The sequence below is a fragment of the Pseudomonas umsongensis genome, from assembly GCF_002236105.1.
Taxonomy (GTDB): Bacteria; Pseudomonadota; Gammaproteobacteria; order Pseudomonadales; family Pseudomonadaceae; genus Aquipseudomonas; species Aquipseudomonas umsongensis.
In genome coordinates this window covers 285,914-341,750 of record NZ_NIWU01000003.1, presented here as the reverse complement: position 1 = coordinate 341,750, position 55,837 = coordinate 285,914, and the positions used below count along the sequence as shown (strand labels likewise).

Sequence of the window (55,837 nt, the reverse complement as noted above, 5' to 3'; positions counted from 1 at the left end):
CAGGGCAACGTTGCTGCGGGCGTCTTTTGACACGCCGATGATGCGGCCGGGAATCGCCCGCTTGTACTCGTCACGGCTGGCGAAAAACGCCGCGTGAGGGCCGCCGTAACCCATGGGCACGCCAAAACGCTGGGATGAACCGAACACCACGTCGGCACCCAGCTCCCCCGGCGGGGTGAGCAGCAGCAGGCTCAGCAAATCAGTGGCGACACACGCCAGCGCCTGCTGGGCATGCAGATGATCAATCAGCGGACGTAGATTACGGATCTCGCCGTGGGTGTCGGGATATTGCAGCAGTGCACCAAATACCTGGTGCTGTTTCAAGTTATCCACAGCGTCGACGATCAGCTCGAACCCGAAGCCTTCGGCACGGGTCTGCACCACGGAAATGGTCTGCGGATGGCAGTTTTCGTCGACAAAGAACAGATTGCTTTTCGACTTGGCAACCCGCTTGGCCAGGGCCATGGCTTCCGCGGCCGCAGTGGCTTCATCCAGCAGCGAGGCGTTGGCCAGTTCAAGTCCCGTGAGGTCGATGGTCAACTGCTGGAAATTCAACAGCGCTTCAAGCCGGCCTTGGGCGATTTCCGGTTGATAGGGCGTGTACGCGGTGTACCAGCCGGGATTTTCCAGGACGTTGCGCAGGATGACGGCGGGGGTCAACGTGCCGTGATAGCCCATGCCGATCAGGCTGGTCCAGACCTGGTTTTGCTCAGCGTAACCGCGCAGCTTGGCCAGTGCGGCTTCTTCGTCGAGGGCTGGCGGCAGGTCGAGTGGTCGGTTCAGGCGGATTCCCGGCGGGACCGTCTGCTCGATCAATTCGACCCGGCTGCCGAGGCCAAGGCTGTCGAGCATCGCCTGCTGCTCGGCGGCATCAGGGCCAAGGTGGCGGCGAAGAAAGGCATTGGGGTCGCGTAACTGGCTCAGGGACGGCAACTGGGACATGACGGGCTCTCTCTTGGCTGGCGCTCAGCGTCGATGCAACTCGGTCAATCCAGCATAGCAGTCGATGCCAGACCCGAACCCTTGTAGGAGCGAGCATGCTCCGGGCGGCGTTCCGACGATGAACCTGAGAACACCGCGGGGTGTCAGGCTTCCAGCGTCATCGTTGACGACCATCGCGAGCGTGCTCGCTCCTACAGGGGAAAAATCGCCAGAAGCAAAAAAGCCCCGACAGGTCGGGGCTTTGAGATAACGCTGAAGGCTTACTCGCCGATGGCGGCCTTGTAACCCGCTGCATCAAGCAGCTTGTCCAGGTCAGCCGTGTTGCTTGGCTTGAGCTTGAAGATCCACGCGCCGTACGGGTCGGAGTTGAGCAACTCAGGCTCACCGCTCAGAGCTTCGTTGACCGCGATCACTTCACCGGCAACCGGGGAATAGATGTCGGAAGCGGCCTTGACCGACTCCACCACACCAGACTGATCACCGGCGGCGAAGACGTTGCCGACTTCAGTCAGCTCAACGAACACCACATCACCCAGCGCTTCCTGCGCGTGATCGCTGATGCCCACGGTGACGGTGCCATCGGCTTCCAGGCGAGCCCATTCGTGACTCTCGGCAAAACGCAGGTCGGCAGGGATATTGCTCATGTTCTGTGTCCTCAGGAAATTTATCGGCGGTCAACATCCGCCGGGAAAGGTTAGATCAAGGTTTTGCCATGGCGCACGAAGGTCGGCTTGACCACTCGGACCGGGTACCACTTGCCACGGATTTCCACTTCCGCGCGGTCGGCGGTGGCCATCGGCACCCGCGCCAGTGCAATGGACTTGCTTAGCGTAGGAGAGAAACTACCACTGGTGATCTCCCCTTCGCCAACATTGGCGATGCGAACCACCTGATGAGCGCGCAAAACCCCGCGTTCCTCAAGGACCAGACCGACCAGTTTATGTTGTACGCCACCGCTGCGCTCGGCTTCCAGCGCCGGGCGGCCGATGAACTGGCGAGTGGAAGGCTCCCACGCGATGCTCCAGGCCATATTGGAGGCCAGCGGGGAAACGTCCTGGTGAATGTCCTGACCGTACAGGTTCATGCCCGCCTCGACCCGCAGGGTGTCGCGCGCGCCCAGGCCTATGGGGGAAATGCCCGCCCCCACCAGATCGTTGAAGAACCCCGGCGCCTGGTCGGCAGGCAGAATGATTTCCAGGCCGTCTTCACCGGTGTAGCCGGTGCGTGCGATGAACCAGTCACCGTCGGGCCGACCTTCGAACGGCTTGAGTTTCTGGATCAGTGCGCCGCGTGCCTGGCTCACCAGCTCGGCAATCTTGTGCCGGGCATGGGGGCCTTGAATGGCCAGCATTGCCAATTCGGATCGCTCGTTGAGCTGTACGTCGAAACCATCGAGATGCGCCTGCATCCACGCCAGGTCCTGGTCGCGGGTGGAGGCGTTGACCACCAAGCGGTAACCGCTTTCGAGACGATAGACGATCATGTCGTCGACGATACCGCCGCGCTCATTGAGCATGGTGCTGTACAACGCGGTACCGGGTTTATGCAGGCGTTCGACGTCGTTGGCCAGCAAATGCTGGAGCCAAGCCTTGGCCTGGGGGCCGTCGACATCGATCACGGTCATGTGGGATACATCAAAAACACCGCAATCGCGGCGCACTTGATGGTGCTCCTCGACCTGGGATCCATAATGCAGAGGCATATCCCAACCGCCAAAATCGACCATCTTCGCGCCGAGGGCAAGATGAAGGTCATACAGAGGCGTACGCTGTCCCATGGGTTTCTCCTTCCGGGCGTGGCGAAGGTGCGGTCGAGTGATAATTTGTGCGGGAACCTTGAAATAAAAGGCTTCCAGCCGCTTTCACTACCTTATCTGTCAGACGGACCGCACCGAATGCCGCGCATTGTAGCCGCAAGGTGTAGGACTGGCACCTAGCTGTTTCGATGCGCCGAACGTCGTATCAATCCGATGACTGGTAGCAGCCCGACCAAAACCAGGGTCAAGGCCGGTAAAGACGCCCTCGCCCACTCACCTTCACTGGTCATTTCGAAAATCCGCACCGCCAGCGTGTCCCAGCCGAACGGGCGCATCAGAAGGGTCGCGGGCATTTCCTTGAGCACATCGACGAACACCAGCAAGGCCGCGCTCATCGAACCGGGGAGCAGCAAAGGTAGATACACTTTGAAAAACAGTCGCGGCCCACTGACGCCCAGGCTACGTGCCGCTTCGGGCAAAGATGGCCGTATACGCGCCAGACTGCTTTCCAGCGGACCGTAGGCCACAGCGATGAAGCGCACCAGGTAAGCTAGCAGCAGCGCCAACAGACTGCCCAGCAACAACGGCTTGCCAGCCCCGCCGAGCCAGCCGGAGAGCGGGATCACCAACACGCGATCGAGGTAACTGAACGCCAGCATGATCGAAACCGCCAGCACCGATCCGGGCAAGGCGTAGCCAAGATTGGCCAGGCTCACCCCGGCGCGAATCCCCCGGGTCGGCGCCAGCCGCCGGGCAAACGCCAATACCAGGGCGACACTGACGGTGATCAACGCCGCCATCGCCCCCAGGTACAACGTGTGAATGATCAGGCCGGTGTAACGCTCATCCAGATCCAGGCGACCGCGCTGCCAGAACCACACCACCAGCTGCAGCATAGGAATGACAAAGGCGCAGGCGAACACCAGAGCGCACCACCCCGTCGCCAACAGTGCCTTGAGACCGCGCAGGTGATACAACGCCTTGACCCGTGGCCGTTCATTGCTCGCACGGTTGGCGCCGCGGGCACGCCGCTCGCCGTACAGTACGAGCATCACCACCAGCAACAATAGACTGGCCAGTTGGGCGGCGCTGGAGAGGCTGAAGAACCCGTACCAGGTCTTGTAGATGGCGGTGGTGAAGGTGTCGAAGTTGAACACTGACACGGCGCCGAAATCCGCCAGGGTTTCCATCAGCGCCAAGGCTACGCCAGCACCGATGGCCGGGCGCGCCATGGGCATCGCCACGCGCCAGAACGCCTGCCATGGGGATTGACCGAGCACCCGTGCCGCTTCCATCAGCCCCTTGCCCTGAGCCAGGAAAGCGGTGCGCGCCAGCAGATAAACGTAAGGATAGAAGACCAGCACCAGGACCAGGATCACCCCTCCCGTGGAGCGCACACGCGGCAAACGCAGGCCGCTGCCGAACCACTCTCGCAACAGGGTTTGCACGGGACCGGCAAAATCCAGCAGCCCGACAAAGACGAATGCCAGCACGTAGGCCGGAATCGCAAAGGGCAGCATCAGCGCCCAGTCCAGCCAACGCCGACCGGGGAATTCGCAAAGGCTGGTGAGCCAGGCCAGGCTCACCCCCAGGACCGTGACGCCAACGCCGACACCGAATACCAGGGTCAGGGTGTTGCCCAGCAGGCGCGGCATCTGGGTTTCCCAGAGGTGGGACCAGATCTGCGGGTCGATGGCTTGCCAGGACAGCAGCAGGACACTCAGGGGAAGCAGGACCAGCGCAGCGATGGCGAAGACCAGGGGATACCAGCGGCGTTGGGCGGGGTGGGCCAAGGTATAGCTCTCGCAAAATCTTGAAGTGTAGGGAAAACGCAAAAAGATCGCAGCCTTCGGCAGCTCCTACATTGGGTCGGTGATCACCCTGTAGGAGCTGCCGAAGGCTGCGATCTTTTGCTCTTTATTGCGGGCGACTCAGTTCCAGCCAGCGCGATCCATCATGCGAATCGCTTCGGCCTGGCGCTTGCCGGCAACTTCCACCGGCAGGGTATCGGCGACGAACTTGCCCCACGCAGCGACTTCGGCGGAGGGTTGCACGGTCGGGTTGGCCGGGTATTCCTGATTCACATCAGCGAAGATCTTCTGTGCCTCTGGCGTGGTCATCCACTCCACCAGGGCCTTGGCCGCTTCCGCATGCGGCGCGTGCTTGATCAGGCCAATGCCCGACAGGTTGACGTGCACGCCGCGATCCGCCTGGTTCGGCCAGAACAGTTTAACCGGCAGATCCGGTTTTTGCTTGTGCAGGCGACCGTAGTAGTAGGTATTGACGATGCCCACGTCGCACTGGCCAGCATTGATGGCCTCGAGCACTGCCACGTCGTCGGAGAACACGTCAGTGGACAGGTTGTTGACCCAGCCCTTGAGGATCTGCTCGGTTTTCTCGGCGCCGTGCACTTCGATCAGGGTGGCGGTCAAGGACTGGTTGTAGACCTTTTTCGCCGTGCGCAGGCACAGGCGGCCTTCCCAGTTCTTGTCGGCCAGTGCTTCGTAGGTGGTCAGTTCGCCCGGTTTCACTCGGTCGGTGGAATAGGCGATGGTCCGCGCCCGCAGGCTCAGGCCGGTCCAGGCGTGGGAGGCCGCACGGTATTGCAGCGGAATGTTGGCGTCTATGGTTTTCGAGGTGAAGGGCTGGAGGATGCCCATCTGCTCGGCTTGCCAGAGGTTGCCGGCATCGACGGTCAGCAGCAGGTCGGCGGGAGTGTTCTCACCCTCGGCCTTGATTCGCTGCATCAGCGGCGCTTCCTTGTCGGTGATGAACTTCACCTGGGTGCCGGTTTTCGCGGTGTAGGCATCGAACACTGGCTTGATCAGTTCATCGATGCGCGAGGAATAGACCACCACCTCGTCAGCGGCCTGGGCGGCGGTGCTGCCGATCAGGGTCAGGGCCAGTGCGGTCAGTAGACGCTTCGGTGCCAACATGGGAGCGGTCTCTCGATTGAAAAAGTGAGGTCAAATGATAAGGACTCACATTTCGCTTCTCAATCGAACAGTTTCCGGAGGAGTTACCAGATGTTGCACAGCGGGAATTGATAGTGAATGTGCTGACGCCTTCGCGAGCAAGCCCGCTCCCACATTTGAAATGCATTCCCATGTGGGAGCGGGCTTGCTCGCGAAGAGGCCATCAGCCACACCAAGGACATCAGGCCTTGGCCAGCGCCGGCAAATCCCCGATCAACCCCAACGCCTCACGCACAAACAGCGCCTTGGCCTCGGGCATCCGATCGACCCAATTCAACCCGACATTACGCAACAAGCGCACCGGCAACGGGTCAGCCTGGAACAGCCGTTCAAAACCTTCCATTGCCGCCATCAACGCCAGGTTATGCGGCATCCGCCGACGTTCGTAACGGCTCAGCACCTTCACGTCCGCCAGTCGCTCGCCACGGGTTGCCGCTTGCAATAGCACTTCGGCCAGCACGGCAGCATCCAGGAAACCGAGGTTCACGCCCTGCCCGGCCAGCGGGTGAATGGTGTGCGCGGCATCGCCGATCAAGGCCAGGCCCTCTGCCACGTACCGCTTGGCATGGCGCTGACGCAGCGGCACGCACAGGCGTGGGTCCGCACTCAGTACCGTGCCAAGTCGACCTTCGAAGGCCCGCTCCAGCGCACGACAGAAATCCTCGTCATCGAGTTCCATCAAGTGCCCGGCTTCGCTCGGCGTGGTCGACCAGACGATCGAGCACCAATCCTGCTGACCGTCGCGTTCAAGCGGCAGGAACGCCAGCGGGCCATTGTCGGTAAACCGCTGCCAGGCGGTCGCTTGATGAGGTTTAGAGCTGCGCACGCTGGTGACGATGGCGTGATGCAGGTAATCCCATTCCCGCGTGGCGACACCAGTCAGGCGTCGCACCGCCGAGTTGGCCCCATCCGCCGCGATCACCAGCGGCGCGCGCAAGGTGCGGCCATCGGCCAGGGTTAGCAGCCAGTCGTCGCCGGAGCGGCGCATTTGTTCCAGGCGCGCATTGGCCAGCATGCCCAGGTCACAGTCGTGCAAGCGGTCGAGCAAGGCGTCCTGAACCACACGATTCTCGACGATATGGCCCAGGGCATCGGCATGCACGCTGGCCGCCGAAAAGTGGATTTGCCCGGTGCCGCTGCCGTCCCAGACGTGCATGTCGCTGTAGGGACTGCTGCGCCGGCTGGCAATACCGTCCCAAACACCCAGGCGTTCGAGAATTCGCTGACTGGCAATGGACAATGCACTCACGCGCGGCTCGAACGGCGCCTGCGGGTCATAGGGTTTGACGCTCAACGGGCTGCCATCGAGCAGCAGGACTTCCAGCCCGCTGTCCTGCAACGCCAGCGCCAGGGCGCTGCCGACCATTCCGGCCCCGACAATCAGCAGATCTGCGCGCATTTCCATGCTTTAAGCCTGTCTCGCTTGCGGCTTGAGCCGCACGTAAAGGGTTTTTCCGACACGCGCCACCAGGTGGCCGGCGCCGTCATGGATATCGACCTGCAATTGCGGCAGGTACTTCTTGCCCTCCGCCGTCTGCCGGCGGATCTCGTCGAGCAAGGTGTCATCGATGTTGAAACGGGCGAATACCGGGCCTTTGCCCGGCGCAATGAAATCGATGTCGGCGGACTTGTCCCAGATGATGTACTCGCGACCAAGGTTTTCCATCAGCATCAGCATGAAGAACGGATCGACCATTGAATACAGGCTGCCGCCAAACTGCGTGCCGACGTAGTTGCGGTTGTACCAACTCAAGCCCATGGACACCTGGACATCACGAAAGTCATCGCTGATGTACCGCACCCGAACCCCGGCACCAAGGTACGGCGGATAGAGGTTCATGAACCGGCACATCAAGCGGGCCTTGCCAAACCTGCGCGTCAGCCACTTAAACATCAGGGCGAGTACCCAGGCCCATGGCTTGCCGGGCGAACCAGCGCTTGGCCGGCGGCAGCAGATCAAGACCGAGCAGGCCCAGATTGCGGCCCAATGAGACCAGCGGCTGAGTACTGCCGAACAGGCGCGTGACCTGGTCGGAGAAGCCCACGGTGAGGCTCTGGTCCAATCGCTGGCGCTCGCGGTAATCCTGCAAGGTGGCGAAGTCGCCCGGCAGGCGTTCGCTGGCGAGCAGCGCATCGGCCAGCGCCTGGGCATCGCGCAGGGACAGGTTGAACCCCTGGCCGGCAATCGGATGCAGGCTGTGGGCAGCATTGCCGAGAACCACCAGGTGCGAGCGCACCTGCTCTTCGGCCTCCACCAGCGCCAGCGGATACAAGTGCCGCACACCGACTTGCTTCAACGTGCCAAGGCGATAACCGAACACCCCCTGCAGCTCGCTCAGGAAACTGCGCTCATCAAGGGCGGCCAGGCGCTGTGCATCCATGCCCTGGCGGGTCCAGACCAGCGCGCAACGATTGTCCGGCAACGGCAGGAACGCCATTGGGCCGTCGTCGGTGAAACGTTCGAACGCCATGCCGTCATGGGCTTCGCTCGGGGTGATGTTGGCGATCAGCGCGCTCTGGTTGTATGGGCGTTTCTTGATGCCGATGCCCAGTTGCTCGCGCAAGCCTGAACGGCCGCCATCGGCGAGCACCGCAAGGTCGCAATCGAGCGTGGTTTCGTCATTCAGGGTCAGGCGGTAGCCATCAGTGAGCGGCTCCATGCGCGTGACTTCCGCCGGACAACGCCAACTGATCACGTCCTGGTCCAGGCCTTGCCACAGGCAATGGCCAAGCCAGGCGTTTTCCACCACATACCCCAGCGCCGGAACGCCCTCTTCCATCGCCGACAGTCGCGCCGTGGAAAAACGCCCACGGTCAGAGACGTGAATCTGCTTGATCGGCTCTGCGCGGCGGGAGATTTCCTGCCAGGCGCCCAGGCGCTGATAAATCTGCCGCGCACCGAAGGACAACGCCGTGGAACGCGCATCGTAACTGGGTTGATAGCTGTCCCCGGGGGCAAACGGTTCGATCAGCACGATCTTCCAGCCACGGGCCTTTGCCCCGGCCTGCAAGGCTAACGCCAGACTGGCGCCGACCAGGCCGCCACCGATAATCGCCAGGTTGACTCGATTCATGCCGCTTGTGTCCGTGCTTGCGCCATCAGGGCCTCGATCTCGGCGACGGTTTTCGGTACGCCTTTCGTCAGGATTTCACAGCCGGCCTTGGTGACCACGACATCGTCCTCGATGCGCACGCCAATGCCGCGCCATTTCTTCGCCACGCTCTGGTTGTCCGGAGCAATGTAGATCCCCGGCTCCACGGTCAGCGCCATGCCCACTTCCAGCACGCGCCATTCGCCACCGACCTTGTACTCGCCGACGTCATGCACATCCATGCCCAGCCAATGACCGGCGCGGTGCATGTAGAACGCCTTGTAGGCTTCGCTGGCGATCAGTTCGTCGACGTTACCCTGCATCAGTCCCAGCTCGACCAGGCCCGAGGTAATCACCCGCACCGTGGCTTCGTGGGCCTGGTTCCAGTGCTTGTTCGGGGCAATCTCGGCAAACGCGGCTTCCTGGGCGGCCAGCACCAATTCGTAGATTGCCTTCTGTTCTGCGCTGAATTTGCCGTTGACCGGCCAGGTACGCGTGATGTCGCTGGCGTAGCAGTCGATCTCGCAACCGGCGTCGATCAGCACCAGATCGCCGTCCTTGAGCAGCGCGTCATTCTGCTGGTAATGCAGGATGCAGCTATTGCGCCCCGCCGCGACGATCGAGCCGTAGGCCGGCATCTTCGCCCCGCCTTTGCGAAACTCGTAATCGAGTTCGGCTTCCAGGCTGAACTCATGCAACCCGACGCGGCTGGCCTGCATCGCACGCACGTGTGCCTGGGCGGAAATCCGTGCGGCTTCGCGCATCACCTTCACCTCTGCCGCCGATTTATACAGGCGCATGTCGTGCAGCAGGTGATCCAGGGCAACGTATTCGTTCGGCGGCTGGGCGCCGAGGTTGGCCTTGGAGCGGATCACGTTGATCCATTCCATCAGGTGCCGGTCGAATTCCGGGTTGCTGCCCATGGCCGAGTAGACGCGGTCACGGCCTTCGATCAGGCCGGGCAGGATGTCGTCGATGTCGGTGATCGGGAAGGCGTCGTCGGCACCGAAGTCGCGAATCGCACCCTCTTGCCCGGCGCGCAGGCCGTCCCACAACTCGCGTTCGGCGTTGCGTTCACGGCAGAACAGGATGTATTCACCATGCAGGCGCCCTGGCATCAGGACCAACACGGCCTGAGGCTCGGGAAAACCGCTGAGGTACTGGAAGTCGCTGTCCTGGCGATAGACGTGCTCGACGTCGCGGTTGCGGATGGCTACCGCGGCGGCGGGCAGGATGGCGATGCTGTTGGGTTCCATCTGCGCCATCAGGGCCTTGCGGCGACGGCTGTATTCCGATTTCGGGATATGAATCATGGGCAGATGGCGTTCCCTGGCATTGATCAGTGCAGCGACGGCTTGGCCGCAGCCGCTGCGTCTTTCTTGGTTTCCGAGAACAGCAGCAGCGGCGCGACGCGCAGGTACTCCATGACTTCCATATAGTCGGTTTCGCCGTCTTCGGACTCTTCCAGCGCGTCTTGCACCTGGGAAATGGCTGCAAGATCCTGCAACACTTCAGTTGCCTCAGTGCTGAGCATGCTACTGTCGCGGCAATTCAAGCCGAAACCACTGAGGAAGCCTTGGCACCACTGGCCCAGAGCCACGGCGCGTTCGGTCAGCGGAGCGTCGTCGGTCGGCAGCAACAGGACCACGGTTACGTCGTCGCCGGTGAGCTCACCCTTGACCATCTCTTGCAGGCCGATCAGGGCGCTGCGAACGTTGTCCTGCGGCTCGCTTTCGAGCAGTTCGGCGGCGTCGATCAGCCAGCCTTCGGCGTCGAAACCGGCGCCGGCGCAACTGCGGCCGAGCAGCAGGCCGTGCAGTTCGGCAGGCGAGACGTTATGACCGCTGGAGGTCAGCAGGGTGGCGAAGCCTTGGTACGGGGAATTCTGAATGGTCATGGGCAGCTAGGCGCCAGACGGCGCTATGTCTAGAATGAAGGCCTTGTATCCTACATCGACTACCCCTGTAGGAGCGAGCACGCTCGCGATGGTCGTCAACGATATCCCTGGGGTCCTGACACCCCGCGGCGTTCTCAGGTTCATCGCGAGCATGCTCGCTCCTACAGTTACCACCCATCAGACGAACAGTGGACACAATGGAAGACACCGACCTGCAAGCGCTGATGGCCAGACTCGAACTGTTGATTACCCGAGTCGAGCAACTTAAGAGCCAAAACGGACTCTTACTAGCTCAGGAAAAGACCTGGCGCGAGGAACGCGCGCACCTCATTGAAAAAAACGAAATCGCCCGGCGTAAGGTCGAATCGATGATTTCGCGCCTCAAGGCCCTGGAGCAAGACTCATGAGTTCAAGCAATAGCGTCACTGTGCAGATCCTCGACAAAGAATATTCGATCATCTGCCCCCAGGAAGAGCGCAGCAACCTGGTGAGCGCCGCTCGCTACCTGGACGGCAAGATGCGCGAAATCCGCAGCAGCGGCAAAGTCATCGGCGCCGATCGCATCGCCGTGATGGCCGCGCTGAACATCACGCACGATTTGCTGCACAAGGAAGAACGACCGGATATCCAGGCCAGCGGTTCAACCCGCGAACAGGTGCGCGACCTGCTCGATCGCGTCGATCTGGTGCTCGCCACTGATCCGGATGTCACCAAGGGCTGATTCGCGTCACCGCTTGCGGTATACTCTGATCACTCCCTGGGGTGCTTGCCAGTTGGCGATGTCCCTGAGCCGATTTGCTATACCCTGGAGGTCGCACGTTGGGCTGGTGTGCATGTCCGCTAGACGGAAAGCCTTAAAGCCTACTGCGTCTTCCACCTTGAACTTTCGGGTTCAAGGGCTAAGTCGACAGCGGCACATCCGGGGAGCCTGATTCCAGTCCGATGCCGGTTTTAATACCGGCATCGGCGTTTTTACTGCTCTGCTTTTTTACAGAGGCGCTTTAGGTAACCGTATTGCCGAAGCCAAAATCCATGACCGAACCTGCGCTGCTCCCTCGACCGCAACTTCGACGCATGCTGCGCAAGGCCCGCCGCGCACTGACAACCAGTCAGCAGCGCCAGGCGGCTCGCGGGCTGTACAAGCAATTGGCCCAGCAACCGCTGTTCCGCCGCGCCAAACACATCTCTCTTTACCTGCCCACCGACGGTGAAATCGATCCGCGCCTGTTGTTGCGTGCGGCTCAACGTCGGGGCAAGGCCACCTATCTGCCGGTGCTCAGTGCCTGGCCGCGAACCAAAATGGTGTTCCAGCGCATCCGCCCCGGCGAAAAGCTCAAGCCCAATCGCTTCCGTATCCTCGAACCCAGGCACAACCTCGCACGACAACGCAAAGTCTGGGCGCTGGACCTGGTGCTGCTGCCATTGGTGGGGTTTGACGATGTTGGCGGACGCCTGGGCATGGGCGGCGGCTTCTATGATCGAAGCCTCGCCTACCTGGCGCGCCGCAATGACTGGCGTAAACCGACATTGCTAGGGCTGGCCCATGAATGCCAGAAGGTCGAGCGACTGGCTCAAGCGAGCTGGGATGTGCCGTTGCAAGGAACGGTGACGGACAAGGCCTGGTATTACGCAGGCTAGACGCCACCGCGCTCAGGCGTCAAAAAGCAAGGATCAGCGCTTGAAGGCTGTCGACTGTTGCTGCAGCGCCGAGACCTCGATGGGTGCATCGGTCTTGTTGTTCCACAGGCTTTGGGCATAACCAGTGGTTACGACGCCAAGGCCGAACAAAATAACCAAAATCCAAAGTAAATCCGGTTTGCGTTTCATCGATTGCCCCCCAAAGGCATATCAACACGATGTCAGCAGCGGTTTCCATTTGTAGGCCGTGCAGCAGCGTCAAGCTTGAAAGGCCGGCATTTTGCGACAACGTGAACCCGCACGCAAATGCTGGCGTCAACCGACCGTCGGTTTGTCATAAAATTGCCCGACGACCTTTCCACCCACTTCGCAAGGATCCAAACCATGGCCTATTGGCTGATGAAATCCGAGCCCGACGAACTCTCGATCAAAGGCCTGGAGCAGCTTGGCAGAGCGCGCTGGGACGGAGTTCGCAACTATCAGGCGCGTAATTTTTTGCGCGCAATGGCGGTGGGGGACGAGTTCTTTTTCTACCATTCGAGCTGCCCTGAGCCGGGGATTGCCGGGATTGGAAAGATCGTCAAAGCCGCCTATCCGGACCCAACCGCACTGGAGCCCGAGAGTCATTACTACGATCCGAAGGCCACTGCCGAGAAAAACGCCTGGAGCGCTATCGATGTCGCTCACGGCGAAACGTTTTCCAGGGTGTTGAAGCTCGATTATCTGAAGCAACAGGCGGCGCTGGCGGAGATGCCTTTGGTACAGAAGGGTTCGAGGCTTTCGGTGATGCCGGTGACGGCGGAGCAGTGGGCGGCGGTGATAGCACTTAAGCCGTAAGATGTGCGGCGGCAATCAGAATGCTTTCGCGAGCAGGCTAGCTCCCACAGGGGACGCATTCCAATGTGGGAGCGGGCTTGCCCGCGAAGAGGCCTGCCCGGACAACGCAAGTCTTATTGGATAATGAGGTTGTTGAACAACAGGTCCTCAACCACCGGCTTGCCGGTTTCATCATTCATGATTTGCTGGGTCTGCTTCAGCGCTTCCTGACGCAGCTTTTCCTTAGCCTCGACATTGTTCATCGTCTCGGTGGACTGCTGGGCAAACAGCGCCACCAGTTGATTACGAATCAACGGTTCGTTGGCCTTCACCGCTTTGGCGGCCTCGTCACCCGTCACACGCAATGCCACATCAGCCTTGTAGACCTTGAGCTTCGGCGTGCCATCGAGCCCGTAGTTGCCCACGAACGGCGGGCTCAAGGTGACGTAATTGACCTTCGGCGCCACCTCTTCCTTGGCCTCTTCGGCCACCGCTGCCATAGGCAAGGAAAGGCCCAGCAACAACATGATCCACGCTTTCACAATTCGCTCCTTATCCGGTTTGCGGCCTAGCATAACCAGCCGCTACGCCAGCACAAGCTTATGGCTGGTTATCAGGGCCGGGCATGCTCGTTGACCCGTCGACTCACACACCTACACTTATCGGCCAACACTCCCAAAGGAATAGCCCTGATGAAAGCCGTGCTGTGCAAAGCCTTCGGCCCTGCCGAATCGCTGGTGCTGGAAGACGTCGCCAGTCCTGTCGCGAAGAAGAACGAAATCCTGCTGGAGGTGCACGCCGCCGGGGTGAACTTTCCCGACACGCTGATCATCGAGGGCAAGTACCAATTCAAGCCGCCCTTCCCTTTTTCCCCCGGCGGTGAAGCCGCCGGCGTAGTCAGCGCCGTGGGCGAAAAAGTCAGCCACCTGAAAGTCGGTGACCGGGTCATGGCCCTTACCGGCTGGGGCAGCTTCGCCGAACAGGTCGCGGTGCCGGGTTACAACGTGTTGCCGATTCCGCCTTCCATGGACTTCAACACCGCCGCCGCCTTCAGCATGACCTATGGCACTTCGATGCACGCCCTCAAGCAGCGCGCCCACCTGCAACCCGGCGAAACCCTGCTGGTACTGGGCGCCTCCGGCGGTGTCGGCCTGGCGGCTGTGGAAATCGGCAAGGCCATGGGCGCCCGGGTGATCGCCGCGGCCAGCAGCGCGGAAAAACTTGCCGTGGCCAAGGCCGCGGGTGCCGACGAGCTGATCAACTACAGCGAAACCAGCCTCAAGGACGAAATCAAGCGCCTGACCGATGGCCAGGGTGCCGACGTGATCTACGACCCGGTGGGCGGCGACCTGTTCGACCAGGCCATCCGCGCCATCGCCTGGAACGGCCGCCTGCTGGTGGTGGGCTTTGCCAGCGGACGCATTCCCGAACTGCCAGTAAACCTCGCACTGCTCAAGGGCGCGGCTGTACTCGGCGTGTTCTGGGGCTCGTTCGCCCAGCGTCAGCCGCAGGATAACGCCGCCAACTTCCAGCAATTGTTTGGCTGGTTTGCCGAAGGCAAGTTGAAGCCGCTGGTGTCGCAGGTGTATCCGCTAAGCAATGCCGCGCAGGCCATCAATGACCTGGGCCAGCGCAAGGCCGTTGGCAAGGTGGTTGTGCAGGTTCGCTGAGCCCGCCACACGGTCTGGACTCCCATCAATGGTGTCCAGGCCGCCCCAAACTAAAGCAACTTGCGAATATCCTCCGGTAAAAACCTCACGTACCTGGACACCGGATTGTTCAGGCATTCCCTGACAATGACCGGCACCTTCCTGTTCATCCCGGCTATCAGCGCCAGGCGACGCTCGTTAGGCAACGTTGTGGCAGAAAAGGCATTCGATAAATAGGCACGGGTGTAGTGGAACGCAGTGGTATCAGCCCAGGCGTGTTCGGGCGTGTTGACCGTGACTTCATTGAGATCGCGACATTTCAGTTTCTTAAGCCATTCATTGAGATGAAGGGGTAACGCTGAATTGAATCCAAAGACCATCGGCGCAATCACTTCCTGCTCCGCAGGCTTCCCATCCTCAACCGTCCATGGCTTGAACCGCCACTGCCCTATCGCCACCCTGCACGCCTCGGCCAAATCATGATGATCGCTTTGCAAAATACTTACCTTGCTGACCGAGCCATCGGCATGGACCGTAAACCTGACCCTGACATCACCGATGATTCCGGCCCGTTGCAGCGCTGGCGGATAAATCGGCTTGGGGTTGTGCTCCGGTATCAGGAACACGTCACCTCCCCTACTTTCAACAGACAAAACCAACAGCACCAAACACATAACCCACCGCATAACGCATCCCCCTTCTTACCCTGCATCGCCAAACCTGGCTGCCAGACAAAGGGTAAAGATCGAAGGCTTTGGGCTGAAGGTCATGGCTTCCGGTAAAAGCGCAGGACCTTTCCCAAAAAGCTGCCCTATTGCGTTCAGATCAGGCACATCTACGTCGAAACGGTAACGCTTCCTACACCGCCCTTCATTTACGTCTGAGCATGTTCATAAAAGAACGCTCGATTTCCAACATTTCCGCTGTTTTGTCGATGAGAACCGATGCTATTTTCGGTAACGAAACTGTAACATTCGCATCCGCAGTCAAAACAAGAAATTTGGAGCTCTTGAATGTTTGCTTTCTTTCGTCCTGCCGCACATCAGGCTCCGCTGCCTGAAGAAAAAATAGACAGCACCTACCGACGCCTGCGCTGGCAGATCTTCGCCGGTATCTTTATCGGTTACGCCGGTTACTACCTGCTGCGCAAGAACTTCTCCCTGGCCATGCCTTATCTGATCGAGAGGGCTATACCCGTGGAGAATTGGGCGTGGCGCTGTCGGCGATTGCCATTGCCTATGGTTTGTCCAAGTTTCTGATGGGCATCGTTTCCGACCGTTCCAATCCGCGCTACTTCCTGCCGTTCGGCCTGTTGGTCTCGGCAGCGGTGATGTTCACGTTCGGTTTCGCACATTGGGCGACGTCCAGCGTGACCATCATGTTCATCCTGCTGTTCATCAACGGCTGGGCGCAGGGCATGGGCTGGCCGCCAAGTGGGCGGACCATGGTCCACTGGTGGTCGCAGAAGGAACGCGGTGGCGTGGTGTCGCTGTGGAACGTGGCGCATAACGTGGGTGGTGGCTTGATCGGCCCACTGTTCCTGATCGGCATGGGCCTGTTCAACGACTGGCACGCTGCGTTTTATGTACCGGCGGCAGTGGCAATGGCCGTGGCGGTGTTTGCCTTCATCACCATGCGCGACACCCCGCAATCGGTCGGCCTGCCGCCAATCGAGAAGTACAAGAACGACTATCCGGAAGGCTACGACGCGAGCCACGAAGAGGAATTCAGCGCCAAGGAAATCTTCGTCAAGTACGTGCTGCGCAACAAGATGCTCTGGTACATCGCCCTGGCCAACGTCTTTGTCTACCTGCTGCGCTACGGCGTGCTGGACTGGGCACCGACCTACCTCAAGGAGGCCAAGGGCTTCACTGTGGACAAGACGTCCTGGGCGTATTTCTTCTATGAGTGGGCCGGTATTCCGGGCACGTTGCTGTGCGGCTGGATGTCGGACAAGATCTTCCGTGGCAACCGTGGCCTGACAGGCATGGTGTTCATGGCATTGGTGACCGTGGCGACACTGGTGTATTGGCTCAACCCGGCCGGTAACCCGACGGTCGACATGATTGCGCTGGTCTCCATCGGCTTCCTGATCTACGGCCCGGTGATGCTGATCGGCCTGCAGGCACTGGAACTGGCACCGAAGAAAGCCGCCGGTACGGCTGCGGGCTTCACGGGGCTGTTCGGCTACCTGGGAGGTTCGGTCGCGGCCAGTGCAGCGATGGGCTACACCGTGGACCATTTCGGCTGGGACGGCGGTTTCATCTTGCTGATCGGCGCCTGCCTGCTGGCGATGGCCTTCCTGGCGCCAACCCTATGGCACAAGCAAGTCGCCAGTCAGAGCCGCGAAGCACTGGCTTGATCATCCTTTGACTTGCAGCGCTTGAGCCGCGCCTCCAGATTGCGGTCTGGCATGGCGTGGCTACGCAGGGCGTGGGCGGTCTGCTCGACATAATCGCGAGTAGTGCCGTAGCGCCCGCAAGCGTTCTCGAACACGTGGCTCAGGACATGATCCGGCAGGTTACCGGCATAACTGGGCAGATGCCGCTCCAGGACAAATCCCAATGCCTGAACCTGGTTGCCGTCTTCAAGTCGGCAGTTGAGCCAGTGCGGGCGATAGGACGGAAATGGCATCTCACGTTTCCATAGCGCATACAACGACGCGTCCAGCTGTTCATCAGGCAAGCGATAGGCGAAACCGCTGCAGGAGCCGCCGCGATCCAGACCAAAGACCAGCCCAGGCATTTCCGGCGTGCCACGATGCTCGTGGGACCACAGGTACAAACCGCGATGATAGCCATGCACTCGCCCACGAACGCGCTCGACCGCCGTGCATTCAGGGCGCCAGATCAGCGACCCATACGCGAACAACCACACCGGCCCGCCTTTGTGGCGCGCCATGGTCGACTGCATAGAGCTGAGCAATTGTTCGTGCGTGAGTTGCGGCCCCAGATCGAGCTGCGGAGGATAGGACAGGTTCAGAAACGAAGATTCAATGGCGCTCATGGCGAATAGCGTTCAGCTCCCCGCGAGTAAACAGTTACTAAATAGAACGCACCGCTGTAGCAATAAGGCACATATGTATTCAAGTAATTGAAGCGCCTTGGCGCAACTCTTAATTAATTACTTGAACGATATATAACCTACCGACATTTATATGATTTTATAAATACCGATCGGCTATATAGAGAGTTATAACGGGAGGAACTGTAGGAGCTGCCGCAGGCTGCGATCTTTTGATCTTCAAGGCAAGGTCAAAAGATCGCAGCCTGCGGCAGCTCCTACAAGGGCTGGATCAAGATCGTGGATCAAGATCGAGGGGCGTACGCGAATACGTCGGCGCGCATCTGGTGGGCGTCCATCCCCGCCTCGACCAGCGCATCCAACGTGCCGTAGACCATGGCCGGCGAACCACTGGCGTACACATGCAGGGCTTTGAGATCAGGAAAGTCTTCGCAGACCGCTTCATGCAACATGCCGCAGCGTCCCTGCCAGCCGCATTGATCGCTGACGACTTTATGCAGGAACAGGTTGGGCAGCTTCAGCCATTCATCCCAATGTTCGACTTCATAAAAGTCTTCAGGACGACGCACACCCCAATACAGGTGCACCGGATGCTTGAAGCCCTCGGCGCGGCAATGCTCGATCAGGCCATGGACCTGGCCCATGCCGGTGCCCGCGGCGATCAACACCAACGGACCGTCCGGCAACTCGGCCAGGTGGGCATCACCGAACGGCATGTCGACACGCACCATGCTGTTGCGCTGAAGTTGCTCGATCAGGTTGAGCGCGCTGGCTTCGCGCGCCAGCACGTGGATTTCCAGGTCACGGCCACCGGAGGGTGCCGAGGCCAGGGAGAAGGACGACTTCTCGCCGTTGTCGCGATGGATCATCAGATACTGGCCCGCGTGATATCGCGGCGGCTTGCCGGCGGGGGCCCGCAGCCGCACCCGCCAGGTATCACCACCGACCTCGGTGCAACTGGTGACCTGACACGACAGACTGCGCACCGGCAATTCTCCCAGCGCGAGCACGCCATCCCACAGCACGATGCAGTCTTCCAGCGGCTCTGCTATGCAAGTGTAGAACTCGCCATGGTCACGCACATCGCCCGCCTGCTCCACGCGCCCTTCCACCAGCAGTGCCGCGCACACATGGCAGTTACCGTTGCGACAGCTTTGCGGGCATTCATAGCCCAGGCGACGTGCGCCATCGAGAATCCGCTCGCCGGGCAAGATATCCAGTACTGCTCCGGAGGGCTGCAAGGTTACACGCATCAATCTATTCCTAACTGATTCCAGATGGCATCGATCCGCTGGGTCACGGCGTCGTCCTTGACGATTACACGGCCCCACTCGCGCGTGGTTTCACCCGGCCATTTATGCGTGGCATCGAGCCCCATCTTCGAGCCCAGGCCGGACACCGGCGAGGCAAAGTCCAGGTAGTCGATGGGCGTGTTCTCGATCATCACCGTGTCGCGCTTGGGGTCCATGCGCGTAGTAATGGCCCAGATCACGTCATTCCAGTCGCGGGCGTTGATATCGTCGTCAGTGACGATAACGAACTTGGTGTACATGAACTGTCGCAAAAACGACCAGACACCGAGCATTACCCGCTTGGCATGCCCCGGGTACGACTTCTTCATGGTCACGACGGCCATGCGGTATGAACAGCCTTCGGGCGGCAGGTAGAAGTCGGTGATCTCCGGGAACTGCTTCTGCAGGATCGGCACGAACACTTCGTTCAGCGCCACACCCAGGATCGCCGGCTCATCCGGTGGACGCCCGGTGTAGGTACTGTGGTAGATCGGCTTGATCCGGTGGGTGATGCGCTCGACCGTGAACACAGGGAAGCTGTCGACTTCATTGTAGTAACCGGTGTGGTCGCCGTACGGCCCCTCATCGGCCATCTCGCCTGGATGGATCACGCCTTCAAGGATGATCTCGGCGGTAGCCGGCACTTGCAGGTCGTTGCCACGGCATTTCACCAGCTCGGTACGGTTACCGCGCAACAGGCCGGCGAAGGCGTACTCGGAAAGGCTGTCCGGCACCGGGGTCACGGCGCCAAGAATGGTCGCCGGGTCAGCACCCAGCGCCACGGCGACCGGGAACGGTTGGCCGGGATGTTTTTCGCACCATTCACGGTAATCCAGCGCGCCGCCACGGTGACTCAGCCAGCGCATGATGACCTTGTTGCGGCCGATCACTTGCTGACGGTAGATGCCGAGGTTCTGCCGGTCCTTGTTCGGACCTTTGGTGACCGTCAGGCCCCAGGTGATCAGCGGCGCGACGTCGCCTGGCCAGCAGGTCTGCACGGGCAACGTCGACAGGTCGACGTCGTCGCCTTCGATGACCACTTCCTGGCAGATCGCATCCTTGACCACCTTGGGTGCCATCGAGATGATCTTGCGGAAGATCGGCAGCTTGGACCAGGCGTCTTTCAACCCCTTGGGCGGCTCGGGCTCCTTGAGGAACGCCAGCAACTTGCCGATTTCGCGAAGCTCGCTGACCGCTTCGGCGCCCATGCCCAACGCCACGCGCTCGGGGGTACCGAACAGGTTGCCGAGCACGGGAATGTCAAAACCGGTGGGTTTTTCGAAAAGCAGGGCCGGGCCCTTGGCGCGCAAGGTGCGGTCGCAGACCTCGGTCATTTCGAGCACTGGGGACACCGGAACCTGGATGCGCTTGAGTTCGCCGCGCTGTTCCAGGCCGCTGATAAAGTCGCGCAAGTCGCGATACTGCATGCGTGAGCCTCGTGTTGGCCGTGGCGTTCGGGGGCAGGCAGTTTAGCGCCGAACCTCATGCTTCAGAACCACGAACTACGGGTTGATCAAAAATCAGATAGCAAAAAGCCGGGTTTCCCCGGCTTTTGCTGGTCTATCGACTTACTTGCGCTTCATCGACAGGAAGAACTCATCGTTGGTCTTGGTCGTTTTCAGCTTGTCGACCAGGAACTCGATGGCAGCCACTTCGTCCATCGGGTGCAGCAGCTTGCGCAGAATCCACATGCGCTGCAGCTCGTCGTCGGCAGTCAGCAACTCTTCGCGACGAGTACCGGAACGGTTGATGTTGATGGCCGGGAACACACGCTTTTCAGCGATACGGCGATCCAGAGGCAGTTCCATGTTGCCGGTGCCTTTGAATTCCTCGTAGATCACTTCGTCCATCTTCGAGCCGGTTTCAACCAGCGCGGTGGCGATAATGGTCAGCGAGCCGCCTTCCTCGATGTTCCGCGCAGCGCCGAAGAAACGCTTCGGTTTCTCCAGGGCGTGGGCATCGACACCACCGGTCAATACCTTGCCGGAGCTCGGGATCACGGTGTTGTAGGCACGGGCCAGACGGGTGATGGAGTCGAGCAGGATCACCACGTCCTTCTTGTGTTCGACCAGGCGCTTGGCCTTCTCGATCACCATTTCGGCAACCTGCACGTGGCGGGTTGGCGGCTCGTCGAACGTCGAGGCAACCACTTCGCCGCGCACGGTACGCTGCATTTCGGTTACTTCTTCCGGACGTTCGTCGATCAGCAAGACGATCAGATGAACTTCAGGATTGTTACGCGCGATGTTCGCCGCGATGTTCTGCAGCATGATCGTCTTACCGGCTTTGGGCGGTGCAACGATCAGACCGCGCTGGCCTTTACCGATCGGGGCGCACAGGTCGATGACTCGACCGGTCAAGTCTTCGGTGGAACCGTTACCGGCTTCCATCTTCATGCGCACGGTCGGGAACAGCGGGGTCAGGTTCTCGAAGAGAATCTTGTTTTTCGCGTTTTCCGGACGGTCGAAGTTGATCGTGTCGACCTTGAGCAGTGCGAAATAACGCTCGCCTTCCTTAGGAGGTCGGATCTTGCCAACGATGGTGTCACCGGTACGCAAGTTGAAGCGACGGATCTGGCTCGGCGAGACGTAGATATCGTCTGGGCCGGCGAGATAGGAGGCGTCAGCAGAGCGAAGGAAGCCGAAGCCGTCCTGGAGAATCTCCAGCACGCCATCACCGGAGATTTCCTCGCCGCTTTTCGCGTGCTTTTTCAGCAGGGAGAAAATCACGTCCTGCTTGCGCGAACGGGCCATATTTTCTATGCCCATCTGTTCGGCCAATTCGAGCAGTTCGGTAATCGGCTTTTGCTTGAGTTCAGTCAGATTCATATAGGAATGACGTAATCATTTATGGAGGGGGGAAATTAAGCTTTTGGCTTAATGAGGCCGCGCCGCGGAGAAGGCGACAGGATCGCGTACTTATTCGAAAAGGAGAGCGTCGGCGACGGCTAGCAGGGGGCACTGGAGAAACCAGCGCGGGGCCGAATGTAACACCTGAATTTCGGAGCGTCTAGCCCTCTACAACGAAAAAAGCCCCGCTATCTGCGGGGCCTTTATCTGACACGCTACTACGACGCTTAGATGTTGGCGTCGAGGAAAGCCGCCAGCTGCGACTTCGACAGTGCGCCAACCTTGGTCGCTTCAACGTTGCCGTTCTTGAACAGCATCAGCGTCGGGATACCGCGCACGCCATGCTTGGCGGGGGTTTCCTGGTTTTCGTCGATGTTCAGCTTGGCAACGGTCAGCTTGCCTTTGTAGGTCTCGGCAATTTCGTCCAGGACAGGAGCGATCATTTTGCAAGGGCCGCACCATTCAGCCCAGTAGTCGACCAGTACAGCGCCTTCAGCCTTGAGTACGTCGGCCTCGAAGCTAGCGTCGCTAACGTGTTTGATAAGATCGCTGCTCATGGAATTCTCCAGGGTTGTAAGCAAAAAAACGTGGCCCATCATAGCCGCCCTTCCCTCGTTCAGGAAGGTGCAGATGATTGAGTCTCGCTATGGTGTTCCATGAGTTTGGGTATAGCCCAGGTCACGCCAATGCGGGAGCGACGAAAGCGATCCCGGTACGCAGCGCCGCATTGCGCACGTGTTCGTGCATGGCCTTTTGCGCGGCCCCCGAGGCCCGGCGCGCCAGCGCGCGAAGGATTTTGCGGTGCTCATGCCAGGTTTCCATGGCCCGCTCGGCCCGGATGAACGGTAGCTTCTGACTCTCCAGGAAAATCTCGGCACTGGCCGTCAGGATGCTCAGCATCGCCTGATTGCCGCTGGCCAGCAAAATGCGCCGATGGAATTCGAAGTCCAGGCGGGCTGCCGCTTCGAAGTCGCCGCACTTGAGGTCGTTGCGCATGGCGGCGACGTTATCTTCCAGCGCATCGAGCTCATCGGTACTCAAGGTCACGGCCGCCAGCCCCGCCGCGAATCCCTCCAGCGCGTAACGCAACTGGAAGATATCCAGGGGCGAAGCCTGCGCCGCGAAGGGCCAACCGGGTGCGGCCTCGCTTCGCTCAAGCTCCACCGGCGACTGCACGAACACGCCTTTGCCCGGCTGGATACTGATGACACCCAGTGCGCTGAGCGATGACAGCGCCTCACGCAACGACGCCCGACTGACCCCCAGTTGCACCGCCAGGTCCCGCTGCGAGGGCAAGGCATCCCCGGGCCCGAAACCCTGTTCGGTGATCAGTTTGCGGATGGCTTGCAGCGCCAGTTCAGGTACGGCGCGAGAGATCGAATTCATGGTTTTCCAGTCGAACCAGGCCAATGAGCGCTCAGTTGTAAAGCTATTCGAAGCGCCCGGCAAGTCGTGCCCCATGGGGGTTCGGTGACTTTCGCCGCTGCGCCATCGGGGTGCGAAACGCCACCTGACTGTTCAGACCAGTAAGACCGTGTGACGCCAGCAAATCCGCGGCCTGGCGGCCCACCAACGCCATGTTGGCATGGCCCATGCTCTGTCGATCCGCAGAAATCCCTTCGCAAAGATCCGGAGACTTGCCATGACCCAGCGTTACAGCGCCCTCCTCGCAGCCTTGTTCGCCAGCCTCGTGCTGAGCCAGGCCCCCGCCCACGCCGACGCCCTGGAGGATGTCGTGCAGCGCGGCGTTCTCAAGGTCGCCGTACCGCAGGACTTCCCGCCCTTCGGCTCGGTTGGCCCGGACATGAAGCCGCGCGGCCTGGACATCGACACCGCCAAACTGCTGGCCGACCAGCTCAAGGTCAAACTCGAACTGACCCCGGTCAACAGCACCAATCGCATTCCGTTCCTGACCACCGGCAAGGTCGACCTGGTGATCTCCAGCCTCGGCAAAAACCCGGAACGCGAAAAAGTCATCGATTTCTCCCGCGCCTATGCGCCCTTCTACCTCGCCGTGTTCGGTCCTCCAGATGCCGACATCAAGAGCCTCGACGACCTCAAGGGCAAAACCGTCAGCGTCACCCGTGGCGCCATCGAAGACATCGAGCTGACCAAGGTCGCCCCCGAAGGCGTGACCATCAAGCGCTTCGAAGACAACAACTCGACCATCGCCGCGTATCTGGCGGGGCAAGTGGACCTGATTGCCAGCGGCAACGTGGTGATGGTCGCGATCAGCGAGAAGAGCCCGAAACGCGTGCCGGCGCTGAAAGTGAAGCTCAAGGACTCGCCCGTCTACGTGGGCGTGAACAAGAACGAGCCGGCGCTGCTGGACAAGGTCAACCAGATTCTTGTGACCGCCAAGAGCGACGGCGCGCTGGAGAAAAATGCCCTGGCCTGGTTGAAAGAACCGCTGCCGGCCGACCTCTGATCCGGCGCGCAGGAGACACGCTATGGCTTATCAGTTCGATTTCTTGCCGGTGGTGCACAACACCGATCTTCTGCTGCGCGGTGCACTGTTCACCCTTGAGCTGACGGCCATCGGCGCGGTGCTGGGGGTGGGGCTGGGCATCGTCGGGGCGCTGGTGCGGGCGTGGAACATCCGCCCCTTCGCCGGTTTTTTTGCGGTCTATGTCGAGTTGATCCGCAATACGCCGTTTCTGGTGCAGTTGTTTTTCATCTTCTTCGGCCTGCCCTCCCTGGGTGTGCAGATTTCCGAATGGCAGGCAGCGGTGCTGGCGATGGTGATCAATCTGGGAGCCTATTCCACCGAGATCATCCGGGCTGGCGTCCAGGCGGTCCCGCGAGGTCAGCTGGAGGCCGCGGCGGCCCTGGCGATGACGCGCTTCGAAGCCTTCCGCCATGTGGTGCTGCTGCCGGCGCTGGGCAAGGTCTGGCCGGCCCTGAGCAGCCAGATCATCATCGTCATGCTCGGTTCGGCGGTCTGTTCGCAGATCGCCACCGAAGAGTTGAGCTTCGCCGCCAACTTCATCCAGTCACGCAACTTCCGCGCCTTTGAAACCTATGCACTGACCACGCTGCTCTATCTGTGCATGGCCTTGCTGATCCGCCAGTTGCTGAACTGGATCGGACACCGATTCATTGCCAGGAGCACTCGATGAGCGATTTCACCTTCTGGGACATCGTGCGCAACCTGCTCACCGGCCTGCAATGGACACTGGCACTGTCGCTGGTGGCGTTCGTTGGCGGCGGGCTGATCGGCTTGCTCATCATGCTGATGCGCCTTTCGAACAAAGCCTTGCCGCGCAGTTTTGCCCGTACCTACATCGAATTGTTCCAGGGCACGCCGCTGTTGATGCAGCTGTTCCTGGTGTTCTTCGGTATAGCGCTGGCCGGGGTGGAGATTTCGCCGTGGACCGCGGCGGCAATCGCCTTGACGTTGTTCACCAGCGCCTACCTGGCGGAAATTTGGCGGGGTTGCGTCGAGTCGATCCCCAACGGCCAATGGGAAGCCTCGTCGAGCCTGGCGCTCAATCCCCTGGAGCAATTGCGCTACGTGATCCTGCCACAAGCGTTGCGCATCGCCGTGGCGCCGACCGTGGGCTTCTCGGTGCAAGTGGTCAAGGGTACGGCCGTGACCTCGATCATCGGTTTCACCGAACTGACCAAGACCGGCGGCATGTTGGCCAACGCCACCTTCGAGCCCTTCATGGTCTACGGGCTGGTTGCCCTCGGCTACTTCCTGCTCTGCTACCCCTTGTCCCTCAGTGCGCGCTACCTGGAAAGGAGACTGCATGCCTCTGCTTAGAATTTCCGCCCTGCATAAATACTATGGCGACCACCATGTGCTCAAAGGCATCGACCTGAGTGTCGAGCAAGGCCAGGTGGTGGCGATCATCGGCCGCAGCGGCTCGGGCAAGTCGACCTTGCTGCGCACCCTCAACGGCCTGGAATCGATCAACGATGGCGTCATCGAAGTCGACGGCGAATACCTCGACGCCGCCCGCGCCGACCTGCGCAGCCTGCGCCAGAAAGTCGGGATGGTGTTCCAGCAGTTCAACCTGTTCCCGCACCTGACGGTGGGCGAGAACGTGATGCTCGCGCCGCAGGTGGTGCAGAAAGTACCGAAGACCCAGGCTGCCGAACTGGCGCGACAGATGCTGGAACGGGTCGGGCTTGGAGAGAAGTTCGATGCCTTCCCCGATCGCCTGTCCGGCGGGCAGCAACAGCGGGTGGCGATTGCCCGTGCGCTGGCGATGTCGCCAAAGGTGCTGCTGTGCGACGAAATCACCTCGGCGCTCGACCCGGAGCTGGTCAACGAAGTACTGAGCGTGGTTCGGCAACTGGCCAAGGAAGGCATGACGCTGATCATGGTCACCCATGAAATGCGCTTTGCCCGGGAGGTTGGGGATAAGTTGGTGTTCATGCATCAAGGTTTGGTGCATGAGGTGGGCGATCCAAAGGAGTTGTTTGCCAATCCGCGGACGGTGGAGTTGGCGAATTTCATTGGGACGGTTGAGGCGACCACCTGATCGTTCCCACGCTCCGCGTGGGAATGCCTCAACGGACGCTCCGCGTCCGCTTTGGGACGCAGAGCGTCCCGGGCTGCATTCCCACGCAGAGCGTGGGAACGATCGGCTTTGAACACAACGCGTTGGCGGCAGCCTTTGATCGTGGCAGGATGTCGAGGTTATCGACCGAGACCCCTGACCATGCCGCAATCCCAAGCCAAGAATCTGTCCTTGATCGCCGCAATCGACCTGGGCTCCAACAGCTTTCACATGGTCGTGGCCAAGGCCCAGAACGGCGAAATCCGCATTCTCGAACGTCTCGGGGAGAAGGTTCAGTTGGCCGCCGGTATCGACGACGAACGCCACCTCAGCGAAGAATCCATGCAACGCGGGCTCGATTGCCTCAAGCGTTTCGCCCAACTGATCAACGGTATGCCCCCAGGCGCCGTGCGGATCGTCGGCACCAACGCCCTGCGTGAAGCCCGTAACCGCAACGAATTCATCCACCGCGCCGAAGAAATCCTCGGCCACCCGGTGGAAGTCATCTCCGGCCGTGAAGAAGCGCGCCTGATCTATCTGGGCGTGTCCCACACCCTCGCCGACACCCCGGGCAAACGCCTGGTGGCCGACATCGGCGGTGGCAGCACCGAGTTCATCATCGGGCAGAGATTCGAGCCCTTGTTGCGCGAAAGCCTGCAGATGGGTTGCGTCAGCTACACCCAGCGCTATTTCAAGGACGGCAAGATCACCCCGGCCCGCTACGCCCAGGCGTATACCGCGGCGCGGCTGGAGATCATGAGCATTGAACACGCCCTGCATCGCCTGACCTGGGATGAAGCCATCGGCTCCTCGGGCACCATCCGCGCCATCGGCCTGGCGCTGAAAGCCGGCGGCCACGGCACCGGTGAAGTGAATGCCGAAGGGTTGGCCTGGCTCAAGCGCAAGCTGATCAAGCTTGGCGATGTCGAGAAAATCGACTTCGAGGGCATCAAGCCGGACCGTCGGGCGATTTTCCCGGCCGGCCTGGCCATCCTCGAAGCCATCTTCGATTCACTTGAACTGCAACGCATGGACCACTGTGAAGGCGCGTTGCGCGAAGGCGTTCTCTATGACCTGCTGGGTCGTCATCATCACGAAGACGTGCGTGAACGCACCCTGACGTCGCTGATGGAGCGTTATCACGTCGACCTGGAACAAGCGGTGCGAGTCGAACGCAAGGCCCTGCATGCCTTCGATCAGGTGGCCAAGGACTGGGACCTGGAAGACGGCGTCTGGCGCGAACTGCTCGGCTGGGCGGCCAAGGTGCATGAGGTGGGCCTGGACATTGCCCACTACCAGTACCACAAGCATGGCGCCTACCTGATCGAGCACTCGGACCTGGCCGGTTTCTCCCGCGAAGACCAACTGATGCTTGCACTCCTGGTGCGCGGCCACCGCCGCAACATTCCCAAGGACAAGTTCGCCGAATTCGGCGATGACGGCATCAAGCTGATTCGTCTTTGCGTGTTGCTACGCTTCGCGATCCTGTTCCATCACATCCGCGGCACCCAGCAAATGCCTCAGGTGGAACTGAACGCCAATGGCAACCACCTGGAAGTTGTTTTCCCGGAAAACTGGTTGGAGGACAACCAACTGACCCAGGCCGACTTCGAGATCGAAGCGCAGTGGCTTACCCGCGTAGACACCGTACTGACCGTGCGCTGAACCTGTAGGAGCTGCCGCAGGCTGCGATCTTTTGATTTTGCCCTTCAAAACAAGATCAAAAGATCGCAGCCTGCGGCAGCTCCTACAGGGTGGAAACAAAAATGGCGATCCAAAGGGATCGCCATTTTTTTACCTCGTGCCGGTGTTACCGAACCGCCAGGATCGGGCTACCCAACCGCTCCAGCAAGGTAGCCTGCGCACTGCGCGGGTTCTGGTTGCCGGTCGGTGTATTGCGGATGTAACGGCCGTCCGACTGCAGGCTCCAGCTGTGGGTGTTGTCGGTGAGGTACAGCTCGAGCTCTTTCTTGACCCGCATGATCAGCTTCTTGCCCTCTACCGGGAAGCAAGTCTCGACGCGCTTGTCGAGGTTGCGCTCCATCCAGTCAGCGCTGGAGAGGAACATCTGCTCTTCCCCGCCATTGAGGAAATAGAAGACCCGGGTGTGCTCCAGGAAGCGACCGATGATCGAGCGCACATGGATATTGTGCGACACCCCGGCGATGCCCGGCCGCAGGCAGCACATGCCACGCACTACCAGGTCGATGCGCACGCCCGACTGGCTGGCCTTGTACAACGCGCGGATGATCTTCGGATCGGTCAGCGAGTTGAACTTGGCGATGATGTGCGCCGGCTTGCCCTCGAGGGCGAACTGGGTTTCGCGGGCAATCATGTCGAGCATGCCCTTTTTCAGGGTAAACGGCGCATGCAGCAGCTTCTTCATGCGCAGCGTCTTGCCCATGCCGATCAACTGGCTGAACAGTTTTCCGACGTCTTCGCACAGGGCGTCGTCGGAGGTCAGCAGGCTGTAGTCGGTATACAGGCGAGCGTTGCCGGCGTGATAGTTACCCGTACCGAGGTGGGCGTAACGCACGATCTCACCCGCTTCGCGGCGCAGGATCAGCATCATCTTGGCGTGGGTCTTGAAGCCGACCACACCGTAGATCACCACCGCACCGGCCGCTTGCAGACGGCTGGCCAGCTGCAGGTTGGACTCTTCGTCGAACCGCGCGCGCAATTCGATCACCGCGGTGACCTCCTTGCCGTTACGCGCCGCATCCACCAACGCATCGACGATTTCCGAGTTGGCGCCGGAGCGATACAGGGTCTGACGCACCGCTAATACGTGCGGGTCCTTGGCGGCCTGGCGCAGCAGGTCGACCACCGGAGTGAACGACTCGAACGGGTGCAGCAACAGGATGTCCTGCTTGCTGATCACGCTGAAAATGTTTTCGCTGTTCTGCAGCAGTTTCGGAATCTGCGGGGTGAACGGCGTGTATTGCAGCTCGCGCTGGCTGTCCAGGCCGGTAATGCTGAACAGACGCGTCAGGTTCACCGGGCCGTTGACCTGATAAAGCTCGCTCTCGCTGAGGTTGAATTGCTTGAGCAGGTAGTCGGACAGGTGTTTCGGGCAGGTATCGGCAACTTCCAATCGCACCGCGTCGCCATAACGACGGGAGAACAGCTCGCCGCGCAGGGCACGCGCCAGGTCTTCGACATCTTCCGAGTCCAGCGCCAGGTCGGCGTTTCGGGTCAGGCGGAACTGATAGCAGCCCTTGACCTTCATGCCCTGGAACAAGTCATCGGCGTGAGCGTGGATCATCGACGACAGGAATACATAGTTGTCGCCAGGGCCGCCGACTTCTTCCGGCACCTTGATCACCCGCGGCAGCAAGCGCGGTGCCGGGATGATCGCCAGGCCGGAGTCGCGACCAAAGGCGTCGATACCCTCGAGCTCGACGATGAAGTTAAGGCTTTTGTTCACCAACAAAGGGAACGGGTGCGTCGGGTCGAGGCCGATCGGGGTGATGATCGGGGCAATCTCGTCACGGAAATAGCGGCGCACCCAGGTCTTTAGCTTGGTCGTCCAGTGACGGCGACGAATGAAGCGGACCTGATGTTTTTCCAGCTCCGGCAGCAGGATGTCGTTCAGGATCGCGTACTGACGATCGACGTGACCGTGTACCAGTTCACTGATGCGGGCCAGGGCCTGGTGCGGTTGCAAGCCGTCGGCACCCGCTTGCTCCCGGGCGAAGGTGATCTGCTTCTTGAGGCCGGCGACACGAATCTCGAAGAACTCGTCCAGGTTGCTGGAGAAGATCAGCAGAAATTTCAGGCGCTCCAGCAACGGGTATGACTCGTCCAGTGCCTGTTCCAACACGCGGATGTTGAACTGCAGTTGCGACAGCTCGCGGTGGATGTACAGGCTGCTGTCATCCAGGCCGGGAATGGCAATCGCTGGCGCTGCCACAGCGGTCTCGACGACCGCCGCGGGCGGAGCTGGCTCCAGCTCCGGCGGGGTCTCGTCGACTTGCTCCACCACAGGCTGGGCGTCTTTTACGGCAACTTCAGTGAGTACTTCGGTATTCATCGAATGTTCCTGGGAGGGCTATTGTTGCTCTCGTAACAGTTGAGCAGCACGAACGGCAAAATATGTCAGGATGCCATCAGCACCTGCGCGTTTAAAAGCGGTCAGGGATTCGAGGATAACCCCTTCGCTCAACCAGCCATTCTGGATCGCCGCCATGTGCATGGCGTATTCGCCACTGACTTGATAAACAAAAGTCGGCACTTTGAATTCTTCTTTGACCCGGCAGAGGATGTCCAGATAGGGCATGCCTGGCTTGACCATGACCATGTCTGCGCCTTCTGACAAGTCAGCCGCCACTTCGTGCAGGGCTTCGTTGCTGTTGGCCGGGTCCATCTGATAGGAGGCCTTGTTGGCCTTGCCCAGGTTCAGTGCCGAACCGACCGCATCGCGAAACGGGCCGTAATAGGCGCTGGCGTACTTCGCCGAATAGGCCATGATCCGTACGTTGACGTGACCGGCCACTTCGAGGGCCTCGCGGATAGCCTGGATGCGACCGTCCATCATGTCCGAAGGCGCAACCACCTGGGCGCCAGCTTCGGCATGGGACAGGGCTTGCCTGACCAGTGCGTCGACGGTGATGTCGTTCTGCACATAGCCTTCTTCGTCGAGAATGCCGTCCTGGCCGTGGGTGGTGAACGGGTCCAGCGCGACGTCGGTAATCACGCCCAGTTCAGGAAACTGTGCACGCAGGGCGCGGGTGGCGCGCTGGGCAATGCCTTCGGGGTTCCAGGCTTCGGCGCCATCCAGCGATTTGAGCTCTGGAGGTGTCACCGGGAACAGCGCCAGCGCCGGAATGCCCAGCTCGACCCACTTGGCTGCCTCTTCCAGCAACAGATCGATGGTCAGGCGTTCGACGCCCGGCATCGAGGCCACCGCTTCGCGACGGTTTTCACCGTCCAGTACGAACACCGGCAGGATCAGATCATCGACGGTCAACACGTTTTCACGGACCAGTCGACGCGAAAAATCATCGCGACGGTTGCGGCGCAGGCGGGTTGCGGGGAACAAGCGGTTGGCGGGGGTAAAGCTCACGGCAGACTCCTGAGCCCGCGCGGACGGGCGAGCGTGACAGTTATAAGCGGCCATTATGACGATCACATGACAGTTGTGTGCAACCTGTGACAGGTAGCCGCATTCCATTGTCCTTGTAGGAAATGTTCACGTCGAGACACATTTGGACACTTTCCTGAATGTGTACGAAGGGTTAGGCTGCGCGTTCATTTCGCCAGCACCCAGACAATGCTCCAACAATTTCTGCATGACTTCGGCTACTTTGCCCTATTTCTAGGCACATTCTTCGAAGGCGAAACCATCCTGGTGCTCGCGGGCTTCCTCGCGTTCCGTGGATACATGGACATCAACCTGGTGGTGGTCGTGGCGTTCTTCGGCAGTTATGCCGGCGATCAGCTGTGGTACTTCCTGGGACGCAAGCACGGGCGCAAGCTGCTGGCACGCAAGCCGCGCTGGCAGTTAATGGGTGATCGGGCGCTCGAGCACATTCGCAAGCATCCGGATATCTGGGTCCTGAGCTTTCGCTTCGTCTATGGCCTGCGCACCGTGATGCCGGTGGCAATCGGCCTGTCTGGCTATCCGCCGGGCCGTTATCTGCTGCTCAACGGAATTGGCGCTGCGATCTGGGCCACCGCACTGGCGGCGGCGGCCTATCACTTTGGCGCGGTACTGGAAGGGATGCTCGGCAGCATCAAGAAATACGAACTGTGGGTGCTCGGTGCCCTGCTCGTCCTCGGGTTGGGCCTGTGGCTGCGCCGCCGGTTCAAGAATGCTCGCCTGGCCAGGCAGATCTATGCCGACGAGCAAGCCCTGAAAGCCCAACAGCACAATGCCGGCAACCCTAAGACGCCAATCGAGTAAAACGGTTTCTGCAGCAGTAGAGCCCGATACCGCTGATCAGACTGTAACTGAGCAGGCCGACCCAGCCCACCGCGCTGGCCGGCCACAGCCCCACCAGCGGCGCCAGCCATACCAGCGGCACATTCGATGCCAGCCGCAGCAACTCCAGCTTCAGCGCCCACGGGCGATTCTCCAGGGCCACGCCCAGCACGAACAGGCCCAGCGCCACAGCTCCCCAGCCCAACACCAACGCGGCCGTCGACAGATTGGGCGCGAGGTTCATCAAATAGCTGCCAAACGCGATGTAGACGCAGAACTGTAACAGCACGTAGAGCTGCTGACGCCCGTCCAATGGCACCTCGAATTTGCGGAACTGGCTCAGGTCCGGCTTGTTCATCGGGTACTTGGCCGCCACATCCGCCGGCCGCCAGCCGGTGCGCATGAACCAGATCCGCAGCTTGTCCCAGGTGCTTTCGGCACGCCGCGCATCCGCCCACAACTGGGTGTAGAACTGCACGTTGGCCCACACCGGGTTCCAGCTCGACAGCGGTGTTGTTACGCCGAAAATCACCGGCTCGTTGTCGTCTTCTTCCTGGAACGAGCCAAATAGACGGTCCCAAATAATGAACACACCGCCGTAGTTGCGATCCATGTAGAGAGCGTTCTGTGCATGGTGGGCCCGATGATTGGATGGCGTGACGAAAAACCACTCGAACCAGCCGAGCTTGGGAATGTGCCGGGTATGCACCCAGAACTGGTACAGCAGGTTAAGCGCCGCGACACTGACGAACACCAGCAACGGCACACCGACGACGGCCATGGGGAGGTAGAAGATCCAGCTCAGGAGGAATCCGGTGCTCGTCTGGCGCAAGGCGGTGGAGAGGTTGTAGTCCTCGCTCTGGTGATGCACCGAATGCGCGGCCCAGAGGATGTTGCGCTCGTGGCCCATGCGGTGCAGCCAGTAGTAGCAGAAATCGTAAAAGACGAAGGCAAACACCCAGACCCAGATGCTGTCGGGCGAGAGCTCGAACAGTGCCAGGTGCTTGAGGGCGAACGCATAGGTCACCAGCCCTACGCCTTTTGTCAGCAGGCCGGTGGTGGTCGACAGCACACCGGTGCTGATGCTGTTGATCGCGTCCGCCAGCCGATAGTTGCTGACCCCGCGCCAACGGTCGGCCAGCAGCTCGACAGCGATCAGCACAAAGAAAAACGGCACCGCATACAGAATGAAGTCCATGACGCGCCCTGGTCGGAATCTTGAGGACAGATCCTATGTGTAGCCTCGAATTATCCCTATGGCAACGAGTGACAAATTAGTGGACATTTAACGCCATGAATCTGGAGAAAAGCCCATGAGCAAAAAAGTTGCAGTGATCCTTTCCGGTTGTGGCGTATACGACGGCGCCGAGATTTACGAAAGTGTGGTGACCCTGCTGCGCCTGGACCAGCGTGGCGCGCAGGTGCAGTGTTTTGCCCCGAATATCGCGCAGCTGCACGTGATCAACCACCTGACCGGCGAAGAAATGCCCGAGTCGCGCAATGTGCTGGTGGAGTCTGCCCGTATAGCCCGCGGCGAGATCAAGGATATCCGCGAAGCCGACGCCGAGGAGTTCGATGCACTGATCATTCCCGGCGGCTTCGGCTCGGCCAAGAACCTCTCCAACTTTGCCATCGAAGGTACTGGCTGCACGGTGCAACCGGATGTCCTGGCATTGACCGAAGCCTTTGCCGAGGCCGGCAAACCGGTCGGCCTGATCTGCATCTCACCTGCCCTGGCGGCGAAAATCTATGGTCCCGGCGTGACATGCACCATCGGCAACGACGCAGAAACGGCAGCGGCCCTGAACAAGATGGGCGCCACCCACAAGGAATGTGCCGTGAGCGATATCGTCGAAGACAAGGCGCGCAAACTGGTGACGACACCGGCCTACATGCTGGCGCAATCGATCAGCGAAGCGGCTTCGGGCATCAACAAACTGGTCGACCGGGTGCTCGAGCTGACCCACGAAAACGACGCCTGACATCGATTAAATGTGGGAGCGGGCTTGCTCGCGAAAGCGGTGTGTCATTCAACAATGATGGTGACTAATACACTGCATTCGCGAGCAAGCCCGCTCCCACAGGGTTCTTTACAAGGTTCAAGCTTGGCGGGTCAGCCTTGTAAGGATCCGGTCCAGCGCATTGGCAAACGCCTGCTTTTCCCGCTCACCAAACGGCGCTGGCCCGCCACTCATCTGCCCCTGTTCGCGCAAATCGGTGAACAGGTTGCGCACGGCCAGGCGATCGCCCATGTTCTGCGCATCGAACTCCTTGCCCCTCGGGTCCAGCGCAGCAACGCCTTTTTTCACCAAGCGGTCGGCCAGCGGCACATCGCTGCAGATCACCAGCTCACCAGGTACCGCGTGCTCCACGAGGTAGTCGTCGGCCGCATCAGGGCCACTTGGCACCACGATCAACTTCACCAGCGCCAGGCCGGGCTTGATCTGTGGCTGGCCGGCCACCAGCACCACTTCGAACTGGCGCTTGAGGGCGAACTTCACCACCAGGTCCTTGGCCGCCCGGGGGCAGGCGTCGGCATCGATCCATACGCGCATGTTCTTGTCCTCTCTAAAAAGCTTCGCGAGCAGGCTCGCTCCCACAGGTTATACGCAAATCCTGTGGGAGCGAGCCTGCTCGCGAATATGAGCGAAGCGAATGCTGTTAAGCCGTAACCCGCCGCTTTTCAGCCACACGACTACGACCATACAACACAACGATCGCAACGATCGCCACCGCCTGCGCACTCAGCGAATACGCATCCGCATGAATCCCCAACCAATCGAACTCAAAGAACGGCACCGGCCGCGTGCCGAAGATACCGGCTTCCTGCAACGCCTTAACGCCATGCCCGGCGAACACCACCGACAAGGCACAGAGCAGGCCGGCGTTGATGCTGAAGAACAGCGCCAACGGCAGTTTCGCCGAGCCGCGCAGGATCACCCAGGCCAGGCCTACCAACAACACCAGCGCCGTCGCACCACCGGCCAGTACTGCGTCATGGCCCGCAGGGCCAGCCTGCAACCACAGGGTTTCATAGAACAGGATCACTTCGAACAGTTCGCGATACACCGAGAAAAACGCCAGGATCGCAAAACCGAAACGTCCACCACCGCCCACCAGGCTGCTCTTGATGTAATCCTGCCAGGCCGCGGCATGACGACGGTCATGCATCCACACACCGAGCCACAACACCATGACGCTGGCGAACAGGGCCGTTGCACCCTCCAGCAACTCACGCTGCGAGCCGCTGACATCAATCACATACGCCGCCAGCGCCCAGGTACCCAGACCCACCACCAGTGCCAGGCCCCAACCGACGTTGACACTGCGTACCGCCGACTGTTGGCCGGTATTACGCAGGAAGGCGAGAATCGCCGCCAGCACCAGGATGGCTTCCAGGCCTTCGCGCAACAGAATCAGCAGGCCGGAAATGAAGCTCAGCGACCAGCTCAAACCATCGCTGCCCAACAATCCGGCAGAGGTTTTCAACTTGGCCTTGGCCGTCTCCAGGCGCTGTTCCACCTGCTCCACCGGCAAGCCATCCTGTAATGACTGACGGTAAGCCATCAGCGACTTTTCAGTGTCTTTGCGCACGTTGGCATCGACGTTGTCCAGGGAGCTTTCGACCAGCTCGAAGCCTTCCAGGTACGCCGCTACCGACAGGTCGTAGGCTTGATCGTGATCGCCTGCGCGGTAAGCCGCGACGCTCTTGTCCAGGGTAGTCGCGGTGTAGTCGAGCAACTGCGCCGGGCCACGCTTGGCTTGCGGCGGCTGAGCCCGTTGCGCGCGGAAAGTCGCTGCGCCTTGCGGACCGTCGGCGGCCTGCACTTCGGCCGGCGTCTGACGGGCCAGATCGGCAATGTTGTAGGTCTTGTCGCTACTGGCGGCCTGCGGATCGGCGCTGAAGCTGGCGATATAGGTTGCCAGGTCCCAACGCTGACGATCATCGAGCTGATCGCCGAAAGCCGGCATATCGGTGCCTTCTACCCCCAGGCCCAGTGTGTTGTAGATCGCGTAGAGGCTCAGGTGATCCAGGCGCGTGTTATCTCGCAAATTGGCCGGCGCTGGGGTTAGCCCCACACCCGCCGGACCATCGCCAGCGCCGGTTTCGCCGTGGCACACCGAACAATGCTGGGCGTACAGTGGCGCGCCGCGAGTCGGGTCCGGGGTAATGATCGGCGCCTGGCTGACTTCATAGGCCACGGCCAATTTTGCGCCGAGTTGCCGAGCCTGGCGGGCAACGTCCGCACCGTCCCGACGCTCGGAGATCGCCTCGCGCAGCGCGCTGACGCCCTGCTCCAGCCCGGCTTTTTCCGGTTTGGCCGGCATGCCGGCGATCAAGCCTTGCAACACCTGGACAAACTCCAGCTGTTCGCGGTATTCGGATTCGTTGACGACCTTGCCTGCCTGCACTGCTTGCGGATAGTCCGCGCCGAGGTAATCGAGCAAGTGCAGCGCTTGCGGGGCGCCTTCCACGGTGTCGGCCAGCAGATTAAAGCTGCACAGGGCAAACACCGGCGCTAACAGCCAGGCCAGGAATCGGGACGGGGCAATCATGAACGAATCTCAATTGGAAATACGAAGTAACATATTGTTCACTCCCAATCAGTTTCACTCAAGCTTTGTCGTCGATTGCACGACAGCGCATAAACGAAAAAGGCGACCTGAAGAGGTCGCCTTTTTTGTGCTTGATGTTTAAACCGCGGCTTTACGCAGGGTGGCCATGAACGCCGCCGCGCCAATGAACAGCCCGGCAAAGGTACGGTTCATGCGCCGTTGCTGTTTCGGCGTGCGCAACATACGCAGCACCTTCGAAGCCAAACCGGTGTAACCGGCCATGACGATCAGGTCCACGCAGACCATGGTGACACCGATGATCACGTACTGGATCAGCAGTGGCGCGTGCGGATCAATGAACTGAGGCAACACCGCCAGCATGAACACCAACGCCTTGGGGTTGCTGATGTTCACCAGGAAGCCTCGGAACACCAGGGCCATTGGCTTGCCAATCTGCCGGATCGCCGCGTCATCGCTCATATCGCTGGGTAGCGCACGCCATTGTTTGATGGCGAGAAAAACCAGGTAGGCCACACCGAACCATTTAATCGCATGGAAAGCAGTGGCCGACGCCGTGAGAATCGCGCCGACACCGGCACCAACAATGGCAATCTGCACAGCAAGGCCCAACTGCAAGCCCAGGGCGTTCCAGTAGCCGCGCCAGAAACCGTACTGCAGGCCACTGGACATCGACGCAATGGCGCCGGCACCGGGAGAAAGACTGATCACCCAGCAGGCGGCAAAAAACGCCAGCCATGTTTGAAGCTCCATTGCACACCTCGACTCGGACTCGTGACAGATGTCTAAGCTAATGCGGCTTTGGGTGGATGACTACCGATTTTTTGAAGGAAGTGGCGACTGCCGACCAGCGTTGTATGCCTTTAGGCCCCTTTCGCGAGCAGGCTCGCTCCCACCTTGGCTTGCGTCTCTCCTGGTTGAACCTGGTCGAGTGTGGGAGCGAGCCTGCTCGCGAAGGCGGTGTATCAGGCAACAGAAGGCCTACTTTTCAAACCCGCTGGAAGGAAACACATCAGTCCCGCGCCAACGCCGCACCGATCGCTGGAAGAACAAACTGTTGGGCACCTGCACCATCGCGCTACCAGTACCCAGCTCTTCAGCCTCGATCAACGTGGTGTACAGCAGATTGATCGCCACTACCCGGCCTTTGACGCCGGGCTTGTCGGTGGTGTCCACCAACTCGACCACATCGCCCAGGCGAAACGGCCCGACTGTGAAGATCAGGATCGCGCACAACAGATTGGAGAGCACGCTCCACATGGCGAAAAACGCCACCGCCGCCACCGCGACGAAACCCGACAGCGCGGTCCAGAGCACCGTGGCCGAAACCCCCAGGCGCTCCAGCACAAAAATCAATGCACTGCCCATGATCAGCCAACGCAGGCCGCCGCGCAGCGGCATCAGCAACTGCGGCGGAAACGGATAGCGCTCACCGAGACGGGTCAGGCACTTGGCAACGAAACGCTGGGCGATGTAGCCAGCCAACAGGATCAGCAGGATTTGCACAGCGAGCCAGATCGGCTCGATCCACATCGCTGGCAGCGGCAGCTTGAACGCCTCCATCAGGACAGCGCCTCCAGCTCCGCCTGCATGCTTTCCAGCAGTTCCAGGGCTTCCATCCAGGCTTCTTCCAGCTCCCCTTCGCGCACCTTCAGCTTGGCTTGCTCGGCCAGCAAGTCACGCAACTCGTTTTTGCGCATCGGCTCGTAGATATCGCTGTCGCCAAGGCTGGCATCGATCTTCGCGAGTTTCTCGTGCAGCTTGCCCAGCTCGGCTTCGAGCTTGTCAGCCTCACGCTTGTGCGGCGCCAGTTGCTGGCGCAATGCAGCGGCAGCCTGACGCTGGGCTTTCTTGTCGGTCTTGTCCGGGTTAACCGGGGTGTTGCTGACCGGCGCATTGCGCTGGCGATACTCCACCAGCCAGCGGGTGTAGTCTTCCAGGTCACCGTCGAACTCTTCGACCTTGCCGTCTGCCACCAGATAGAAATTGTCGGTAGTGCTTTTGAGCAAATGGCGATCGTGGGAGACCACCAGTACCGCACCACTGAATTCCTGCAAGGCCATGGTCAGCGCCAGGCGCATTTCCAGGTCCAGGTGGTTGGTCGGTTCGTCGAGCAGCAACAGGTTCGGCCGGTCCCAGGCAATCAGCGCCAGCGCCAGGCGCGCCTTTTCGCCACCGGAGAAATTCAGGACTGGCTCGTCGATCCGCGCGCCGCGGAAGTCAAAGCCCCCGAGAAAGTCGCGCAGGGTCTGTTCGCGCTCGGTTGGCGCCAGGCGTTGCAAGTGAAGCAACGGGCTGGCCTTGGCATCCAGGGAGTCAAGCTGGTGCTGCGCGAAGTAACCAACGACGGTATTTTCGCCACGGGTCAAGCGGCCCGCCAGAGGCGAGAGCTCACCGGCAAGGTTTTTGATCAAGGTCGATTTACCGGCGCCGTTCGGGCCGAGCAAGCCGATGCGCGCACCGGGAGTCAGTTGCAGCTTGACCTTCTCCAGCACGGTTTTCTCGCCGTAACCCAGGCGGGCATCAGACAGGTCGATCAGCGGACTGGAAATTTTCTGCGACTCGCGGAAGACGAAGTCGAACGGCGAGTCGACGTGCGCCGCCGTCAGCTCTTCCATGCGCTCCAGGGCCTTGATCCGGCTCTGGGCCTGGCGGGCCTTGGTCGCCTGGGCCTTGAAGCGGGCGATGTAGCTTTCCATGTGCGCCCGTTGCGCCTGCTGCTTCTCATAGGCCTGTTGTTGCTGGGCCAGGCGTTCGGCTCGGGCACGCTCGAAGGCGCTGTAGCCGCCGCGATAGAGGGTGATCTTGCGTTGATCGACGTGAGCCACGTGATCGACCACGGCATCGAGGAAGTCCCGGTCGTGGGAAATCAGCATCAAGGTGCCAGGATAGCTTTTGAGCCACTCCTCGAGCCAGATGATGGCGTCGAGGTCCAGGTGGTTAGTCGGTTCGTCGAGCAACAGCAGGTCCGAAGGACACATCAAGGCCTGCGCCAGGTTCAGGCGCATCCGCCAGCCACCGGAGAAATCGCCGACCTGGCGATCCATCTGCTCGTTGGTGAAGCCCAGGCCGGCCAGCAGCTTGCGCGCCCTTGCGTCGGCGGTGTACCCGTCGGCGCTATCCAGCTCGGAGTGGTAGCGGGCCTGTGCGGCACCGTCATGGGCCGCTTCGGCTGCCGCCAGGTCACGTTGCACCTGGCGCAGGCGCAAGTCGCCATCGAGCACGTAGTCGACCGCCAGGCGTTCGAGCGTGTCGACCTCCTGGCGCATGTGGGCGATACGCCAGTCGGCCGGCAGGAAGCAATCGCCCGAGTCCGGGTGCAGCTCACCCCGAAGCAAGGCGAACAGGCTCGATTTGCCGGCGCCGTTGGCACCGATGAGGCCGGCTTTCTGGCCGGCGTGCAGGGTTAGCTCGGCGTCTTCTAGCAGACGTTGCGGGCCACGCTGTAAAGTCAGGTTCTGAAGTCGAATCATAATGGCGGCGGAGTCTACCAGCTTCGCTCGCAACTGGCGCGAGTAGCACTATGTCCTCTGACCTGTGGAGCTTTTCCCTGACCCTTTATGCCCGTCCGGGCGTTGAACAGGCATGCCTGCAAATGCAGGCGGCCGGCGTCAGTGTGTGTCTGCTGCTGTGCGCGGCATGGCTGGGACAGCGGGGTATCGCTTGCGATGAACAGCGCCTGGAGAAACTTCGCGGTGTGGCACAAGCCTGGGACGTCGATGTCGTGCAACCGTTGCGGGCGCTGCGCGTGCAATGGAAGGTTGCCGCCGAACAGGATGCCGAGCTGCACTTGCTGCGCGAACAGGTCAAGGCACTAGAATTGGAGGCCGAGAGAAATCTGCTGTTGCGCCTGGAGCGATCGTCTCGGGATTGGCCGCACGGTGTCGCGACCGACCTGGCGATCTGGCTGGAAGGTGTGACGGCAGATGCCGCCCACCTGCACCGCGACGCGCTGCATCAGCTGCGCGTCGCGGTAACCGGCACTTAAGAAGCGCTGGTTGGGTTGGTGCTGGAGTTCGACGGTGCCACTGGCGTTGGCGCGGTGGAGGCTGTCGAGGTTGTTGCTGTCGGCGTAGGAGCAGCCGAAGCGGATGGCGCTGGCGCTGGCGTCGCTGGCTTGGCAGCAGGGGCCGGAGCCGGCTTGGCAACAGCGGCCGGTTTTTTCACGGCAGGTTTCACGGCAGGTTTCGCTGCCGGTTTTGCTGCTGGCTTGGCAGCGGCGGGTTTTGCTGCCGGTTTCGCCGCGGCAGGTTTTGCGGCGGTGGCTGGTTTGGCCGCAGCGGTTTTAGCCGCTGGTTTTGCAGCAGGTTTCGCAGCTGCTTTCGCCGCCGGTTTGGCCGCTGGTTTTGCAGCAGGCTTGGCAGCGGTTTTCGCCACGGCAGGTTTGGCAGCCGGTTTCGCAGCGGCAGTTCTAGCGGCTGGTTTGGCGGCTGCGGTTTTGGCTACGGCAGGTTTCGCAGCGGCGGTTTTGGCGGCCGGTTTCGCGGCCGCTGTTTTGGCAGCAGCTGGCTTGGCAGCAGGTTTGGCAGCAGCGGTTCTAGCAGCCGGTTTTGCAGCACTGGCCGCGACAGGTTTTTTCGCTGCAGAGGTTGCAGCAGGTTTGGCTGCGGCTTTCACCGGTGCCTTGGCGGCAGGTTTGGCGGCAGGCTTGGCCGGTGCTTTTGCGGCAACCGGTTTGGCAGCAGCTTTCTTCGCAGGAGCCGCAGCTGGTTTGGCCGAACGCAGGGACAACGCCTTGCCGACAGCCTCTTGAACGCGACCAACACCCTGGGCCAGTTTCAGGCTTTCCTGGGCGTCGCGCTTGAGTTGCAGGATGTAGCCGCGAGTTTCCGATTGACGATCCTTGAGTGCATCAAGCAGGTCCTCGAGCTCTTTCACCGCGCCCTTGGCCTTGGCTTGTGCCTTGGCCTTTCCGGCCGCCGCTGCGTCCTGCAATTTGGTGCGGGATCTGTGCAGTTTCTCTTGCGCTTTTCCGCGCTGCTTTTCCAGTTTGGCGAGCAATTTCTCAGCATCAGCCAAAGCTTCGGAACAAGCGTTTTCCAGATGCTCGAGCAGGCTGCCCGAGAGTTGTTGGAGCAGGTGCAACGGAGTACTTACAGGCTTCTTGGTGGCCGACATGGTTTACCTCCTGGCTGGGGTGAGTGCGGCTCATACTAGACCTCTGCTGCTACCGCCGCTAGGGCATCTTGACAGTATCCAAAGCGCTGCGTTGCAACGAACTGAAAATGTTCTGCGCTGGCGCAAAAGCAGTTCACCTTTGAATGCATTCGCACTGGCATAATCGGCCGCATCCCAGGCTGGAGAGTGTCGATGTCGCGCTACCTGTTTTTATCGTTTTGCGTGTTTTTTTCCGTAGCCCAAGCCGCCGAAAAAAACCCGGAAAAAGACGCTCACGATCTCGCTTACAGCCTGGGAGCAAGTCTCGGCGAGCGCTTGCGCCAAGAGGTTCCTGACTTGCAGATTCAGGCACTGGTCGACGGATTGCAGCAGGCCTATCAAGGCAAGCCACTGGCGTTGAAGGACGAGCAGATCGAACAGATTCTGAGCGAGCACGAAGCTCGGGTGAGCATGCAGACGCCTGCGCCGCAAAACACGTTGGCGCTGGAAAGCGAGCAAAACTTTCTCGCCAGGGAAAAAGCCAAACCTGGCGTTCGCGAATTGGCGGATGGAATCCTGCTGACCGAGTTGGCACCGGGTAACGGCACCAAGGCCGGACCAAACGTAAAGGTCCAGGTGCTTTACATCGGGAGACTTCCTGACGGCACAGTGTTCGACCAAAACAATCAACCGCAATGGTTCAGTCTCGATAGCGTGATCAGCGGCTGGCGCAGCGCGCTGCAAAACATGCCGGTCGGTGCCAAATGGCGCCTGGTGATTCCATCATCGCAGGCTTATGGCGCCGACGGTGCCGGCGACCTGATCGCCCCCTTCACTCCCCTGGTATTCGAAGTCGAATTGCGCGACGCCTCCAGCTGAAAGCACAAACGAAAAACGGTGCGCCATGGCGCACCGTTTTCATGTTTTGCGGGGAGAACGATCAGGCCTGAACCGAATCTTCTTCCTTGTGAGCGGTATGCAGCACTTCGATCAGGCAGTCTTCCAGTTCGAAGCGCTCATGCAGCAAGCCACCCAGCGTCTTGAACTCATCAGCAACACACTTCCCGGCATCGCACAGGTCGTTGAACGCGAGGAGTTTCTCGGTGATGACGTCGATGCGTGGGTAGATGGTCTCGGCGAGTTCCAGGCCACGCTTGTCGTTGAAGGCCTTGGCCTCCCCCGTCAATTGTTCGTAGATCTCGAAGTGGCCGGCGGATACGTAATCGACCAGGACGCCGCAGAACTCTTGCAAGGGCTTGCGGTTCTCGGACAGTGCCTCAGGTTTTGCTCCGAGCTTGTCGTACGCATCGATCAGCTCTTTACGCTCCTGCAACCAGCGGTCAATCAGCAGATGAACTCCACCCCAACGTTCCTGAGCATTCTGACAACTTTCGAGCATGGCGGTCTCTCTTCCCTTGTGGGTCATGCTGCTCTACACCTGTCACACACTTGAGAATCAAGATCGACCAGGCAGAGCGTCATCGAGCAACATAAATCCAATGACACGTGCGGGCCAGATTATGCCCGCACGACGGTGGCTTCAAGGTACTCAGACGATAAAGTTCATACAAGTGTTTAATCTTTGGCAAGCACCCGATGCGACGACTCGCCGCCGAGCGGTCGTCTGCTGGCGCTCAAGGCCAGGCCAATGAGCTGATAAATTCCCGGAATCATCACCGCTACGAAGAACAGCAGGCTCCATTCCGGAATGCTCAAATCGAACAACGTCCAGGCTATCCGCGGGCAGTCGACGGCACTCTGGAACAACTGCTGCGCAACCCGTAACCACGGGGCGCTGGTAAATACCTCGGCAAGGTCGGGCGAGCAGGCGGAAAGTTGATGCACTGGGTCGCTTTGCAGCAACACCTGGCGCCAGGCCGTGAATGTGCCCAACAGGCCGCAGAACAGCCCGAGCAGCCAATACACAAAGGCCCCCAGGCGACCGGGACCGTGCACCGAAGCTATCAGGCTCAAACCGGTCAACAGCGCCAGGCAAGCCCGCTGCAACAGACACAAGCCACATGGCTGGAGGCCGACTGCATATTCCAGGTAATAGGAAACGCCCAAGGCCAGGGCGCCTGCGATGAACACAGTGAAAAACAGGGAGCGGGGGCAGGCCAACGACATGGCGTTTCCGTAACAATAAGAGTCCGACAGCTACGGTAGTGGAAACTGCGCAACCCTTACAAGGCGGGCAGATGCAGACACTTCAGCAAATACGTTAGGAAATCCCGACAGGCATCGGAGGATAAGATGCAATGGTCTGTAGGACTTTGCTGAAGCGGGATTGTGAAGGGAGAATTCCGACAGACTCTGGAGCAGCGGATCGCCCATTCGAGCGATCCTTCACTCAGTGGTCAAACGCGGGCCAACACCGGCAACGGTGCCGCCAGCAAGCGCTCATCGAGCAAGCCCAGGCCTTCCTGGAATAGCTGGTTGCTGCGTTCGGTGTCTCCCATCTGTGCCAGCAGGCGGGCCAGTTCGGCGCATGCTTCCGGATTGCGCTGTACCCGCAGACTGCTTTCCAGATAATCCCGGGCCTTGCCCCACAGGCTGCTTTGCAGACACAGGCGACCCAGCGTCAGCAACAGGCCAGGATCTGTCGGATGATCCTTGAGCCAGCCCTCGGCGAGTTGCAGCTGGCGAGCCGGGTCACTGCCGCGTACCAATCCATAAAGGCGCGCCAGATGACTGTCATAGTTACGCTTCAGCGCCGTGCGCAAGACTTCTTCGGCCTGCACCTGGGCCCCCAGTTGCCGCAGCTGCTCGGCATAGGCGAGCACCAATTGCGGCTCTTGGCGCTGAGCCGAGGTCAGCTGTTGCCACGCGCGATCGAGCGCCTGTAAACCGAGCGCCCCTTCCACGTCCTTATGCGCCGCCAGGGACAGGTTCTCACCCCAGGCTCGACGCTCCAGTTCGGCCAGTTCAGCCGCTGGCAGGACTTTGTCCTTGCGCAGCTCAGGCAGCAAGCGAATCACTGCCGACCAATCACCTCGCTGCTGATGCAGGCGCTGCAACTGACGCAGCGTCTGTGCGTTATGCGGATGACGCTCGTGCATGGCCTGCAGGGTCACCAGGGCGCCCTCGGTATCACCACGATCGGTCTGCAACTGCGCGTGATTCAAGGCAATCGCCAACTCGGCCTGGGGCTGACGCTCCAGAGCACGCTCCAGCAGGTTGTCACTTTCTTCGTATCGACCTTGTTCGTTCGCGGCCCGTGCAGCCCCGAGGTAGTAAAGCAGCGGCTGGCGCTCGGCTTCTGCGGCCCGATGCAAATGACGCTGCGCGCTGGCCCAGCGACCTTCGGCCAGGTCCAGTTGCCCATGCTCTATCGCCACCTGGATCCGGCGACTGCGATTGCGCCGTGACCACGGGTTGACCACGCCACCGGAGGTCGTCACCAGTTCGATCAACGCCTTGATGCCCCAGAAGACCAGCCAGAGAACGGCGATCAAGGCCAGGGTTGCCCACAGGCTCGATTCGTAGCGAAAGCTCTTGTAGGCGATCAGGACGTAACCTGAATGCTCGGCGATGGCCAAGCCCAGCGCAGCCGCAGCCGCAATGGCCAGGAACACGATCACATAGAGGCGTTTCATGGGGTGGCCTCCTGCGCGGTATTCGCGGCAGGTTTGGCCAGCGGCTTGATCGAGTCCTCGGCGTTGACGTTACGCCGCTCCAGATAGCCCTGGACCGCACTCAGGGTGCCAGTCAGGTCCGGGGTGACCACGGAGACCGGCTGCTTGCTCAGTTCCGCTACCTGTTCGAGCATCACTTTGCTCTGGGGATTGTCCGGGTTGAAGTTGCCCTTGAGCACATCCCGCGCCTCTGCCAAGGCTTGCGAATACACCGCTGCCTGACCGTTGAGCGCAGCCCATTGCGCCTGCTCCAGCGCCAGGCTCAGGGCGAGGCGAACCTGACTCAGGCTCTGCCCGGCCAGCAAAGGACGAACATTCTTGTCGGCGTTGAAATCGATACGGATGTAGCGCGAGATCTGATCCCACCATTGCGCCCAGCGGCTGGCGCCGTCGCCATCGGCGGTCAGTCCCAGCAAGGATTCGCCGCGATCCTTGTACTCGGGCGCGAGCTCGGTCAGGTTGATCACCTGGTCGCGCAACGCCCCCAGTCGCAGGAACAAACCGGTGCGATCCGGCTGTTCGGTGCTGCGCAGGGCCACCAGGGTCTTGGCCACTTGCTCGCGAGCGGCAAAGGAGCCAGGGTCATTCTGTTCACGGAGAATTTCATCGGCGCCTTGCACCAGGGCTTGGGCGCTGCTGATGTCCTGCAGGGCCGAAAGACGCAGGCTGGCCAGACGCAGCAAGTGCTCGGCCTCTGCCAGTCGCCAATCCTTGCGGCTGGCGCCGAGGACGGTTTCCAGGCGTTGATTGAGTCGCTGCTGATCACCCTGAAGCTGAATCACCAGCCGACTGCGCTCTTCCAGCACATCGGCGCCGGGCAGTTGCTCCAGACGCGCGCTTAGGCGTTGATCATTGAGTTTCAGGCTCTGCGCCTCGTCACTCAACGCCTGCACCTGACCCAACTGCTGTTGGTTGATCGCTTGCAGGTGACGCACCTGCCAGACCCCCCAACCACCCACCGCGACACCGGCGGCGCCCAGCAGCAGCGCGACGATGGCCAGCCCATTGCCGCGGCGCTGCACCGCAGCAGGTGGCGGCTGCATTTCATCAACCGGCGCTTCAAGCACTGGCCGGACGTCATCTTTTGGCAAGGCTGTTTCGCTCACGTATCCATCCTTTGCATTAGAGAACGGGTTCGGGATACTCCCGCAACGCCGTCAGCAATGCCGTGGCGCTGGCGCCACGACAATCCACAACTGTTTGGGCTCCGGCGGCACGTGCCAGCTCGGCGACCCTGGGGCTTGGTACAAACAACGGCAACCGCGACAACTGCGGCCAGGCATCGCCAGCCAATTGATGCAGGTGCTCAAAACCTTGTCCACTGCTGACCACCAGTGCATTCAGGCGTTCCGTTTCGATCCGCTGCTCCAAGGCTGCCGAGGGGTATTGCGGCAGCTCGCGGCGGTACAACTCCAGATACTCGACACTAGCACCTGCCTCGCGCAAACGCTCAGCCAGCAGTTCACGCCCGCCCTCCCCGCGCAAAATCAGCACACGCGGATCAGGCCCGGCGAGAGCCTCGCGCAAACTCGCAAGCTCGAGCAAGGCTTCGCTGTCGTCGCCCTCCTCCGGAAAGCTCACGTCCATGCCGTGATCCTGAAGAATCCGTGCCGTCGCGCAGCCGACGCTAAACCACTTCACACGCGGTGCTTGAGAGCAAAATCGCTCGAGCAGTTCGACGCCGATTCGCGCAGCGGGCTTGCTGACCACAATCACCGCACTGTAGCGATCGAGCTCGCGGATCACTTCGCAGATTGTGTCAGAGACAGGGATCGGCACTATGTCTAAAAGCGGCAAGCTACTGCTGAAAATCCCCTGGTCGGCCAAAAGACTGGCCAACGCCGCCGACTCATCCGCCGGACGCGTCAGCAGCAGGCGCCAGCCCGTCACTCGTGGCCTGCCTCGCCATAGACCGCTTTCAGAATTTCGGCGGCGCCCTGGCTCAAAAGGTCTTCGGCCACTTGCACCCCCAACGCCTCGGCGTCACCACGCGGCGCTCGGGCCTGGGCACTGAGCAGCAGGCCGCCACTCGGATCTCCCACCAGGCCACGCAACCAGACCTGTTCACCCTCAAGCACGGCGTAGCAGGCGATCGGCACCTGGCAGCCGCCATTGAGGTGTTTATTGAGGGCACGTTCGGCGCTCACGCGAGTCGCGGTGTCCTGGTGATGCAGCGGTGCGAGCAGTGCGTGGATTTCGCTGTCGGCGGTGCGACATTCGATGCCCACTGCGCCCTGACCACCGGCCGGCAGGCTGTCGTCGACACTGATGGCCGAGGTGATGCGATCTTCAAAGCCCAACCGGATCAAGCCGGCGGACGCAAGGATGATGGCGTCGTATTCGCCAGCGTCGAGCTTGGCCAGGCGCGTGTTGACGTTGCCGCGCAGGAAGCGGATCTCCAAATCCGGACGACGGCTCAGCAACTGGGCCTGGCGGCGCAGGCTCGACGTGCCAACGATGCTGCCCGCAGGCAATGCATCGAGGCTGGCGTAAGTGTTGGACACGAATGCATCGCGAGGGTCTTCGCGCTCGCAAATACAGAACAGGCCGAGACCTTCGGGGAAGTCCATCGGCACGTCTTTCATGGAATGCACGGCGATGTCGGCTTCGTTTTCCAACAGCGCGGTTTCCAGTTCCTTGACGAACAGGCCCTTGCCGCCGATTTTCGACAGGGGTGAGTCAAGCAGCTTGTCGCCGCGACTGACCATGGGTACCAAGGTCACGAGCAGACCCGGATGGGCCTGTTCCAGACGGGCTTTGACATATTCGGCCTGCCACAGGGCAAGAGCGCTTTTGCGGGTGGCGATGCGGATCTGGCGAGAGGACATGGATCAATCCGTACTGAATAGATACGGCGGATAATAACAGCTCAGCCAAATCCACTTTGACTTGTATCAGAAACTACTCGGCCTCCCTGGCCCCGGATATCCGGCAATCGGGTGTGAAGTCCGCCAGCAACCAGCGAATCAAAGCTGTTGCATCATTTTCCGCACGCCGGCCACGTGGCGTCGGCTGACGATCAATGCATCGCCGTTCAGGCCCTTTAGAAACAGCTGGAAATGCCCCAGCGGTGTTCGTTGCAACCGTTCGATGCGCTCGCGAGCGACCAGTGCGTTGCGGTGAATACGCACGAAACGGTCACCGAACTCATCTTCAAGGGCTTTGAGCGGCTCATCCAACAGCACCTCACCGCTTTCGTGACGCAAGGTCACGTACTTGTGGTCGGCAATAAAATAGACCACCTGGTCCAGCGGGATCAGCTCGATCCCCTTGCGGGTACGAGCACTGATATGGCTGCGCGGGCCGTTGCCACTTTCGGCGGCAGGGCGAGTCAGGGCGGCGAGCTGGCCACGATTGGGCCGTTCGGCTTTTTTCAACGAGTCATGTAATTGTTCAGTTCGCACAGGTTTCACCAGATAGCCTACGGCGCTGGCCTGTAAGGCTTCCACGGCAAATTCATCGGGCCCCGTGCAAAACACCACGGCAGGCGGGGTTTCACGTTCGCACAATCGCGCAGCCACTTGCAGGCCATCGAGGCCTGGCATGCGGATATCAAGAAGCACGATATCCGGCTTGTGGCTGTCGATCAGTGCCAACGCTTCATCGCCGTTCGTAGCGCTGGGCTCCAGGACACTGTATCCCTCGAGCTCGCCAACCATTCGGCTCAGGCGCTCGCGGGCAAGGGGGTCGTCATCAACGATCAGGACATTCATATTGCGCTGGATTCCTGCGTGAGTCTCGCACAAGGATAGCGTAGACAGGTGAAGTGACGTCCGTCACCGCGATCCACGCTAAGACTAGCGCGAGCGTCAAAAAGTGCCGCTGGTCGGGCAGCTAAATTTTTATCTGCCGGGCGATTAGCGGCCCAGGCCCGCTTTGGCGACACATCGCCACAGGGTTTGCTGATACGCAATATGAACACCCCCTCTTCTTATAGTCCTCTTGCGCACCGAGAAGTGCGCTCATCCTACTGTCCAACTGTAGACGGTTGCCGGAACGTTATTGCTCAATTGAAAAATATCGTTGTGCAAATTGTTCGCACACAGGCTCTGACACCCTGGGCAATGAAAACCAGTCGACCAGTGCCAGCGACAGGATTGGCAACCCTGTTATTATCCGCGGCAGCTTTCAACGCCATCTTTCTACAGCCGATACGAGCGAATTCATGAGCACTGACAAGACCAATCAGTCCTGGGGCGGCCGCTTCAGTGAACCCGTCGACGCCTTCGTCGCCCGCTTCACCGCCTCCGTCACCTTCGACCAGCGCCTGTATCGCCACGACATCATGGGCTCGATCGCCCATGCCACCATGCTGGCCAAGGTCGGTGTGCTGACCGATGCCGAGCGCGACAGCATCATCGATGGCCTGAAGACCATCCAGGGTGAAATCGAGGCCGGCCAGTTCGATTGGCGCGTCGACCTCGAAGACGTGCACATGAACATTGAGGCACGCCTGACCGACCGCATTGGCGTGACCGGTAAAAAACTGCACACCGGCCGCAGCCGTAACGACCAGGTCGCCACCGACATTCGACTGTGGCTACGTGACGAAATCGACCTGATCCTCGGCGAAATCACCCGCCTGCAAAAAGGCCTGCTGGAGCAGGCCGAGCGCGAAGCGGGTAGCATCATGCCTGGCTTCACTCACCTGCAGACGGCTCAGCCGGTGACCTTCGGGCACCACATGCTGGCCTGGTTCGAAATGCTCAGCCGCGACTACGAGCGCCTGGTCGACTGCCGCAAGCGCACCAACCGCATGCCACTGGGCAGCGCCGCGCTGGCCGGCACCACCTACCCGATCGACCGCGAATACACCGCCCAACTTCTGGGCTTCGACGCCGTGGGCGGCAACTCGCTGGACAACGTGTCCGATCGCGACTTCGCCATCGAGTTCTGCTCAGCGGCCAGCATCGCGATGATGCACTTGTCGCGCTTCTCCGAAGAGCTGGTGCTATGGACCAGCGCGCAGTTCCAGTTCATCGATCTGCCGGACCGTTTCTGCACTGGCAGCTCGATCATGCCGCAAAAGAAAAACCCTGACGTGCCGGAGCTGGTACGTGGCAAGAGCGGTCGTGTATTCGGCGCGCTGATGGGCCTGCTGACCTTGATGAAAGGCCAGCCCCTGGCCTACAACAAGGATAACCAGGAAGACAAGGAACCGCTGTTCGACGCCGCTGACACACTGCGCGACTCGTTGCGTGCCTTTGCCGACATGATCCCGGCGATCAAGCCAAAGCACGCGATGATGCGCGAAGCAGCCCTGCGCGGCTTCTCCACTGCCACCGACTTGGCCGACTACCTGGTACGCCGCGGCCTGCCTTTCCGCGACTGCCATGAAATCGTTGGCCATGCCGTGAAATACGGCGTGGAAAACGGCAAGGACCTGGCGGAAATGAGCCTGGAAGAACTGCGCAAGTTCAGCGACCAGATCGATCAGGACGTGTTTGCCGTGCTGACCCTGGAAGGTTCGGTCAACGCCCGTAACCATATCGGCGGGACAGCGCCAGCACAGGTCAAGGCCGCCGTAGCACGCGGTCAGGCACTGCTCGCCAGCCGCTAAAAGCTAAAAGCTTCGCGAGCAGGCTCGCTCCCACATTGAATGGTGTTCACACATCAAATTCTGTGGGAGCGAGCCTGCTCGCGATGACTGAGTTCAGAACACTACAATCTACTTCTTGGACGCGATCATCGCCATGAACGCTGGCATCGCCGCCTCCTTGTCCGCCGCAATTCGCTGAACATTCGGGTTATCGCCCAGACGCTCCAGTAGCGCCTTGGCTGCCGGCAGCTCAGCCAACAGATCAATATCGAACAGCTTCTTCGCTACTCCGCACGCCAGCGGCACGCTGTACAGGAAATAAAGATCCGCCACGCTCAGGTTTTCGCCTGCCACGTAGGGGCTGAATTTTCCGTGCCGGCCTAGCGCCGCAATACCCTGCAATAGTTCGGCCTTGGTTTTTTCCTTGATCGCATCCGGTAGCGTCATGCCAAAAAACGCTTCGGGATAAGAGGCACGCGCCGGTAGCTCGATATACAGCTCGATCTCCTTGGCCAGCGCCAGCACCTGCGCCCGCTCAAAGGGGTCGCTTGGCAGCAATGACTTGCCACCCTGGCTTTGCTCGATGTATTCGAGAATCACACTGGTTTCATTGATGAATCCCTGCTCTGCCTGCAGTACCGGAACTTTTCCGCGCGGGCTGATGGCCAACGCCTCAGGGCTGGTGCCCGCGTAAAACGGCACTTCTTCGAACGGCAATCCTTTCTCCAGCAGCGCCAGCTTGACCATGTTGTAGTAGTTGCTGACGGAAAAACCATAAAGCTTGAGCATCACATAGCCTCCAGGCTGTGCGGGGGTGGGCAGTGCCTGTTTATAGAATGCTCCGGGCTTTCTTTCCAGCAGCATCACGCGGCTGAATGCAGTTAAACTGATGAACTTTCCCAGAGGAGCCTGCCATGACCGAGCCAACCGATATCGATAACGACGAAGAAGAATTCGCCGAAACCACGCTGACCGAAGCCATCGAGAACCAGATCGAAAGCGACAATCCGCCGGCTGCCAAAGCGACCTTCAACAAGCTGACGCTGGTGGGCTACGAGCGCGAAGACATCCTCAATCTGATGGCTCACGTTTTGGCCATAGAAATCGACACGATGCTCGACGAAGACCGCGCGTTCAATACCGAATGGTACGAAGCCGCGCTGCGGGCTCTGCCCGAGTTGCCGCCGGAAAAGAAATAACCCTGTCACGAACACTGGACATGCCGCACAAGTGGGATCACCTTAGGGACGCTGTCGCCAAATTCCTAGAAAGTCTGGAGTCCTTATGTCGCTTACCCCTGAGTTGGTTGCCGAACTGGAAGTCCTCGCACTCTTCAACCTGGACAGTTCCCAGGAAGGTTTGAAAATTCATCAAACCGCTGCCCCGAAACACATTGCCGCTGCCAAACGCCTGCATGAAAAAGAACTGATCGACCAGCCTGATGGCGGTTACCTGACCAGCCTGGGTCGTGATGCCGCGCAAAACGTGCAAACCGTGCTCACCATTCTGAGAGCCGAAGAAACAGCCTGAATTCCCCTGCACCGCCCACGGAAACTCCTGCTCAAGGATTTCCGCGGGCGCACTTTGTAGCCCGCTTTCGTAACACGATACAAATCTGACGCCAGAAATAAAAAATCAGCTTAAAAGTCCCGGGGCCCAGGCGCTAAACTGCCCCTCATCCCGAGAGCCTCCACGTCCGAGCCCTGCGAGCCGGTTTGAGCTGACATGACCCGCACCCATGAAATCCGCCCCGATCTGGACCAGGGAATTGACCGCAAGGTGCTCAGCCAACTGCGCGCACGCTTCCTCAAGCTCAACGAGGGGCGCATGGCCCGTGCCATGGAAGGGTTGTCGACGCGCCAGCAAGGGGTATTGAACCTCCTTCCGCTGTTCTTCCATGTCAATCACCCATTGCTGCCGGGTTACGTTTCGGGCGGCACGCCGGCCGGGCTGTCGAATTTCGAGCCGGATGCCAACGTCCTCGCCGAAGCCCAGCGCCTGACCCGCTCCTTTTCCTATAAGCCGCGCCACGGCAGCAATCCACCACGGCCGATTCACGGCCTGTTCCTGATGGGTAGCCTCGGCACCCTGGCCCAGGCCGACCAGAGCGATATGGATGTGTGGGTCTGCCACAGTCCGGACCTGAGCGAAAATGAACTGACCGAGTTGCGCCGCAAATGCCATCTGCTCGAAGCCTGGGCTGCGACCCAGGGCGCCGAAGCGCACTTTTTCCTGATCGATCCGGTCCGTTTCGTAAAAGGCGAGCGCGACGGCCAGTTGAGTTCGGAAGACTGCGGTACCACCCAGCATTATCTGCTGCTGGACGAGTTCTATCGCACTGCGATCTGGCTGGCGGGGCGCACGCCGATCTGGTGGCTGGTGCCGGTGTATGAGGAAGCCAACTATGCCCAGTACACCCATACCCTGACGTCCAAGCGCTTCATTCGCGCCGATGAAACCCTGGACCTGGGCCATCTGGCCCGCATTCCGCCCGGCGAGTTCATTGGTGCCGGGCTCTGGCAGCTGTTCAAGGGCATCGAGTCGCCGTACAAGTCGGTGCTCAAACTCCTGCTGATCGAGGTGTACGCCAGCGAACACCCCAGAGTCCAATGCCTGAGCCTGCGTTTCAAACAGGAGGTGTTCGCCAATCGGCTCGACCTCGATGAGCTGGACCCGTACGTCGTGGTCTATCGGCGCATCGCGCAGTACCTCATCGCCCGCAACGAACCGGAGCGGCTGGAGTTGGTGCGCCGGGCGCTGTACCTGAAGGTCAACCGCAAACTCACCGGCACCGGTGGGCGCACCCAGGGCTGGCAACGCTCATTACTTGAGCGCCTGGCCCACGAATGGCAATGGGATCAGCGCCAGTTGGCCCTGCTGGATAGCCGCAGCCAGTGGAAAGTCCGCCAGGTCATCTCGGAGCGCCGGGCCCTGGTCAACGAACTGAATTTCAGCTATCGCTTCCTGACCCAGTTTGCCCGCCATGAACAAACCATCAGCCCGATCAACAAGCGCGACCTCAGCGTACTGGGCAGGCGACTGTACGCAGCGTTTGAACGCAAGGCGAACAAGGTCGAGTTCATCAACCCCGGAATCGCCCCGGACCTGGCCGAAGATACCCTGACGCTGGTGTACGCGCCGAGCAGGAAAGAACCGGACCAAAGCCAGTGGGGCTTGTACAACGGCAGCCTCACCGCCCTTGAGTGGGAACATTTCGCCCCGATCAAACGCAGTCGCCATTTAATCGAGCTACTCGCCTGGTGCCACCGCAACGGCGTGATCGACAGCAGCACCCGCCTGGCCTTGCACCCGGGCAGCAGCGACCTCAGCGAATTCGAGCTGTTCAACCTGCTTGGCAGCCTGCAACAAAGCATTCCCCTGCCACTGCCGGCCGTCGCCGAAAAAGCCCTGCTGCGTGCCAGCGCGCCCAGCGAAGTGCTTATTCTGGTAAACGTTGGCATCGATCCACTCAAGCACCACCGCGAACTGAACATCCTGATGACCACCGAGCGCACCGACTCCTTGAGCTACGCAGGCGTAAAGGAAAACCTGGTGCTGACCCTGGACCAGGTCACGCTCAACAGCTGGAACGAGGTGCTGGTCAGCCGCTACGACGGTCCCCACGCCCTGCTTGATTGCCTACGCGACTATCTCAACGCTCTGCCTGGTGGGCCACGCCAACCCAGGTTGAGAGTCCGTTGTTTCTGTCACAACCGTGCGCAATTCATTGCCCAGCGCGTCGAAGACATTCTCGAAACCGCGCAGAACCTGCTGCTGAGCAATCTCAATCACCGCTATCTGATCCAGGTCCAGCAGCATTACCACGTACTTGAGCTGATACCCGGCCAGGTCAATCACATCACGCAGGCCACGCTGCCGGGACTGCTGGACTGTCTCGGCGAAGACCGGGCGAGCTACAGCCCGCTGCACCTGGACCCGATGGCATTGGACGACCACGACCTGTCCTTGCTGCTGCCGATGGGTCGGCCCGGCTGCATCCAGGTGTTCTACCGGGTCAATGAAGCGCAGGCTGACCTGTACGTGCTCGATGAATTCAATGCCTTGTGGCAGCAACACCTGCCGTGGCATGACGAGCAAAGCCTGCTGGCGCCGCTGCAGCGTTTCCTGCAATCGATCCAGTACCGGCGCGACGCCGCGTTGCCAATGGACACGGCTCAGCCTGCGAACCTGGACACCCGGTATTACCAACTGCTGCCTTCGGGTACTGGCCGGGCGCGGCGGGTGGATGCGCGGTCGGCACCGCAAACCCCGGTCAACAAACCCTTCTATGACGTACAGGCGATCGTCGGCAAAGCCGCTCCGGGCAAGTTGCAGGTCACGTTGTATTGCAATCAGCGGGAGTTTAGCGAGCTGGAACATGGCGACCAGCTGTTCAGCGTGGTCGCCCGGGAAATCGTCGAGCAGCGCCACGAGACCGAACGCTACCGCTGCTACATCACCGATCTGGACCTGTCAGGCCTGCTCGGTGATGGTCAGGGGTCAAGCAATCTGTATCTGCGCTACAAGGCCGACCTGGAGCGCGCATTGAACGAGGCGCTCGGGCAGGTCTGAAAGGGCGTCACTCGGGGAAGGAGCCGCCATTGGCTGGCTGCGATTCGACTTCAAGCAG

The 55,837-nt window shown here is 60.5% G+C and carries 55 protein-coding genes, 1 other RNA gene and 1 pseudogene (2 of these 57 cut by a window edge); 20 read left to right on the top strand and 37 right to left on the bottom strand.

What is annotated here, in order from left to right:
- From gcvP to PSUM_RS18140, 10 genes are all read right to left on the bottom strand, one after another.
- Positions 1 to 942, bottom strand: partial view of an aminomethyl-transferring glycine dehydrogenase gene (gcvP, locus tag PSUM_RS18190; RefSeq protein ID WP_033045660.1) — the beginning only. 1,932 nt of this gene lie to the left of the window's left edge; only the first 942 of its 2,874 coding nucleotides appear in the window; the start codon lies at positions 940 to 942; its stop codon lies off the left edge, out of view.
- Between the two features lie 260 nt (positions 943 to 1,202).
- Positions 1,203 to 1,586 (bottom strand): glycine cleavage system protein GcvH, encoded by a 384-nt coding sequence (gene gcvH / locus PSUM_RS18180; protein ID WP_020797279.1) that lies wholly within the window; start codon positions 1,584 to 1,586, stop codon positions 1,203 to 1,205.
- Positions 1,587 to 1,636: 50 nt separating this feature from the next.
- Positions 1,637 to 2,719: a glycine cleavage system aminomethyltransferase GcvT gene (gcvT, locus tag PSUM_RS18175; RefSeq protein WP_020797277.1), complete on the bottom strand. Its 1,083-nt coding sequence runs from the start codon at positions 2,717 to 2,719 to the stop codon at positions 1,637 to 1,639.
- 155 nt (positions 2,720 to 2,874) lie between these two features.
- Positions 2,875 to 4,491: an ABC transporter permease gene (locus tag PSUM_RS18170; protein WP_033044230.1), complete on the bottom strand. Its 1,617-nt coding sequence runs from the start codon at positions 4,489 to 4,491 to the stop codon at positions 2,875 to 2,877.
- A 138-nt stretch (positions 4,492 to 4,629) separates the two neighbouring features.
- The gene (locus tag PSUM_RS18165; protein ID WP_020797275.1) at positions 4,630 to 5,634 is read right to left on the bottom strand and encodes an extracellular solute-binding protein; all 1,005 of its coding nucleotides are present in this window, start codon (positions 5,632 to 5,634) and stop codon (positions 4,630 to 4,632) included.
- A gap of 220 nt (positions 5,635 to 5,854) precedes the next feature.
- On the bottom strand, positions 5,855 to 7,072 hold the full coding sequence (locus tag PSUM_RS18160) for a 2-octaprenyl-3-methyl-6-methoxy-1,4-benzoquinol hydroxylase (protein WP_168759239.1): 1,218 nt from the start codon (positions 7,070 to 7,072) through the stop codon (positions 5,855 to 5,857).
- A 9-nt stretch (positions 7,073 to 7,081) separates the two neighbouring features.
- The gene (locus PSUM_RS18155) at positions 7,082 to 7,567 is read right to left on the bottom strand and encodes a DUF4442 domain-containing protein (protein ID WP_033042136.1); all 486 of its coding nucleotides are present in this window, start codon (positions 7,565 to 7,567) and stop codon (positions 7,082 to 7,084) included.
- Positions 7,560 to 8,747, bottom strand: a complete 1,188-nt coding sequence (ubiH, locus tag PSUM_RS18150) for a 2-octaprenyl-6-methoxyphenyl hydroxylase (protein WP_020797272.1) — start codon at positions 8,745 to 8,747, stop codon at positions 7,560 to 7,562. Before ubiH ends, PSUM_RS18155 begins: the two co-directional genes overlap by 8 nt.
- Positions 8,744 to 10,078 carry a Xaa-Pro aminopeptidase gene (pepP, locus tag PSUM_RS18145; protein ID WP_020797271.1) on the bottom strand — a complete coding sequence of 445 codons (1,335 nt, stop codon included), beginning with the start codon at positions 10,076 to 10,078 and terminating at the stop codon, positions 8,744 to 8,746. The genes ubiH and pepP overlap by 4 nt, the downstream gene beginning before the upstream one ends.
- A gap of 26 nt (positions 10,079 to 10,104) precedes the next feature.
- Positions 10,105 to 10,662, bottom strand: coding sequence for a YecA/YgfB family protein (locus tag PSUM_RS18140; protein ID WP_020797270.1), 558 nt, complete (start codon positions 10,660 to 10,662; stop codon positions 10,105 to 10,107).
- Positions 10,663 to 10,859: 197 nt separating this feature from the next.
- On the opposite strand from PSUM_RS18140, the gene PSUM_RS18130 reads away from it, so the two are divergent.
- From PSUM_RS18130 to PSUM_RS18115, 4 genes are all read left to right on the top strand, one after another.
- Positions 10,860 to 11,069 (top strand): TIGR02449 family protein, encoded by a 210-nt coding sequence (locus PSUM_RS18130; protein ID WP_007982902.1) that lies wholly within the window; start codon positions 10,860 to 10,862, stop codon positions 11,067 to 11,069.
- Complete coding sequence (locus tag PSUM_RS18125; protein ID WP_008055229.1) at positions 11,066 to 11,383, top strand: cell division protein ZapA; 318 nt, start codon at positions 11,066 to 11,068, stop codon at positions 11,381 to 11,383. The genes PSUM_RS18130 and PSUM_RS18125 overlap by 4 nt, the downstream gene beginning before the upstream one ends.
- A 30-nt stretch (positions 11,384 to 11,413) precedes the next feature.
- Positions 11,414 to 11,592, top strand: a non-coding RNA gene (gene ssrS / locus PSUM_RS18120) — 6S RNA.
- Positions 11,593 to 11,694: 102 nt separating this feature from the next.
- Positions 11,695 to 12,300 (top strand): 5-formyltetrahydrofolate cyclo-ligase, encoded by a 606-nt coding sequence (locus PSUM_RS18115; RefSeq protein WP_033042138.1) that lies wholly within the window; start codon positions 11,695 to 11,697, stop codon positions 12,298 to 12,300.
- A 33-nt stretch (positions 12,301 to 12,333) separates the two neighbouring features.
- On the opposite strand, the gene PSUM_RS31870 is transcribed toward PSUM_RS18115, so the two are convergent.
- Positions 12,334 to 12,489 (bottom strand): hypothetical protein, encoded by a 156-nt coding sequence (locus tag PSUM_RS31870; protein ID WP_020797268.1) that lies wholly within the window; start codon positions 12,487 to 12,489, stop codon positions 12,334 to 12,336.
- A 195-nt stretch (positions 12,490 to 12,684) separates the two neighbouring features.
- Here PSUM_RS31870 and PSUM_RS18105 point away from each other — a divergent pair, with 195 nt between their 5' ends.
- Positions 12,685 to 13,137 carry an EVE domain-containing protein gene (locus PSUM_RS18105; RefSeq protein WP_083349888.1) on the top strand — a complete coding sequence of 151 codons (453 nt, stop codon included), beginning with the start codon at positions 12,685 to 12,687 and terminating at the stop codon, positions 13,135 to 13,137.
- Between the two features lie 113 nt (positions 13,138 to 13,250).
- Here PSUM_RS18105 and PSUM_RS18100 read toward each other — a convergent pair whose 3' ends face one another.
- The gene (locus tag PSUM_RS18100) at positions 13,251 to 13,658 is read right to left on the bottom strand and encodes a flagellar basal body-associated protein FliL (protein WP_020797266.1); all 408 of its coding nucleotides are present in this window, start codon (positions 13,656 to 13,658) and stop codon (positions 13,251 to 13,253) included.
- A 150-nt stretch (positions 13,659 to 13,808) separates the two neighbouring features.
- Between PSUM_RS18100 and PSUM_RS18095 the strand changes: the two genes are divergently transcribed.
- Positions 13,809 to 14,786, top strand: coding sequence for an NADPH:quinone oxidoreductase family protein (locus tag PSUM_RS18095; protein WP_020797265.1), 978 nt, complete (start codon positions 13,809 to 13,811; stop codon positions 14,784 to 14,786).
- Positions 14,787 to 14,836: 50 nt separating this feature from the next.
- Here PSUM_RS18095 and PSUM_RS18090 read toward each other — a convergent pair whose 3' ends face one another.
- Entirely contained in the window at positions 14,837 to 15,451 is a 615-nt protein-coding gene (locus PSUM_RS18090; protein WP_033042149.1) for an energy transducer TonB, read from the bottom strand.
- 327 nt (positions 15,452 to 15,778) lie between these two features.
- Here PSUM_RS18090 and glpT point away from each other — a divergent pair.
- A pseudogene (gene glpT, locus PSUM_RS18085) lies at positions 15,779 to 17,127 on the top strand (glycerol-3-phosphate transporter).
- Here the strand turns inward: glpT and PSUM_RS18080 are convergent.
- The 6 genes from PSUM_RS18080 to PSUM_RS18055 form a co-directional block, all read right to left on the bottom strand.
- On the bottom strand, positions 17,103 to 17,771 hold the full coding sequence (locus PSUM_RS18080) for a gamma-glutamylcyclotransferase (protein ID WP_020797262.1): 669 nt from the start codon (positions 17,769 to 17,771) through the stop codon (positions 17,103 to 17,105). The pseudogene glpT and the gene PSUM_RS18080 sit on opposite strands and share 25 nt — an antisense overlap.
- A 302-nt stretch (positions 17,772 to 18,073) precedes the next feature.
- Positions 18,074 to 19,042: a CDP-6-deoxy-delta-3,4-glucoseen reductase gene (locus PSUM_RS18075; protein ID WP_020797261.1), complete on the bottom strand. Its 969-nt coding sequence runs from the start codon at positions 19,040 to 19,042 to the stop codon at positions 18,074 to 18,076.
- Positions 19,042 to 20,508, bottom strand: coding sequence for a 4-hydroxy-3-polyprenylbenzoate decarboxylase (gene ubiD, locus PSUM_RS18070; RefSeq protein ID WP_020797260.1), 1,467 nt, complete (start codon positions 20,506 to 20,508; stop codon positions 19,042 to 19,044). Before ubiD ends, PSUM_RS18075 begins: the two co-directional genes overlap by 1 nt.
- Positions 20,509 to 20,649: 141 nt before the next feature.
- A complete protein-coding gene (gene rho / locus PSUM_RS18065; protein ID WP_003206716.1) occupies positions 20,650 to 21,909 on the bottom strand; it encodes a transcription termination factor Rho in 1,260 nt (419 codons plus the stop codon).
- Between the two features lie 248 nt (positions 21,910 to 22,157).
- Positions 22,158 to 22,487 carry a thioredoxin TrxA gene (trxA, locus tag PSUM_RS18060; protein ID WP_003206727.1) on the bottom strand — a complete coding sequence of 110 codons (330 nt, stop codon included), beginning with the start codon at positions 22,485 to 22,487 and terminating at the stop codon, positions 22,158 to 22,160.
- Positions 22,488 to 22,608: 121 nt separating this feature from the next.
- Positions 22,609 to 23,316: a FadR/GntR family transcriptional regulator gene (locus PSUM_RS18055; protein ID WP_083350198.1), complete on the bottom strand. Its 708-nt coding sequence runs from the start codon at positions 23,314 to 23,316 to the stop codon at positions 22,609 to 22,611.
- A gap of 256 nt (positions 23,317 to 23,572) precedes the next feature.
- Here PSUM_RS18055 and PSUM_RS18050 point away from each other — a divergent pair, with 256 nt between their 5' ends.
- The 5 genes from PSUM_RS18050 (at position 23,573) to ppx (ending at position 28,103) form a co-directional block, all read left to right on the top strand.
- A complete protein-coding gene (locus tag PSUM_RS18050; RefSeq protein WP_020797256.1) occupies positions 23,573 to 24,358 on the top strand; it encodes a transporter substrate-binding domain-containing protein in 786 nt (261 codons plus the stop codon).
- 22 nt (positions 24,359 to 24,380) lie between these two features.
- The gene (locus PSUM_RS18045) at positions 24,381 to 25,049 is read left to right on the top strand and encodes an amino acid ABC transporter permease (protein WP_083349889.1); all 669 of its coding nucleotides are present in this window, start codon (positions 24,381 to 24,383) and stop codon (positions 25,047 to 25,049) included.
- The gene (locus tag PSUM_RS18040; protein ID WP_083349890.1) at positions 25,046 to 25,696 is read left to right on the top strand and encodes an amino acid ABC transporter permease; all 651 of its coding nucleotides are present in this window, start codon (positions 25,046 to 25,048) and stop codon (positions 25,694 to 25,696) included. The genes PSUM_RS18045 and PSUM_RS18040 overlap by 4 nt, the downstream gene beginning before the upstream one ends.
- Complete coding sequence (locus tag PSUM_RS18035) at positions 25,683 to 26,420, top strand: amino acid ABC transporter ATP-binding protein (RefSeq protein WP_020797253.1); 738 nt, start codon at positions 25,683 to 25,685, stop codon at positions 26,418 to 26,420. Before PSUM_RS18040 ends, PSUM_RS18035 begins: the two co-directional genes overlap by 14 nt.
- 180 nt (positions 26,421 to 26,600) lie before the next feature.
- Positions 26,601 to 28,103, top strand: a complete 1,503-nt coding sequence (ppx, locus tag PSUM_RS18030) for an exopolyphosphatase (protein WP_083349891.1) — start codon at positions 26,601 to 26,603, stop codon at positions 28,101 to 28,103.
- A gap of 145 nt (positions 28,104 to 28,248) precedes the next feature.
- On the opposite strand, the gene ppk1 is transcribed toward ppx, so the two are convergent.
- Together ppk1 and hemB are read right to left on the bottom strand one after the other, a co-directional pair.
- The gene (gene ppk1, locus PSUM_RS18025) at positions 28,249 to 30,471 is read right to left on the bottom strand and encodes a polyphosphate kinase 1 (RefSeq protein WP_020797250.1); all 2,223 of its coding nucleotides are present in this window, start codon (positions 30,469 to 30,471) and stop codon (positions 28,249 to 28,251) included.
- 18 nt (positions 30,472 to 30,489) lie between these two features.
- The gene (hemB, locus tag PSUM_RS18020; protein WP_083349892.1) at positions 30,490 to 31,503 is read right to left on the bottom strand and encodes a porphobilinogen synthase; all 1,014 of its coding nucleotides are present in this window, start codon (positions 31,501 to 31,503) and stop codon (positions 30,490 to 30,492) included.
- 207 nt (positions 31,504 to 31,710) lie between these two features.
- Between hemB and PSUM_RS18015 the strand changes: the two genes are divergently transcribed.
- A complete protein-coding gene (locus PSUM_RS18015) occupies positions 31,711 to 32,343 on the top strand; it encodes a DedA family protein (protein ID WP_020797248.1) in 633 nt (210 codons plus the stop codon).
- On the opposite strand, the gene PSUM_RS18010 is transcribed toward PSUM_RS18015, so the two are convergent.
- Entirely contained in the window at positions 32,324 to 33,559 is a 1,236-nt protein-coding gene (locus PSUM_RS18010; protein ID WP_083349893.1) for a sterol desaturase family protein, read from the bottom strand. The genes PSUM_RS18015 and PSUM_RS18010 overlap by 20 nt on opposite strands.
- A gap of 115 nt (positions 33,560 to 33,674) precedes the next feature.
- Here PSUM_RS18010 and elbB point away from each other — a divergent pair, with 115 nt between their 5' ends.
- Entirely contained in the window at positions 33,675 to 34,343 is a 669-nt protein-coding gene (gene elbB / locus PSUM_RS18005; RefSeq protein ID WP_020797246.1) for an isoprenoid biosynthesis glyoxalase ElbB, read from the top strand.
- A gap of 117 nt (positions 34,344 to 34,460) precedes the next feature.
- Here the strand turns inward: elbB and PSUM_RS18000 are convergent, their stop codons facing one another.
- From PSUM_RS18000 to PSUM_RS17980, 5 genes are all read right to left on the bottom strand, one after another.
- Positions 34,461 to 34,916, bottom strand: coding sequence for a YaiI/YqxD family protein (locus PSUM_RS18000; protein ID WP_020797245.1), 456 nt, complete (start codon positions 34,914 to 34,916; stop codon positions 34,461 to 34,463).
- 106 nt (positions 34,917 to 35,022) lie between these two features.
- Positions 35,023 to 36,918, bottom strand: coding sequence for an FTR1 family protein (locus PSUM_RS17995; protein ID WP_083349894.1), 1,896 nt, complete (start codon positions 36,916 to 36,918; stop codon positions 35,023 to 35,025).
- A gap of 138 nt (positions 36,919 to 37,056) precedes the next feature.
- Positions 37,057 to 37,689, bottom strand: coding sequence for a homoserine/homoserine lactone efflux protein (gene rhtB, locus PSUM_RS17990; protein WP_083349895.1), 633 nt, complete (start codon positions 37,687 to 37,689; stop codon positions 37,057 to 37,059).
- 228 nt (positions 37,690 to 37,917) lie between these two features.
- On the bottom strand, positions 37,918 to 38,499 hold the full coding sequence (locus tag PSUM_RS17985) for a mechanosensitive ion channel family protein (protein ID WP_020797242.1): 582 nt from the start codon (positions 38,497 to 38,499) through the stop codon (positions 37,918 to 37,920).
- Positions 38,499 to 40,409, bottom strand: coding sequence for an ATP-binding cassette domain-containing protein (locus PSUM_RS17980; protein WP_008066418.1), 1,911 nt, complete (start codon positions 40,407 to 40,409; stop codon positions 38,499 to 38,501). The genes PSUM_RS17985 and PSUM_RS17980 overlap by 1 nt, the downstream gene beginning before the upstream one ends.
- Positions 40,410 to 40,459: 50 nt before the next feature.
- Between PSUM_RS17980 and PSUM_RS17975 the strand changes: the two genes are divergently transcribed.
- Positions 40,460 to 40,924 carry a TIGR02444 family protein gene (locus tag PSUM_RS17975; protein WP_083349896.1) on the top strand — a complete coding sequence of 155 codons (465 nt, stop codon included), beginning with the start codon at positions 40,460 to 40,462 and terminating at the stop codon, positions 40,922 to 40,924.
- Here PSUM_RS17975 and PSUM_RS17970 read toward each other — a convergent pair.
- Entirely contained in the window at positions 40,921 to 42,054 is a 1,134-nt protein-coding gene (locus PSUM_RS17970) for an AlgP family protein (protein ID WP_083349897.1), read from the bottom strand. The genes PSUM_RS17975 and PSUM_RS17970 overlap by 4 nt on opposite strands.
- 192 nt (positions 42,055 to 42,246) lie before the next feature.
- Here PSUM_RS17970 and PSUM_RS17965 point away from each other — a divergent pair, with 192 nt between their 5' ends.
- The gene (locus PSUM_RS17965; protein ID WP_033040662.1) at positions 42,247 to 42,912 is read left to right on the top strand and encodes an FKBP-type peptidyl-prolyl cis-trans isomerase; all 666 of its coding nucleotides are present in this window, start codon (positions 42,247 to 42,249) and stop codon (positions 42,910 to 42,912) included.
- Between the two features lie 61 nt (positions 42,913 to 42,973).
- Here the strand turns inward: PSUM_RS17965 and rsd are convergent, their stop codons facing one another.
- The 7 genes from rsd to PSUM_RS17930 all read right to left on the bottom strand — a co-directional run bounded on the left by rsd (position 42,974) and on the right by PSUM_RS17930 (position 49,381).
- Entirely contained in the window at positions 42,974 to 43,432 is a 459-nt protein-coding gene (gene rsd, locus PSUM_RS17960) for a sigma D regulator (protein WP_083349898.1), read from the bottom strand.
- A gap of 176 nt (positions 43,433 to 43,608) precedes the next feature.
- Positions 43,609 to 44,160 (bottom strand): disulfide bond formation protein B, encoded by a 552-nt coding sequence (locus PSUM_RS17955; RefSeq protein ID WP_020799326.1) that lies wholly within the window; start codon positions 44,158 to 44,160, stop codon positions 43,609 to 43,611.
- 230 nt (positions 44,161 to 44,390) lie between these two features.
- Complete coding sequence (locus tag PSUM_RS17950) at positions 44,391 to 45,629, bottom strand: heme biosynthesis protein HemY (protein WP_020799327.1); 1,239 nt, start codon at positions 45,627 to 45,629, stop codon at positions 44,391 to 44,393.
- Entirely contained in the window at positions 45,626 to 46,774 is a 1,149-nt protein-coding gene (locus PSUM_RS17945; protein ID WP_020799328.1) for a uroporphyrinogen-III C-methyltransferase, read from the bottom strand. The genes PSUM_RS17950 and PSUM_RS17945 overlap by 4 nt, the downstream gene beginning before the upstream one ends.
- Before the next feature lie 16 nt (positions 46,775 to 46,790).
- The gene (locus PSUM_RS17940; RefSeq protein ID WP_033039378.1) at positions 46,791 to 47,558 is read right to left on the bottom strand and encodes a uroporphyrinogen-III synthase; all 768 of its coding nucleotides are present in this window, start codon (positions 47,556 to 47,558) and stop codon (positions 46,791 to 46,793) included.
- Complete coding sequence (hemC, locus tag PSUM_RS17935; protein ID WP_020799330.1) at positions 47,555 to 48,496, bottom strand: hydroxymethylbilane synthase; 942 nt, start codon at positions 48,494 to 48,496, stop codon at positions 47,555 to 47,557. The genes PSUM_RS17940 and hemC overlap by 4 nt, the downstream gene beginning before the upstream one ends.
- A gap of 138 nt (positions 48,497 to 48,634) precedes the next feature.
- Entirely contained in the window at positions 48,635 to 49,381 is a 747-nt protein-coding gene (locus tag PSUM_RS17930; RefSeq protein ID WP_020799331.1) for a LytR/AlgR family response regulator transcription factor, read from the bottom strand.
- 452 nt (positions 49,382 to 49,833) lie between these two features.
- Here PSUM_RS17930 and argH point away from each other — a divergent pair, with 452 nt between their 5' ends.
- A complete protein-coding gene (gene argH / locus PSUM_RS17925; RefSeq protein ID WP_033039373.1) occupies positions 49,834 to 51,228 on the top strand; it encodes an argininosuccinate lyase in 1,395 nt (464 codons plus the stop codon).
- 108 nt (positions 51,229 to 51,336) lie between these two features.
- On the opposite strand, the gene PSUM_RS17920 is transcribed toward argH, so the two are convergent.
- The gene (locus PSUM_RS17920; RefSeq protein ID WP_033039370.1) at positions 51,337 to 51,996 is read right to left on the bottom strand and encodes a glutathione S-transferase family protein; all 660 of its coding nucleotides are present in this window, start codon (positions 51,994 to 51,996) and stop codon (positions 51,337 to 51,339) included.
- Positions 51,997 to 52,121: 125 nt separating this feature from the next.
- On the opposite strand from PSUM_RS17920, the gene PSUM_RS17915 reads away from it, so the two are divergent.
- The 3 genes from PSUM_RS17915 to PSUM_RS17905 all read left to right on the top strand — a co-directional run bounded on the left by PSUM_RS17915 (position 52,122) and on the right by PSUM_RS17905 (position 55,779).
- Complete coding sequence (locus tag PSUM_RS17915; protein WP_020799334.1) at positions 52,122 to 52,406, top strand: hypothetical protein; 285 nt, start codon at positions 52,122 to 52,124, stop codon at positions 52,404 to 52,406.
- 85 nt (positions 52,407 to 52,491) lie between these two features.
- Complete coding sequence (locus tag PSUM_RS17910; RefSeq protein ID WP_008066390.1) at positions 52,492 to 52,737, top strand: TIGR02647 family protein; 246 nt, start codon at positions 52,492 to 52,494, stop codon at positions 52,735 to 52,737.
- A gap of 195 nt (positions 52,738 to 52,932) precedes the next feature.
- A complete protein-coding gene (locus PSUM_RS17905; RefSeq protein WP_083349899.1) occupies positions 52,933 to 55,779 on the top strand; it encodes a class I adenylate cyclase in 2,847 nt (948 codons plus the stop codon).
- A 7-nt stretch (positions 55,780 to 55,786) separates the two neighbouring features.
- Here the strand turns inward: PSUM_RS17905 and rnk are convergent, their stop codons facing one another.
- Positions 55,787 to 55,837, bottom strand: the final stretch of a protein-coding gene (rnk, locus tag PSUM_RS17900) for a nucleoside diphosphate kinase regulator (protein ID WP_020799336.1). Its footprint extends 360 nt past the window's final position; 51 of the gene's 411 nt are visible here — the last part of the coding sequence; the start codon falls outside the window, past its right edge; the stop codon is at positions 55,787 to 55,789.

Bases quoted from the DNA above. Each gene is read 5' to 3' on its own strand.
- PSUM_RS18165 (WP_020797275.1), bottom strand. From the start codon at position 5,634: ATGTTGGCACCGAAGCGTCTACTGACCGCACTGGCCCTGACCCTGATC.
- PSUM_RS17965 (WP_033040662.1), top strand. From the start codon at position 42,247: ATGTCGCGCTACCTGTTTTTATCGTTTTGCGTGTTTTTTTCCGTAGCC.
- PSUM_RS18155 (WP_033042136.1), bottom strand. From the start codon at position 7,567: ATGTTTAAGTGGCTGACGCGCAGGTTTGGCAAGGCCCGCTTGATGTGC.
- PSUM_RS17905 (WP_083349899.1), top strand. From the start codon at position 52,933: ATGACCCGCACCCATGAAATCCGCCCCGATCTGGACCAGGGAATTGAC.
- PSUM_RS17975 (WP_083349896.1), top strand. From the start codon at position 40,460: ATGTCCTCTGACCTGTGGAGCTTTTCCCTGACCCTTTATGCCCGTCCG.
- ubiH (WP_020797272.1), bottom strand. From the start codon at position 8,747: ATGAATCGAGTCAACCTGGCGATTATCGGTGGCGGCCTGGTCGGCGCC.
- gcvT (WP_020797277.1), bottom strand. From the start codon at position 2,719: ATGGGACAGCGTACGCCTCTGTATGACCTTCATCTTGCCCTCGGCGCG.
- PSUM_RS18050 (WP_020797256.1), top strand. From the start codon at position 23,573: ATGACCCAGCGTTACAGCGCCCTCCTCGCAGCCTTGTTCGCCAGCCTC.
- PSUM_RS18055 (WP_083350198.1), bottom strand. From the start codon at position 23,316: ATGAATTCGATCTCTCGCGCCGTACCTGAACTGGCGCTGCAAGCCATC.
- PSUM_RS31870 (WP_020797268.1), bottom strand. From the start codon at position 12,489: ATGAAACGCAAACCGGATTTACTTTGGATTTTGGTTATTTTGTTCGGC.
- PSUM_RS18010 (WP_083349893.1), bottom strand. From the start codon at position 33,559: ATGGACTTCATTCTGTATGCGGTGCCGTTTTTCTTTGTGCTGATCGCT.
- PSUM_RS18040 (WP_083349890.1), top strand. From the start codon at position 25,046: ATGAGCGATTTCACCTTCTGGGACATCGTGCGCAACCTGCTCACCGGC.
- PSUM_RS18075 (WP_020797261.1), bottom strand. From the start codon at position 19,042: ATGCGTGTAACCTTGCAGCCCTCCGGAGCAGTACTGGATATCTTGCCC.
- PSUM_RS18140 (WP_020797270.1), bottom strand. From the start codon at position 10,662: ATGACCATTCAGAATTCCCCGTACCAAGGCTTCGCCACCCTGCTGACC.
- PSUM_RS18035 (WP_020797253.1), top strand. From the start codon at position 25,683: ATGCCTCTGCTTAGAATTTCCGCCCTGCATAAATACTATGGCGACCAC.
- PSUM_RS17970 (WP_083349897.1), bottom strand. From the start codon at position 42,054: ATGTCGGCCACCAAGAAGCCTGTAAGTACTCCGTTGCACCTGCTCCAA.
- PSUM_RS17980 (WP_008066418.1), bottom strand. From the start codon at position 40,409: ATGATTCGACTTCAGAACCTGACTTTACAGCGTGGCCCGCAACGTCTG.
- PSUM_RS17920 (WP_033039370.1), bottom strand. From the start codon at position 51,996: ATGCTCAAGCTTTATGGTTTTTCCGTCAGCAACTACTACAACATGGTC.
- PSUM_RS17910 (WP_008066390.1), top strand. From the start codon at position 52,492: ATGTCGCTTACCCCTGAGTTGGTTGCCGAACTGGAAGTCCTCGCACTC.
- PSUM_RS18090 (WP_033042149.1), bottom strand. From the start codon at position 15,451: ATGCGGTGGGTTATGTGTTTGGTGCTGTTGGTTTTGTCTGTTGAAAGT.
- PSUM_RS18080 (WP_020797262.1), bottom strand. From the start codon at position 17,771: ATGAGCGCCATTGAATCTTCGTTTCTGAACCTGTCCTATCCTCCGCAG.
- hemC (WP_020799330.1), bottom strand. From the start codon at position 48,496: ATGTCCTCTCGCCAGATCCGCATCGCCACCCGCAAAAGCGCTCTTGCC.
- PSUM_RS17930 (WP_020799331.1), bottom strand. From the start codon at position 49,381: ATGAATGTCCTGATCGTTGATGACGACCCCCTTGCCCGCGAGCGCCTG.
- PSUM_RS18160 (WP_168759239.1), bottom strand. From the start codon at position 7,072: ATGCGCGCAGATCTGCTGATTGTCGGGGCCGGAATGGTCGGCAGCGCC.
- trxA (WP_003206727.1), bottom strand. From the start codon at position 22,487: ATGAGCAGCGATCTTATCAAACACGTTAGCGACGCTAGCTTCGAGGCC.
- gcvH (WP_020797279.1), bottom strand. From the start codon at position 1,586: ATGAGCAATATCCCTGCCGACCTGCGTTTTGCCGAGAGTCACGAATGG.
- argH (WP_033039373.1), top strand. From the start codon at position 49,834: ATGAGCACTGACAAGACCAATCAGTCCTGGGGCGGCCGCTTCAGTGAA.
- PSUM_RS18095 (WP_020797265.1), top strand. From the start codon at position 13,809: ATGAAAGCCGTGCTGTGCAAAGCCTTCGGCCCTGCCGAATCGCTGGTG.
- rho (WP_003206716.1), bottom strand. From the start codon at position 21,909: ATGAATCTGACTGAACTCAAGCAAAAGCCGATTACCGAACTGCTCGAA.
- PSUM_RS18105 (WP_083349888.1), top strand. From the start codon at position 12,685: ATGGCCTATTGGCTGATGAAATCCGAGCCCGACGAACTCTCGATCAAA.
- PSUM_RS18115 (WP_033042138.1), top strand. From the start codon at position 11,695: ATGACCGAACCTGCGCTGCTCCCTCGACCGCAACTTCGACGCATGCTG.
- PSUM_RS17915 (WP_020799334.1), top strand. From the start codon at position 52,122: ATGACCGAGCCAACCGATATCGATAACGACGAAGAAGAATTCGCCGAA.
- PSUM_RS17950 (WP_020799327.1), bottom strand. From the start codon at position 45,629: ATGAAACGCCTCTATGTGATCGTGTTCCTGGCCATTGCGGCTGCGGCT.
- PSUM_RS17955 (WP_020799326.1), bottom strand. From the start codon at position 44,160: ATGTCGTTGGCCTGCCCCCGCTCCCTGTTTTTCACTGTGTTCATCGCA.
- PSUM_RS17985 (WP_020797242.1), bottom strand. From the start codon at position 38,499: ATGGAGGCGTTCAAGCTGCCGCTGCCAGCGATGTGGATCGAGCCGATC.
- PSUM_RS18130 (WP_007982902.1), top strand. From the start codon at position 10,860: ATGGAAGACACCGACCTGCAAGCGCTGATGGCCAGACTCGAACTGTTG.
- rsd (WP_083349898.1), bottom strand. From the start codon at position 43,432: ATGCTCGAAAGTTGTCAGAATGCTCAGGAACGTTGGGGTGGAGTTCAT.
- rhtB (WP_083349895.1), bottom strand. From the start codon at position 37,689: ATGGAGCTTCAAACATGGCTGGCGTTTTTTGCCGCCTGCTGGGTGATC.
- elbB (WP_020797246.1), top strand. From the start codon at position 33,675: ATGAGCAAAAAAGTTGCAGTGATCCTTTCCGGTTGTGGCGTATACGAC.
- pepP (WP_020797271.1), bottom strand. From the start codon at position 10,078: ATGATTCATATCCCGAAATCGGAATACAGCCGTCGCCGCAAGGCCCTG.
- ubiD (WP_020797260.1), bottom strand. From the start codon at position 20,508: ATGCAGTATCGCGACTTGCGCGACTTTATCAGCGGCCTGGAACAGCGC.
- ppk1 (WP_020797250.1), bottom strand. From the start codon at position 30,471: ATGAATACCGAAGTACTCACTGAAGTTGCCGTAAAAGACGCCCAGCCT.
- PSUM_RS18015 (WP_020797248.1), top strand. From the start codon at position 31,711: ATGCTCCAACAATTTCTGCATGACTTCGGCTACTTTGCCCTATTTCTA.
- PSUM_RS18045 (WP_083349889.1), top strand. From the start codon at position 24,381: ATGGCTTATCAGTTCGATTTCTTGCCGGTGGTGCACAACACCGATCTT.
- ppx (WP_083349891.1), top strand. From the start codon at position 26,601: ATGCCGCAATCCCAAGCCAAGAATCTGTCCTTGATCGCCGCAATCGAC.
- PSUM_RS18125 (WP_008055229.1), top strand. From the start codon at position 11,066: ATGAGTTCAAGCAATAGCGTCACTGTGCAGATCCTCGACAAAGAATAT.
- PSUM_RS18000 (WP_020797245.1), bottom strand. From the start codon at position 34,916: ATGCGCGTATGGATCGATGCCGACGCCTGCCCCCGGGCGGCCAAGGAC.
- PSUM_RS17995 (WP_083349894.1), bottom strand. From the start codon at position 36,918: ATGATTGCCCCGTCCCGATTCCTGGCCTGGCTGTTAGCGCCGGTGTTT.